This is a genomic window from Pseudomonas sp. AM8 (assembly GCF_036346475.1).
GTDB classification, from domain to species: domain Bacteria; phylum Pseudomonadota; class Gammaproteobacteria; order Pseudomonadales; family Pseudomonadaceae; genus Aquipseudomonas; species Aquipseudomonas marginalis.
In genome coordinates this window covers 115343-171423 of sequence record NZ_JAOTNX010000010.1, presented here as the reverse complement: position 1 = coordinate 171423, position 56081 = coordinate 115343, and the positions used below count along the sequence as shown (strand labels likewise).

The following is a 56081-nucleotide window of genomic DNA, read 5'->3' as shown; positions in this document are numbered from 1 at the left end:
ACACGAACAGCAGCAGCGCGCAGGCCAGCAGCATGTTGATATCGGACATCACCCGCACGCCCTTGTCGACGCCGGCCACGGCGACCAGGATCGCCGCGCCCATCATCAGGGTGATCAAGCCGACCTGGATCCACTGGGTGTGGGCAACGCCGAACAGGTAGTCGAGGCCGGAATTGAGGTGCAGTACGCCAAAGCCCATATCGGCACCCAGGCCGAACACCGTGGCAATGATGCCGAAGCCATCCACCGCATAGCCGATAGGGCCATTGATGCGCTTGCCGATCAGCGGGTACAGCGCCGAGCGCAACGCCAGCGGCAGGTTATGCCGGTAGGCGAAATACGCCAGCGCCATGCCGACAAATGCAAACACGCCCCAGCCGTGCAGGCCCCAGTGCAGGAACAGCACCTGCATGGCCTGGCGCGCGGCGTCGGCATTCATGGCCTCGCCCTGGGGCGGTTGCACCAGGTGCGTCAGCGGCTCGGACACGCAGAAGAAGAACAACGTGATGCTGATCCCGGCGGCGAACAGCATGCCGGCCCAGGACAGGTAACTGAATTCGGGCTCGTCGTGGTCGGCACCGAGTTTTATCTTGCCGTAGCCCGATAGCGCGGTGACCACCACGAAGACCAGATACAGGGTCATCGCCAGCATGTAGTACCAGCCGACCGTGTTGGCCGCCCAGTTTTGCGCCGCCAGCAACCAGGCCCCGGCCTGTTGCGGGATAGCGATGACAGTGATGCCGAAGAGCAAGATGAAGGTGGCGGCAAAGTAGAAGACCGGCGCATTCATGCGCACCAGGCCGCTGGATGGGGTGGACGATGCACTCATGAACGATGCACCCCGAGGGTGAGGGATGTGGCTGTATAAAACGGACTCAGCAAAGGTAAGCCTCCTGTTGTGAGCGGGCAGCGAACCACCGGGTTTAACTTGAACGAACGTTCAAGTTAAACATAGGTAGGCGGTCTGGGACTAATCGCAGGGCTGAGTGGTAGATAATTCCTACACTAGCTCAAGGATTGGTATGACGGGTGGAAGAGGTAAATCGTTCAGTGATTGCGGGGTAAATCTGGAATGAGGCTAACAATGTGGGAGGGGGCTTGCTCCCGATGGCGGTGTGTCAGTCAATGGATGTACCAACTGACACTCCGCTATCGGGAGCAAGCCCCCTCCCACAGGGGATCTGCGTAGGGCTCTACTTCTGCGCACCGTCGTCATGCTGCAGATTCGCCTGCGTAATATTCGCCCCCGCCGGCACACTGCGGGTCAGCCACACATTGCCGCCAATGGTCGACCCCTTGCCGATGGTGATGCGTCCGAGAATCGTCGCCCCGGCATAGATCACCACGTCGTCCTCGACAATCGGGTGGCGCGCATGGCCCTTCTGCAGTTGCCCATCTTCATCCGCCGGGAAGCGCTTGGCCCCCAAGGTGACGGCCTGATAGATGCGCACCCGCTCGCCGATGATCGCGGTTTCACCGATCACCACGCCCGTGCCGTGGTCGATGAAGAAGCTCGGGCCGATCTGCGCGCCGGGGTGGATATCGATGCCGGTGGCCGAGTGGGCGATTTCCGCGCTGATCCGTGCCAGCAGCGGCAAGCCGGCGCGGTACAGGTGGTGGGCCAGGCGATGGTGAATCACCGCGAGGATCCCCGGGTAGCACAACAGCACTTCATCCACGCTGCGCGCGGCCGGGTCGCCGTGGTAGGCGGCGAGTACGTCGGTGTCCAACAGGCTGCGCAGGGACGGCAAGGCCAGGGCGAAATCCTGGATCAGCCGGATGGCATGGGCGTCGATCTGGCTGTCATCCTCGCCGCCCTGGCGCGCGGCATAGCGCAACTCCAGGCGCGCCTGGACCAGCAAGGCATTCAGGGCGACGTCGAGGGTATGGCCGACGTAGAAATCTTCACTTTCTTCACGCAAGTCCGCCGGCCCCAGGCGCATCGGAAACAGCGCACCGCAGAGGGACTCGAGAATCTGGGCAACGGCTTCACGGGACGGCAATTCGCGACCGCCATGCTCGCCGCTCAAGCGGCCATTGCGTGTTCGCCACTGGTCACGGGCGCTGCGCAGTTGGCTGACGATGGTCTGTAACTGCCAATGGCTGGAACGCTCACTCACGGTATTCACTCCTGACGTAATGGCCATCACTTTACGGTATCCACCCTGGCCGCCCTTAAGAACCAATGGTGTGATGCTAAGAACCATCAGGCATAAGCGATTCACGGTTGCCCGATGAAAAGTGCCTGCCTATAGTCGCTCCATCCCTTAGCCACCGTGCGTAGCCATGATCAAGCAACAGCTCGACCGTTTTAACCGCCTGGAACTGCTCGGCGGCGCCACCGCCCTGGAAAAACTCGAACGGCTGTCGACCTGGTTGGGACGCGACATCTACGTCAAGCGCGACGACACCACGCCGCTGGCCATGGGTGGCAACAAGCTGCGCAAACTCGAATACCTGGCAGCCGATGCCATCGCCCAGGGCGCCGACACCCTGGTGACCGCCGGCGCGATCCAGTCCAACCACGTACGCCAGACCGCCGCCCTCGCCGCCAGGCTCGGCCTGGGCTGCGTCGCCCTGCTGGAAAACCCCACCGGCACCGAAGACCCCAACTACCTGGGCAACGGCAACCGCCTGCTGCTGGAGTTGTTCGACGCCAAGGTAGAGTTGGTGGAAAACCTCGACAACGTCGACGACCAACTCAACGCCCTTGCCGATCGCCTGCGCAGCAACGGCAAGAAGCCGTACCTGGTGCCTATCGGCGGTTCCAATGCCCTCGGCGCCCTCGGTTACGTGCGCGCCGGCCTGGAGCTGGCCGCACAGATCGAAGACAGCGGTATCGAATTCGCCGCCGTGGTGCTGGCCTCCGGCAGTGCCGGCACCCACAGCGGCCTGGCCTTGGCATTAAGCGAAGTACTGCCGCAGTTGCCCGTGATCGGCATCACCGTATCGCGCACCGAAGAAGCGCAGTTCCCGAAAGTCCAGGGCCTGGCCGAACGCACGGCCGAGTTGCTCGGTGTGGACATCCCCGACGCGTTCAAGGTGATCCTGTGGGACGAGTATTTCGGCCCCCGTTATGGCGAACCCAACGCCGGCACCCTTTCGGCGGTCAAGCTATTGGCAAGCCAGGAAGGCCTGCTGCTGGACCCGGTCTACACTGGCAAGGCCATGGCCGGCTTGCTGGACGGTATCGGGCGTCAGCGTTTTGAAGACGGGCCGATTATTTTCCTGCATACCGGCGGGGCACCGGCGTTGTTTGCCTATGACTCGGTTTTCAACTGAATAAATGCGGGCCAAATGTGGGAGGGGGCAAGCCCTAATGCCAGTCAGTTAAGGCTTTTTGTAGGAGCGAGCTTGCTCGCGAAAAACTCACAGGCGCCGCGTTCATTCAGGAAGCACGCGTTATCGTTGACGTTTTTCGCGAGCAAGCTCGCTCCTACAGGAGGCGATGTACGCTTAACTGACTGGCATTAGGGCTTGCCCCCTCCCACATTAGACTCAACACATATTCAAAAATAGAATATCAATTGAGTTTAATATTATTTTCAAGTCTTAAAACCCGGCTTTATCATCGCGCCGCAGGCGAAGACGCGCTACGCGCTTTAAGGCAGGATACGACTACCGCGTCACCTGCTTCGCTCAACATAAAAAACACAGGGGCTCTTCATGACTATTTCTGTATTGCGTCGCACGTTGCTGGTTGGCACTTTGGGTCTGGCGCTCGGCGCCGGTTGGCTGGGCCAGGCGGTTGCCGGCGAGCAACTGGGCAACATCAAAAAGGCCGGCGAGATCAAAATCGGCCTGGAAGGCACCTACCCGCCGTTCAGCTTCGTCGATGAAAGTGGCAAGCTCAGCGGCTTCGAAGTCGAGCTGTCCGAGGCCCTGGCCAAAGAGCTGGGCGTGAAGGTCAAGCTGCAAGCCACGCCATGGGATGGCATCCTCGCCGCCCTGGAATCCAAGCGCCTGGATGCGGTGGTCAACCAAGTCACCATCTCCGAAGAGCGCAAGAAGAAATACGACTTTTCCACGCCCTACACCGTGTCCGGTATCCAGGCGCTGGTGCTGAAAAAGAACGTCGACACCATCAAGACCGCCGACGACCTGGCCGGCAAGAAAGTCGGGGTAGGCCTGGGCACCAACTACGAACAATGGCTCAAGGACAACCAACCCAAAGCCATTATCAAGACCTATAACGATGACCCGACCAAGTTCCAGGACCTGCGCATCGGCCGTATCGACGCCATCCTGATCGACCGCCTGGCCGCCCTGGAATACGCCAAGAAAGCCCCGGACACCGCCGCTGCCGGCGACGCCTTCTCCCGCCAGGAAGCCGGTATCGCCCTGCGCAAAGGCGAGCCCGAGCTGCTTGAAGCGGTGAACAAGGCCCTCGACAAGCTGCGCGCCGACGGCACCTTGAAGAAGCTGTCCGAGAAGTACTTCAACGCTGACGTCACTCAATAATGGAAGCAGGTTTCCAACTCGCGCTGGACTCCGCGCCCTTTCTGCTCAAGGGCGCGTATTACACGGTGATTCTCAGCCTTGGCGGGATGTTTTTCGGCTTGCTGCTGGGCTTCGGCCTGGCCTTGATGCGGTTGTCGCGCTTCAAACTGCTGAGCTGGACAGCCCGCGTCTACGTGTCGTTCTTTCGCGGCACGCCCTTGCTGGTACAGCTGTTTCTGATCTACTACGGCTTGCCGCAAGTGGGCATCGAGCTGGATCCGATCCCGGCCGCCATGATCGGCTTTTCACTGAACATGGCCGCCTACGCCTGTGAAATCCTGCGGGCCGCCATCGCCTCCATCGAGCGTGGCCAATGGGAAGCCGCTGCCAGTATCGGCATGACCCGTGCACAGACCCTGCGCCGGGCCATCCTGCCACAGGCAATGCGCACCGCCCTGCCACCGTTGGGCAACAGCTTTATTTCGCTGGTCAAGGACACCGCGCTGGCCGCCACCATCCAGGTGCCAGAACTATTCCGCCAGGCTCAACTGGTGTCTGCGCGCACCTTCGAAATTTTCACCATGTATCTATCCGCCGCCCTGATCTACTGGGTGCTGGCCAGCATCCTGGCGCATTTCCAAAACCGCCTGGAAGACCGGGTCAACCGGCATGACCTGGAGTCTTGAAGCATGATCGTGGTTGAAAAACTGACCAAACAGTTCAACGGCCAGGTGGTGCTCAACGGCATCGACCTGGAGGTCAAGGAAGGCGAAGTCGTTGCCATCATCGGCCCCAGCGGCTCCGGCAAGACCACCTTCCTGCGCTGCCTGAATTTCCTCGAAGAACCCACCAGCGGCCGGATCAAGGTGGGCGACATCCAGATCGACGGCAGCAAACCGCTCAACCAGCAACAAGGCCTGGTGCGGCGCCTGCGCCAGCACGTGGGTTTTGTGTTCCAGAACTTCAACCTGTTCCCCCACCGCACAGCGCTGGAAAACGTCATCGAAGGGCCGACCGTGGTCAAGAAGATGCCCCGTGAAGCCGCTGTTGCCCTTGGGCGCAAGCTGTTGGCCAGGGTCGGCCTGGCGGGCAAGGAAGACGCCTACCCACGACGCCTGTCCGGCGGCCAGCAACAGCGCGTGGCGATTGCCCGCGCGCTGGCCATGGAGCCGGAGGTGATCCTGTTCGACGAACCCACCTCGGCGCTGGACCCGGAGCTGGTGGGCGAAGTGCTGGCGACCATCCGCAGCCTCGCCGAAGAAAACCGCACCATGGTCATCGTCACCCACGAAATGAGCTTTGCCCGTGATGTGGCCAACCGGGTGATCTTCTTCGACAAGGGCGTGATCGTGGAGCAAGGCGAAGCCAAGGCGTTGTTCGCCAACCCCAAGGAAGAACGCACCCGGCAGTTCCTGAGCAAGTTCCTCGCCCACTGATGTGCCGAGGGAGCTTGCTCCCTCATCACACAATCGGCTCCTACAGGAAATCCTCGCCATCCACGCGTAAACCCGCCGTCTCCCTGATCCAAAAACCCCCCGCCCAGTCAGACCCTTCTGAATCTGCTCCAACCCGCCGTTTAGCCTTTTGCCGCCATTGACGCTCCTTGGCCAACCCTCTTATCTAGCGTCCAGAGGATTGGATCCTATCCCGGCTACTCACTGAATCGTTCCTTTCAGCCCACCTGCGCACCCGCGCCGCGGGGCTGGAACGATTGCTGCTGGCTGCATCAAGGAGATTACTTATGACGCGCACTGCAACCCCGGCCCTGCTCACAGCCCCCACCTTGCCCCAGGCTAACCGGCACGGCATCAACGCACTGGCGGCCAGTCAACTGCAGGTGGACATCGCGCCTTACCCCGGCATGGATGAGGGCGACTTGATCGAACTGTTCTGGAACAACTGCTTTGCCGCCTCACGCAGGGTGAGCGCGTGCAAGGTCGGCTCACCGACCCATCTGCGGGTGCCGGAAAGTTTTGTGCAGGACGGCCTGGCCCAGGTGCATTACCAGGTCATGCAAGTCGGTCGTGCACCTGCCCGCTCGGCCGTGAAAGGTGTGTGTGTAAAGACCCGATACCCCGGTGGCCAGCCCTCCCCCCTGTACAGCGACGAAAACCACAACCTCGCCCCCGTCGGTTTGCCCGAGACCATCCGTCGCTACGGCGTCAACGGTCGCCAGGTGCGACGGGGTATTCCGCTGACCATCGCGCCTTACCTGAACATGGCCACGGGCGATGCCATCACCCTGCGCTGGGGAGATGTACGCATGGACCTGCCACGGATCCAGGCCAAGGCCGTCGGGGTGGTCGTGCAGGTGTGGGTGCCTTCGACGGTGATTGTCGAGGCCGGTGATGACAGCCGCCTGGAGGTGACGTACTGCATTCTCGATCGTGTCGGCAACAATTCACGCTGGGCGCCCACGCGCACGTTACGCATTGCCGCCTGCGCGCCGAGCCAGCCGGCCGGGACCGCGCGGGTCTACCAACCACGGCCCCTCGGCTCGCCCTGTGAACCGGGGTGACAGACCTTCTATGCATATTCCCAAAAGTTAGTTTATTTAAATATTTAACACGCTTAGGGTATATGCACCGGACCACCGGACATCTCTGATTTTTCTGTTTTTATTTCATTGAATGCGAGGTCGGTATGGTCAGAATTACCCCGGTGCATAACGCCAGGGCATTACGTGCAGCCAAGGAGCGGCGCTGATGTCTAACTTGGCTCTAACACCCCCCCAGCGTGATCTGGACGTTGCTCCCCTGCTGTTGCCGGCCGCTGTGCTGCGCAACGATGCAGAGGCGCTGCAGGCTGCCCATGAGCTGGCCCAGGCCGCTCGCCTGCACGCCGCCCAGCGTGACCAGCAACGCAAGCTGCCGTGGGCGCAGATCGAACAATTCACCCGCAGTGGGCTGGGCAGTATTTCCATCCCCCGCGAATACGGCGGCCCACAGGTGTCGTACACCACCCTGGCGGAGGTGTTCGCGATCATCAGCGCGGCAGACCCGGCCCTCGGGCAGATCCCGCAGAACCATTTCGGCATCCTGCAGGTGTTGCAGGGCGCCGCCACCGAGCGCCAGAAAGAGCAACTGTTCCAGAGCGTCCTCGACGGCTGGCGCATCGGCAATGGCGGCCCGGAACGCGGCACCAGGAACACCTTGGAGCTCAAGGCGCGCATCACCGCCCAAGGCGACGGTTACGTGATCAGCGGCCAGAAGTTCTATTCAACCGGCGCACTGTTTGCCCATTGGGTGGCCGTGAAGGCGCTGAACGACGACGGCAGGCAGGTCATGGCGTTTGTACGCCGTGGCACCGCAGGGCTGCGCATCGTGGATGACTGGTCGGGCTTCGGCCAACGCACCACCGCCAGCGGCACCGTGCTGCTGGACCGCGTGCCCGTGGACGCCGAACTGGTCGTAGACAACTGGCGTATCGGCGAAAGCCCGACTATCCAGGGCGCCGTTTCCCAACTGATCCAGGCCGCCATCGACGCCGGCATCGCCCGTGGCGCGCTGGATGACACCATCGCCTTTGTGCGGGAGCGTTCGCGCCCGTGGATTGATGCCAAGGTCGAGCGCGCCAGCGATGACCTCTACGTGATCGCCGATATCGGCAAGCTGAAGATCGAACTGCACGCCGCCGAAGCGCTGTTGCGCAAGGCCGGGCAAGTGCTGGACCAGGTCAGCGCCGCGCCGATCACCGCACAGTCCGCCGCGCGTGCGTCGATTGCCGTGGCCGAAGCGAAGGTGCTCACCACTGAAGTGTCGTTGCTGGTCAGCGAAAAACTCTTCGAACTGGCCGGCAGCCGCGCCACCCTCGCCGAATTCAACCTCGACCGTCACTGGCGCAACGCCCGGGTGCACACCCTGCACGACCCGGTGCGCTGGAAGTATCACGCCGTCGGCGCCTATCGCTTGAACGGCACGTTGCCGGCTCGCCATTCCTGGATTTAACCGACCAGACCTCTGGAGAAACTCATGACCTTTTCTCACCGTGTCGCGGTTATCACCAGCGACGAACAAGCCCTTATTGTCGCCAGCGACCTGGCCGAAGACTTGCGCCGCGACAGCGCCCAGCGCGACCGCGAACGCCGCCTGCCGCTGCCCGAACTGGACGTGTTCTCGCGCTCCGGCCTGTGGGGCATCAGTGTGCCCAAGGCGTACGGTGGCGCGGGCGTGTCCAACGTCACCCTGGCCAAGGTCATTGCCCTGATCGCCCAGGCGGATGCCTCCCTGGGCCAGATTCCGCAAAACCATTTCTATGCCCTCGAAGTGCTGCGCGTGAATGGCAGCCCTGAACAGCAACAACGCCTGTACGCCGAAGTACTCGCCGGCCAGCGTTTCGGCAACGCCCTGGCGGAACTGGGCACCAGGACCGCCCACGACCGTGTTACGTCCATCACCCGCGACGGCGACGGCTTCCGCATCACCGGCCGCAAGTTCTACGCCACCGGCGCGATCTATGCCCAGCGCATTCCTACCTCGGTGGTGGATGAACACGGCATCCAGCAACTGGCCTTCGTGCCCCGCGACAGCGAAGGCTTGACGGTCATTGACGACTGGAGCGGCTTCGGCCAGCGCACCACCGGCAGCGGCTCGGTGGTGTTCGATAACGTGTGGGTCGCCGCCCACGACGTGATCCCGTTCCAGAGCGCTTTCGAACGCCCGACCACGGTCGGCCCGCTGGCGCAGATTCTTCACGCCGCCATCGACACCGGCATCGCCCGCGCCGCCTTTGAAGATGCGCTGCACTTTGTGCGCACCAAGACCCGCCCGTGGATTGACTCCGGCAACGACAAGGCCACCGAAGACCCACTGACCCTGAAGAGCTTCGGCCACCTGAGCATTCGCCTGCACGCCGCTGAAGCCTTGCTGGAGCGTTCGGGTGAATACCTCGACCGCGCCCAGGCCGACAGCAATGCAGAGACCGTGGCGGCGGCGTCCATCGCCGTCGCTGAAGTCCGCGCCTTGAGCACCGAGATTTCCCTGGCCGCCGGCAGCACCCTGTTCGAGCTGGCCGGCAGCCAGGCCACCCTCGCCGAGCACGGCCTCGACCGCCACTGGCGCAACGCCCGCGTGCACACCCTGCACGACCCGGTGCGCTGGAAGTACCACGCTGTGGGCAATTACTACCTCAACGCTGAAAACCCGCCACTGCGGGGGACCATTTGATGGCAAAGAAAAAGATCCTGCTCAATGCCTTCAACATGAACTGCATCGGGCATATCAACCACGGTATGTGGACCCATCCACGGGACACGTCCACCCAGTACAAAAGCATCGAGTACTGGACCGACCTCGCGCAAACCCTGGAGCGCGGGCTGTTCGACGGTTTGTTCATCGCCGATATCGTCGGCGTGTATGACGTGTACCAGAACTCCATCGATGTGCCGCTCAAGGAGTCGATCCAGCTGCCGGTCAATGACCCGCTGCTGCTGGTTTCGGCGATGGCCGCCGTGACCCGCAACCTCGGCTTCGGCCTCACCGCCAACCTCACCTATGAGCCGCCGTACCTGTTCGCCCGGCGCATGTCCACGCTCGACCACCTGAGCCGTGGCCGGGTCGGCTGGAACATCGTCACCGGCTACCTCGACAGTGCCGCCAAGGCCATGGGCCTCACCGAACAGGTCGAGCATGACCGGCGCTACGACCAGGCCGATGAATACCTGGAAGTGCTCTACAAACTCTGGGAAGGCAGCTGGGAAGACGACGCGGTGCTCAACGATCCGCAGGCGCGGGTCTACGCGCAGCCGGGCAAGGTGCACAAGGTCGAGCACCATGGCGAGTTCTACCAGGTCGAGGGTTATCACCTGTGCGAACCGTCGCCGCAGCGTACGCCGGTGCTGTTCCAGGCCGGCAGTTCGGACCGTGGCCTATTGTTCGCCGGGCGCCATGCCGAGTGCGTATTCATCAGCGGCCAGAACAAGGCCGCGACCAAGGTGCAGGTGGACAAGGTGCGCGCCAGCGCGGTCGAGGCCGGGCGCAACCCGGATGACATCAAGGTGTTCATGGGGCTGAACGTGATCGTCGGCGCCACCGAAGAACTGGCCTGGACCAAGCACGCCGAATACCTGAGCTATGCCAGCGCAGAAGCCGGCGTGGCGCATTTTTCGGCGTCCACCGCGATTGATTTTTCCCAATACGAAATCGACGAACCGATCCAGTACGTGAAGAGCAACGCGATCCAGTCGGCCACCAAGAACCTGCAAAACAACGACTGGACCCGGCGCAAATTACTCGAGCAGCACGCCCTCGGCGGACGCTATATCACCCTGGTCGGCTCGCCCGAACAGGTCGCCGACGAGCTGGAATCCTGGATCAGCGAAACCGGGCTGGATGGCTTCAACCTGACGCGCATTGTCACGCCGGAAAGCTATGTGGATTTTATCGACCTGGTGGTGCCGGAGTTGCAGAGGCGGGGGTCGTACAAGACCGCCTATGAGCAAGGAACGTTAAGAGAAAAAGTCTTCCAAGGCAGCGCCCGTCTACCCGAACAACACACCGGCTCGACCTACCGCCACTGATTGAAAAATGTGGGAGGGGGCTTGCTCCCGATAGCGGTGTATCAGTCACCGGATTGGTTTGCTGACACTCCGCTATCGGGAGCAAGCCCCCTCCCACAGTGGATCTCCACTGTTTGTACAAATACCTTATGACTGGAAATCGACCATGAAAAAAACACTGCTCTCCCACCCAGTCAAAGCACTGGCCCTGGCCTTCGGGTTGTTCAGCTCGGCGGTGTTCGCCGCCGATGCGCCGTTGAAAATCGGCACCACCGCCGCCTTCGCGATTCCCCTCGAAGCCGCAGTCGCCGAAGCCGGCAAGCAAGGCCTTAAGGTCGAGTTGGTGGAGTTCACCGACTGGATCGCCCCCAACGTCAGCCTGGCCGCCGGCGATATTGACGTGAACTACTTCCAGCACATCCCGTTCCTGGAAAACGCCAAGGCCGCCGCCGGTTTTGACCTGGTGCCGTACGCGCCGGGCATCATCAACAACGTCGGGCTGTATTCGAAAAAGTACAAAAGCATCAACGACCTGCCCCAGGGCGCCAGCGTGGCGATTGCCAACGACCCGATCAACAGCGGTCGCGGCCTGCAACTGCTGGCCAAGGCCGGCTTGATCACCCTCAAGCCGGGCGTGGGCTACAAGGCCACCGAAGAAGACATCGTCAGCAACCCGAAGAAGATCAAGATCCTGCAAGTCGAGGCCGTGCAACTGGTGCGCGCCTATGACGATGCCGACCTGGTGCAGGGCTACCCGGCCTACATCCGCCTGTCCAAGACCTTCGATGCCGAGTCGGCGCTGCTGTTCGACGGCCTCGACCACCCGGAATACGTGATCCAGTTCGTGATCCAGCCAAAAAGCAAAACCGACCCGCGCGTGATCAAGTTCGTCGACATCTACCAGCACTCGCCGGTGGTGCGTGCCGCCCTGGATAAATCCCTCGGCAAGCTCTACCAAGTCGGTTGGGAAGATAAAAAATGACCGCCGCCCACGCTCGACTGCGCGACCTGGGCTCACCGCCCAGGGACGCCGAACAGACAGAACTGCATCCGGACCTGAACCGCGCGCACGTGCGCTTTATCAACCTGGGCAAGACCTACGACGGCGGCGTGCATGCCTTGCAAGGCATCGACCTGGCGATCCAGCACGGTGAAGTGTTCGGTATTATCGGCCGCAGCGGCGCCGGCAAATCCTCGCTGATCCGCACCATCAACCGCCTGGAACAACCCAGCAGCGGGCGCGTGCTGATCGATCAGGTGGACATCGGCGACTTCGACGAAGACCACCTGGTAGCGCTGCGTCGGCGTATCGGCATGATCTTCCAGCACTTCAACCTGATGTCGGCCAAGACCGTGTGGCAGAACGTCGAGTTGCCGCTGAAAGTCGCCGGCGTGCCCAAGCCCCAGCGTGAGCAAAAGGTGCGTGAGCTGCTGGAATTGGTCGGCTTGCAGGACAAGCACAAGGCCTACCCGGCGCAGCTGTCCGGCGGGCAGAAACAGCGCGTGGGCATCGCCCGTTCGCTGGTGCACGACCCACAGATCCTGCTGTGCGACGAAGCCACCTCGGCCCTCGACCCGGAGACCACCCAATCGATCCTCGGCCTGTTGCGCGAGATCAACCGACGCCTGGGCCTGACCATCGTCTTGATCACCCATGAGATGGCGGTGATCCGCGACATCTGCGACCGCGTGGTGGTGCTGGAACACGGGCGCATCGTCGAGCAAGGCCCGGTGTGGCAAGTGTTCGGCAACCCGCAGCACGAGGTCAGCCAGACCCTGCTGGCGCCGCTGCAACATGGGCTGCCTGAAGAACTGCAAAGCCGTTTGCACACCCAGCCTGAATCACCGGACGCCGCCGTGGTGCTGCGCTTGCAGTTCACCGGCAGTGCCAGCGATGAACCGGACCTGGCCGCGCTGTTCAGCGCCCTCGGCGGGCGGGTGCGTCTGCTGCAGGGCGGTGTCGAGCGGATTCAGGGGCACGCCTTGGGGCAACTGCTGCTGGCGGTGAATGGCTCGCCCCATGGCACCGAAGAACTGCGAAACCGCGCTGCGAACTGGGCACAACAGGTGGAGGTGCTGGGCTATGTGGTTTGATCGTTTGGTGCAAGGCGCCATCGACACCTTGTTGATGGTCGGCGTGTCATCGTTGATCGCCTTGCTGGTGGGCATTCCGCTGGCGGTGTTTCTGGTGACCAGCGACAAAGGCGGCATCTACCAGGCGCCGGCGCTGAATCGGGTGCTGGGGGCGTTCGTCAATCTGTTCCGCTCGATTCCGTTCCTGATCCTGATGGTGGCGCTGATCCCGTTCACGCGGCTGATCGTCGGCACCACCTATGGGGTGTGGGCGGCGGTCGTCCCGCTGACCATCGCCGCCACGCCTTTTTTTGCGCGGATCGCCGAAGTGAGTCTGCGCGAGGTCGACCACGGCCTGATCGAAGCTGCCCAGGCCATGGGTTGCCGACGCTGGCACATCATCTGGCATGTGCTGCTGCCCGAAGCGCTGCCAGGGATTGTCGGCGGGTTCACCATCACCCTGGTGACCATGATCAACTCGTCGGCCATGGCCGGGGCGATCGGGGCCGGTGGCTTGGGCGACATTGCCTATCGCTATGGCTACCAGCGCTTTGATACGCAGATCATGCTCACGGTGATTGTGCTGCTGGTGATCCTGGTGGCGGTGATTCAACTCGGCGGCGATCGCCTGGCGCGAGTGCTGAACAAGAGGTGAGGTATAGTCGGGCCATCTCAGCGCCCGGTATTCATCACCATGCCCCTCAAGCCCGACGACCTCGACCAGATCACGTCCACCACCCTCGGCCACTACAACAAGGTGGCCGAGGATTTCCGTGAAGGCACCCGCGATCACGATGTGAGCCAGAACATCGACGCGCTGCTGCGCCATATCCAGGGCTCGGCGCCCTTTACCGTGCTGGATTTCGGCTGCGGGCCGGGGCGGGATTTGCAGACCTTTACGCGCCTGGGGCATATCGCCGTCGGCCTGGATGGTTCCGAGCGGTTTGCGCAGATGGCGCGCGAAGACAGCGGCTGTGAGGTGTTGCAGCAGGACTTCCTCAAGCTGGATTTACCCGCCGAACGCTTTGACGGGATCTTTGCCAATGCAGTGCTGTTTCATATCCCCAAGCAGGAACTGCCCCGTGTGCTCAAGCAACTGCATGGGGCGTTGAAGCCTGGCGGTGTGCTGTTCAGTTCCAATCCACGGGGTGAGAACCAGGAAGGCTGGAATGGGCCGCGGTATGGTTCTTATCACGACTTGAAGGCGTGGCAGGCATTGCTGACGACGGCGGGGTTTGAAGAGTTGGAGCACTACTACCGGCCGGCGGGATTGCCTCGGGATCAGCAGCCTTGGTTGGCCAGCGTTTGGCGCAAGGTTTAAGTCTGGGCAAGCCCACTCCCACATTTGGAATGCATTCCCCTGTGGGAGGGGGCTTGCTCCCGATGACGGACTGCTACACACCACTACTGCACCTGATACACCACCGATGTCCCATCCACCACCGCTGTCACACTCCTCGCCGCAAACCCCTCTCTCGACCCCGTGGAAAAATTCGCCACCAACCGCGTGCCATCGGCAAACGTGGTTTCCTGCACCTGCCGATCCGCCGTCAGCCAGCGAAACCCGGTCATCGCCTGGGTGGCCAGGCGCTCATGCAACGGTCGGAAAAATCGATCCTGGCGCTGGATCAGCGGCAGCCGCGCCTTGAGCGTCGCAGCACTCAGGTGATACAGCGGCGGCACGTTGTAGAGCAGTTGGGTCAGCTCATTTTCAGCCCGTACATTGCTCAGCTTGAGGCTGTCGAACAGCCAGTGATGGGTGGTGATCACCGAGCCATGGAACACCGCCTGATACAGCGGCAGGCGCAGCGTCGGGTCGAAGTAGAGGGTGCGAAACGGCTCGTTCAGCGGCACCGACTTGAAGAACACCGCCGGTTGCTCCGGCGGGTACCAGTTGCCCACGTAGTAGGGCGACTGTTTGTCCTGGGTCATGTCGCGATCCCCCCAGCCCAGCACCGGGGTTTGCATGCCATGGGCGAACAGGATGCCCTGGGCGGTGATGGCGTTGCCGTCTTCGGAGCCGGTCGGCAATTGCAGCGTGGTGTTCAGCCAACGGGCTGCATCGATATTGCCTTCGGCGTTTTGCGCCTGGGTCATCGGTGCGCTGTCGCGGTAACTGTCGAACAGCATGCTGGTGGCGTACGCATCGAGAAACCAGGCGTTGAAGCCGGCAACGGCCTGCACGGCTTTCACCCGCGCCTCCAACAGAGGTCGCACACAGCGCGGGTCGGTGTAGTGGCCGGACTGCTGGAAGCCGGTCTTGGGTGTGCCGTCCTTCAACACGATGGCGCAGTCGCGGTAAGCCTGGCTGCCCAGGTGGGCGGTGGTCCAGTCGGGGTTTTCGGTGGCGGACAACGCGGTTTGGTAGGAGTCGTAGGGCGCCATCAGGTAGCCGGCGTCGACACCGGCGCGGATGGTCTCGGGGTGCCAGAGGCCGCCTTCCCAGCCTTCGCCCAGGGTCAGCATCAAGCGTGGCAGCCCGGCGTCGCGCAGCGTCTGTACCACCTGGCTGCCCCAGGTGCCGGGGCTATCGCGCAGGGCACCGGCAAAGTCCACGGCCAATTCGCGACGCAACTCGCCGTAGCGCGCGGCAAGACGGCTCATATCGGGCTCGTCCACCTGCCAACTCTGCCGGGCCTTCCTATTGATCGCGGCATTGAGGCCGCGTAACAGCACGCTTTGCTCGTAGCGATTCAAGGCGCGGGGCTGCGCCAGCAGCGCTGCGGAGTCCTTGTCCAACAGGCCTCTGAGTTCATGAGCGCGCAAGCGCTGGAGCAACAACGGCCAATCACGCACATCCTCCGGCGCCAGCAGGTCATTGCCCCACAGGTAGACATGGCTGGCGCCCAGCAGCTTTTCAGCCCCAGGGGTTTGCCGCAGCTTGTCTGCCAGGGGTTCATAGCGCCCCTGCTCGACCAGCCATCGGCGATAGCGCTTGGCCCCGGCCAGCGGATCGCTTTCGCCCAGGTGCAACAGCAGGGTCATGGGGGCGGCAGGCCCGAGCGAGGTGAACTCATGGGCCAGCGACAACGCCTGGCCCCGCCAGCGCAGGCGGTTGTTATAGGGATTGGTCAGCAGCCAGTTGAGGGTGAAGGCGCCGTGATCGACGCCCCACAGCGGCAGGCTGAGGTCCTGGGTGGTGTTGATGTCACCCTGCGCCACCAGGAAAGCGTTCCACATGGCATTGCCGGCCGGCACGTAATGCCCTTCGGCCAACGGCCACATCAACCCTCGGCCCATGGCGCTCGGCGGTTGCAGAAGAATCGGCAGCTCACCGGCTTCCCGCGCCGTGATCGACAGCACCAGGTCGCGCTGCTCAAGGCTGGCAGTCACGCGATAGGCACCGTCATCCCATTGCCAACTGGCCTGTTGCGCGTTTTGTGCAAGTTGACTGACAGCACGCGCCGCTACACCGTTGGAGGCCTGCACCTGCGGCTGGCCACTGGGTGTCACACGGATGGCGAGGGTGGCCGGATCGAGTTCGACTCGCCACAACGGGTTTTCCAATACGGTGCCGGCAGAGGCCAGGGGCGACAGGAACAAGCAGCAGATCAGCGAGGTAAGACGCAGACGGTTCATGGCAGGCGACCGTTGAGAGGTGGAGGTCGAAGGGTAAAGCACTCAACGGTTGGCCAGGGCAACAGGCGTCACTTCCGGAAATTTCCCACGTCTCAAATGCCCAGCTGAGATCAATTGTGGGAGGGGCGGTGCGACGATTCGACTTGCTCCCTCCCACATTTTTAACCGTGTTGTTCCTGCTTTGGTTCGCGGATCTTGTACCAGGCCACATACAGCGCCGGCAAAAACAGCAGCGTCAGCAAGGTAGCGATGATGATCCCGCCAATCATCGCGTAGGCCATCGGCCCCCAGAACACTTCGCGGGCAATCGGGATCATGCCCAGGCTCGCCGCAGCCGCCGTGAGCAGGATCGGCCGGCGCCGATGCTCGGTGGCTTCCACTACCGCGTCCCACGGCGTGTAGCCGGCCACTTCATATTCGTGGATCTGCGTAACCAGGATCACCGAGTTGCGGATGATGATGCCGATCAGCGCCAGGATGCCGAGGATCGCCACAAAGCCCATGGGCGTGCCCGTGGGGATCAATGCCAGCACCACGCCGATCAGCCCCAGCGGCGCGACACTGGCCACCAGGAACATCTTCTGCACGCTGTGCAGCTGGATCATCAGGAACGTCGCCATCAGGAACAGCATCAACGGCACCACGCTGGCAATCGGGCCCTGGGCCTTGCCGCTTTCTTCCACGGTGCCGCCGGTGGCGACCTTGTAGCCCACCGGCAGGCCGGCGCTGAACCTGTCGATCTCCGGCTTGAGCTGCTTGACCAGATCGGTCGGCTGCATCTCATCGCGCACCGAGGCCTTGATGGTGATGGTCGGCTTGCGGTCGCGACGCCACACCAGCGGCTGCTCCAGCTCATACCGCACAGTGGCGAAGGCCAGCAGCGGAATCGAGGTGCCGTTGGGCGTGACGATCTGCAGGTTCTGCAAGGTTTCCGGGGTACCGCGCTCGGCGTCTTCGGCACGGCCGACCACGTTGATCAGGTAGATATCGTCGTGCACCTGGGTTACCGAAGCACCACTGACCACACTGTTCATCAGTTGCGCCACGTCTTCGGAGGACAGCCCAAGCTGGCGCGCCTTGTCCTGGGCAATGTCGATGCGCAGCACTTTGCCCGGCTCGTTCCAGTCGTAGATGATCTCGCCCAGGTGGGTGTTTTTATCCAGCAGGGTCGCCAGTTCAATGGCGTGTTTACGCACCTGGTCGGTGTCTTTGCCGGACACGCGATACTGGATCGGACGCCCTACCGGCGGGCCCATTTCCAGCGGCTGCACAAAACTGCCGATGCCCACGAAGTCGTCGCGCAGGCGCTTTTGCAGGCGCGCAATCAAGGCACCGCGCTCTTCCAGGCCTTTGCTGACGATCACCAGTTGCGCGTAGTAGGGGTTTTCCAGTTGCTGGTCGAGGGGCAGGTAGAAACGGATCGCACCCTGGCCGATATAAGTGCTCCAGCGTGCAATGTCCGGGTCGTCCTTGATAATCGCTTCGAGGCGGTCGACGGCCTTGCGCGTCTCGTTGATCGAGGCGTTTTGCGGCAGGTTGAGGTCGACGAGGATTTCCGGGCGGTCCGACGACGGGAAGAACTGGTTCTGCACAAACTGCATGGAGAACACCGACGCCACGAACAGGCCCACGGTGATGCCGATGGCCCACCAGCGGTTGCGCATGGCCCAGAGCATGCCGCCATTGAACGCGCGGCCGATGCGCCCCGGCTCGGCGCTGTGAGGTTTGACCTTGGCGCTGAGGATATGCACGCCGATCACCGGCGCAAACAGCACCGCCACCACCCACGACACCAGCATCGCCACGGCAATCACCGCGAACAGGGTAAAGGTGTATTCGCCCGCAGAACTGGCGTTGAGGCCAATCGGCACGAAGCCGGCGACGGTCACCAGGGTCCCGGTGAGCATCGGGAATGCCGTGGAGGTGTAGGCGTAGGTCGCCGCCTGCTCCTTGGTTTCGCCTTTTTCCAAGCGCGTGATCATCATCTCCACGGTGATCATCGCATCGTCCACCAACAGGCCGAGGGCGATGATCAACGCGCCCAGCGACACACGCTGCATGGTGATGCCGCTGTATTCCATGAACACGAATACCAGCGCCAGCACCAGTGGAATCGAGCACGCCACCACCAGCCCGGCGCGCATGCCGAGGCTGATAAAGCTCACCACCAGCACGATGATCACCGCTTCGAACAGCGCGCTGGTAAAGCCGCCGACGGCCTCTTCCACCACTTCGGCCTGGTCGGAGACCTTATGCACACCGACGCCCACCGGCAGGTCGGCGGTCAGTTCGTCCATGCGCGTGTGCAGGGCCTTGCCGAACGACTGGATATTGCCGCCCTTCTGCATGGCGATGGCCAGGCCAATCGCCGGCTTGCCGTTGAAGCGGAACATCGGCCGCGCCGGGTCGACATAGCCACGGCTGATCTCGGCGATATCCGCCAGGCGATAGAAGCGGTCATTGAGGCGCAGGTTGACGTTGGCCAGGTCTTTCTCCGAGGCGAACTGCCCCGAGGTACGCACCGAGATGCGCTCCGGCCCGGCCTCGATCACCCCGGCGGGGGTCACCGCGTTCTGCGATTGCAGGCTTTGCACCACCTGGCGCTGGTCGATGCCCAGGGCCGCCAGTTTGCGCGTGGAGAAGTTGAGGTAAATCACTTCGTCCTGCTGGCCGATCATCTCGACCTTGCCCAGCCCCGGCACCGAACGGATCTCGGCGCGCACCTGCTCCACGTAGTCGCGCAACTGGCGCATCGACAGGCCGTCGCCGGTAAAGGCATACACCGAGCCGAACACATCGCCGAATTCGTCGTTGAACGACGGCCCCTGCAAGCCCTGGGGGAAGGTGCCGCGAATGTCGTCGATCTTCTTGCGGACCTGGTACCAGATCTCCGGAATCGCCTTGGCGCTGGTGGTGTCCTTGAGGAACACGAACACCGTGGATTCACCCGGTCGCGTGTAGCTTTTCACATAGTCGAGGGCGTCGAGTTCCTCGAGCTTTTTCTCGATGCGGTCGGTGACCTGCTTGAGGGTTTCTTCCTGGGTCGCGCCCGGCCAGCGGGTCTGGATCACCATGGTCTTGATGGTGAACGAGGGGTCTTCCTCGCGGCCCAGGTTCATGTAGGAGAACACGCCCATCAGCAGCGCGACGAACATCAGGTACCAGACGAAGGACTGATGCTTGAGGGCCCAGTCGGATAAGTTGAAGCTGCCTTTCATCGCGGGCTGTCCTCGTCGATTTTGACTTTCTGCCCGGGCTTCAGGCTGTTCACCCCGGCGGTGACGATACGCTCGCCGGGTTTGACGCCGCCGTTGAGCAAGGCGCTGTCAGCGTCACGGCTAAGCACCGTGATATCGCGCGGTTGCACGGTCTGGCTTTGGGTATCGAGGATCCAGATGCGGGTCTTGCCGTCGACTTCCTGCAAGGCGCTCAGGGGCAACTCGATGCGTGGGGCGATGGCCGAACTCAAGGTCACGCTGATCGCCGTGCCAAGGCGGAACGCGGGCGGCGTTTCGGCCAGGGTCAGGCGCGCGCGACGGGTGCGCGTGGCGCTTTGGGCCTGGGGTTCGATCTCGCGCACGGTGGCGGTGGTGTGGACGCTGGGGTCGAGTTGCCCGGCGACGAGGAATACCACATCTGCTGGCAGGCGCTCGGCGAGGCCGGCGGGCAGGTCGATCACCGCTTCCTTGATGTCCGGGCGCGCCAGGGTCACCACTTGCTGACCGGCGCTGACCACCTGGCCGGCCTCGGCATTCCAGGCGGTGACGATGCCGGCGTGGTCGGTGCGCAGCTCGGCGTAGTTGAGCTGGTCCCTGGCCTGGTTGACCGAAGCCTGGGCCTGGTCGAGGGAGGCCTGGGTGGTTTTCAGGTCGGTCTGGGCCACGTCCAGTTGGGCCTGGGCGCCGACGCCACGGTTGAACAGCTCCTGCTGGCGGCGGGCATTGGCCTGGGCGTTGATGAACTGCGCCTGCACCCGCGCCAAATCGCCTTGGGCGGCGCGCAACTGGTTCTGTTGGTCGGTAGGGTCGAGCACCGCGAGCAAGGCGCCCTTGTCCACTTCGGCGCCCACATCCACGGCACGCCGGGCGATGCGACCGGGGACGCGGAAGCCCAGATTGCTTTCATAGCGCGCCTGGATGGCGCCGGCGAAACGGCCGAGGGTTTCCTGGTCCTCGGACTTCACTTCCATGGACAGCACCGGGCGCAAGGGCTCGGGCGCCGGTTCTTCCTTTGAACAGGCCATCAGCAACAGGCTGGCGGCAAGTACAACCGTCAGGCGCTTCATGGCTGGGCTCCTGGCTGGGCGATCTCGACCAGCATGCCGGGGTGCAGCAATTGCCCACCGGCCACCACGACTTTTTCGCCGCCCTTGAGGCCGTCGCCAACAATCACTTTGCCTGTGAGGTAACGCGCCACCGTGACCTTGTGCAGTTGCGCCTTGCCCTCGCCGTCCACCAGCCATACGGCGGGCTCGCTGAGGTCTTTGGTCAACGCCGACCACGGCAGCTCGATACTCGCCTTGGCCGGGCCATTGGCGGTGGCGCTGACCACCGAACCAAGCCGCATGCCTTCGGGTAACGATTGCAGGGCGATCTTCACTTGCACCGTGCCGGTATTGGCGGCCACGGCAGGCGTGACTTCACGCACTTTACCCACGGCCTTGATGCTCGGGTTATCCAGCAGGCTGACGGTGATCGGCGCATCCGGCGGCGGCTCAACCAGCAGTGACTCATAGACGTTGAACACCGCGTCGCGCTCGCCATCGCTGGCCAGGCTGAAAATCGGCACGGTGGCCTGCACCACCTGACCGACTTCGGCCTGGCGCGCGGTGATCACCCCCGGCGCGTCCGCGATCAGCGCGGTATAGCCGAGTTGTTCACGGGCGTTGGCCAACTGCGCCTGCGCGGCGGCCAGGGCACTTTGGCTGCTGCGCAGCGCGGCCTGGGCGGAATCGTATTCGCTGCGGCTGGTATAGCCCTTGGGCAGGAGCTTTTCCTGGCGCACAAACGCAGCGGCGGTTTGCTTGACCCGCGCCTGCTCGGCCACGACCTGGGCCTGGGCGGAATCGACGTTGGTCTGCAAATCCTTGGGATCGAGCCTGGCCAGCACCTGTCTGGCTTTGACGCGATCGCCTACATCCACCATGCGCTGGATGATCTTGCCGCCGACGCGGAAGGACAAATCGGTTTGCACGCGGGCCTGGATATCTCCGGTCAGCGTGACGGCCGCGGCGAAATCGGCGGGTTGTACGGTTTGAACAAAGACCCGCGAATGGGCCTTGGGCTCAGCTTTTTCCTGGCCACACGCGCTCAGCAACACCACTAAACCCAGACCGACGATACAGATGGAAATACGACCGCCCATGCAGACTCCTTGTGCGCGATGCGATGTGCCAGTGTGTATGCGACTGTGAGCTTAGTTCAGGGTTCCTTATCTGCATGGGGCTCCCGCACCCCGAGGCTTCGCAGGCCGGCCAGACCTGTGAGTTCTAACAGTAGACGGCCGCCGCCAACCCTCGTAAATATTGGCTCCCGTCTTGCTGCGCGGACATTCCCACGCGCTGCCGTGCAAGCACCTCACTTACCCGTACTGAGGTAGACCCAATGAGCAGCCAAAAGACAAAAAAACTTCCGTCCCTGCAAATCAATGAGGCCAAACCACCGACTCCCCCCTCAGACTACTGGTTAGTGTCCTTGAGGGATGTGCCCCCCGAGGGAGCAACCGCCGTCATTCAGCCTACCGACATAGGCACAAGCAATGATCGCCTGCAGATTTACATCGATGGCGAAGTCGTGGTGGACAAAGAGTTCAACAATCAGCCGCCGCGGGAGATTCAGGCATTCATTCCCAGGGATGCATTGCTGAAGAACATAGGCCAGCGGCAAATCCACTACATGATCCGAATCGGCCAGGGAAATGGCGAGATGGGCGACTCCGAAAAATTCCACATCACCCATTGAACAGGGGCCTGGATTATTGACGATCGTTCCCACGGAGTGGGAACGATCAGCTAGGAATCAGCCCTGCCACTTCCCGCCTTCGACAATCACACTCTCAGGCTTGGTGTCATCGCTCAGCTCCTTGCGCACATATTGGTCATACAGCTTGAGCAGGAATTTTTCCTCACCCAGCTTCGCCAACTCGGCATTCACCCAGTCGCGCAGTTCGATATTGCCCTTCTTCACCGCCGGGGCAATCGGCGCTTCGTCACCGAGTTTCTCCTCCAGCACGCGGTAGCCCGGGTTCTGCTTGGCCCAGCTGAACAGCACCAGGTTGTCTTGCGCATAGGCATCGCCACGCCCGGCCGACAGCGCTTGCAGCGACTCGGAGTTTTTCTCGAACTTCAGCAGTTTCCAGTCCGGGTGGTTCTTGGTCAGCCAGATATCGGCAGTGGTGCCGGTGGTAACGATGGTGGTGCGGGTGGCCAGGTCATCCAGGCTTTTCACCGCGCTGTCCTGGGGCACCAACGCCTGCACCGCGACTTTCAGGTTGGGGTTGGTGAAGTCCACCGCCTCCTTGCGCTCGGGGGTCACGGTCATGTTGGCGAGGATCAGGTCGACCTTGTCGCTTTGCAGGAACGGAATACGGCTGGCCGGCTCGACGGCGACGAATTCGACCTTGTTCTCATCGCCCAACAGGTCCTTGGCGAATTGACGACCGATGTCGGTATCGAAGCCGACATAGCGCCCGGCTTCGTTGACAAAGCCAAACGGTGGCTTGTCGGTGAATACGCCGACGATCAGCTTGTCCCGCGCCTTGATCTTGTCGAGGTAGCTCACGGCGGCAGCAGGTTTAGCAGGCTCTTCGGCCTTTTTATCGCAGCCGGCCAGTAGGGCGACAGCCAACAGTGGCAGCAGTAACTTTTTCATAGCAGCTCCAGTTCCTGGGTTTTCTTGGGCAGTGTTGAGACAAAGGAGAATTTCTCCAGAAACTGCTGCGCGCGTGCGGTTTGCGGGTTCGTAAAGAATTCTTCGGGGGTGTTGTGTTCGAGGATGCGACCGGCCTCCATAAACACCACGCGGTCGGCGACGGCGCGGGCGAAGGCCATTTCGTGGGTGACGATCAGCAGGGTCATGCCATCGCGGGCCAGGCCCTGGATCACCTCCAGCACTTCCTTGACCATCTCCGGGTCGAGGGCGGCGGTGACTTCGTCAAACAGCATGACCTGAGGGTTCATGCACAGCGAGCGGACGATGGCGATGCGTTGCTGCTGGCCGCCGGAGAGCTGGCGCGGGAAGGCGTCGCGCTTGTCCGCCAGGCCGACGCGCGCCAGCAGTTTCTCGGCCTGCTCGCGGGCTTCGCGCGGCTCGCGCTTTTGCACTTTCAGCGGGCCGAGCAGGATGTTGTCGAGCACACTCATGTGCGGGAACAGGTGGTAGCTCTGGAACACCATGCCTACGTCCTGGCGCACCTGGCGCCAGTCGGTGGTTTTATCCAACAACTCCTTGCCGGCAAACCGCAGGCTGCCGCTATGGGCCACTTCCAGGCCGTTGAGGCAGCGCAGCAAGGTGCTTTTGCCGCAGCCGCTGGGGCCGAGGATCACCACCACTTCGCCGCTTTGCACACTCAGGTCGATGCCCTTGAGCACCTGCTGGTCGCCGAAGAATTTGTTGAAACCCTGGAACTCGATCAATGCGCTCATGCTTGGGCCCAGCGCCGTTCCAGCACCTTGGAGGCGGCCGACAACGGGTAGCAGATAAAGAAGAAAAACAGGAACAGCGCGCCGTAGATCAACACCGACTCATAGGTGCGCTCGATGATTTGCTGGCCGACCTTGATCACGTCCACCACACCGATCAGCACCGCCAGGGAACTGGTCTTGATGATGCGCGTGTAGACGTTGATGGTCGGCGGCGTCATGCGCTTGAGGGCCTGGGGCAGCAACACGTAGCCGTACAACTGCGGGTCGGACAAGCCAATCGACAGGCCGGCTTCGCGCTGGCCGCGGGGCAGCGAATGCAACGCGCCGCGTACCACTTCGCCCACTTCGCTGGCGCCCCACAGCGACAACACCAGCACCGCGCACCAGAAGCTGGGGATGCTCAGGCCAAAGAAGATCGGCAGGCCAAAGAACAGCAGGTACAACCACACCAGCACCGGAATCGCCCGGAACAGCTCCAGGTAAACCCGCAGCACCGCGTTGACCAGCCTGTTGTTCAAGGTGCGCAGCACGCCATACAACACGCCGCCGACCGTACTGAAGGCGATGCTCAACAACGAAATCGACAGGGTCTGCGCTGCGCCCTTGCCCAGTTGCGGCAACGACACCCACAACAACTCAAGACCCGAACTGGCCATGCTGGAGCCTCCTTTCCAGGCGGCTGAGCAGCAACGACAGCGGCAAGAACAGCAGCACGCAAATCAGCGTCAGCACGGCGAGCATTTCGTAGGTTTTGTAGTAGAGGGCTATGTAGCTCTTGGTGGTGTAGAGAATCTCCGGCACTGCCACGGCAGAGACCACGGTGGTCTCCTTGAGCAGGAAGATGAAGTTGGCGAACAACGCCGGCAGGCTGAGGATGCCGGCCTGGGGCAGGATCACATGACGCAGCAGTTGCCAGTCCGACAGGCCGATGGACTTGCCCGACTCGATCTGCGCCAGCGGCACCGCTTCCACACCGGCGCGCAGTACTTCGGTGAGGTAGGCACCGCCGAGGAACGTCATGGTGATGATCGCCGCCCAGAACCCGGAGATATTCAAACCCAGCGCCGGCAAGGCGAAGTACACGAAGAACAGCTGGATCAGCAGCGGTGTATTGCGCGCCAGTTCCACATAGAGCGCCACCAGGCGCGACAGGTACGGCGTGCGAAACACCAGCAGTGCGGCGTTGATCAGCGCCACCAGCAACGAGGTGGCAATGGCGATCAGGCCCACTTGCAGCGTGACGCCCACGGCTTTCAGAAACGCCGGCAGGGTGCTGAGGATAAAAGCGAAATCGAAGGTCATTGTGAGTCCATGACACCGCAGGGGTAATGCGGCGAGCGTCGTCCGATCCGGCGTGGGTAACGCCGGGTAGCGCGAACTTTAAAGGTATAAAAAGTAAAATTTAAATACCGAAATAGCATATTGATATCACCCAAAAAGATAACCGACGGATTCGCGGGTTTTCCAGGTGACGGCTATGGTTGGGGGGTCTGTGTTTCGAGGGAATGAACAATGAACAAAGCGAAACCGATTGATCCGCAGGAGCTGGTGAAATGGTTGGTGGCGTTGCGCAGGGCGATCAATAGCCGGGATCTCTAAAACACCGTAGATCCAATGTGGGAGGGGGTTTGCCCTAATGCCAGTCAGTTAAGCGTACATCGCCTCCTGTAGGAGCGAGCTTGCTCGCGAAAAACGTCAACGATAACGCGTGCTTCCTGAATGAACGCGGCGCCTGTGAGTTTTTCGCGAGCAAGCTCGCTCCTACAAAAAGCCTTCTGACTGGCAAGCCCCTTCCCACATTTTTATTGCATTCCAAATTCCAGGCATAAAAAACGCCGACGCTGTAGTAGCCGCCGGCGTTGAAACCTTGAAGGGGGTTTTGGCTTACATCAGAACGCGGGCACGACTGCGCCGTTGTACTTCTTCTCGATGAAGGCTTTGACTTCCGGGCTGGTCAGGGCCTTGGACAGTTTCTGGATAGCGTCGCTGTCCTTGTTGTCCGGGCGCGCCACCAGGAAGTTCACGTACGGCGACTTGGCATCTTCGATGATCAGCGCGTCCTTGGCCGGGTTCAAGCCAGCTTCCAGGGCGTAATTGGTGTTGATCAAGTCCAGGTCAACCTGGTCCAGCACCCGTGGCAGCAGGGCCGATTCCAGCTCCTTGAACTTCAGGTTCTTAGGATTGCTGGCAATGTCTTTCGGCGTGGCCAGGGCGTTGGTCGGGTCTTTCAGGGTGATCACACCGGCTTTCTGCAGCAGCAACAGGGCGCGGCCGCTGTTGGAGCCTTCGTTCGGGATGGCCACGGTGGCGCCATCCTTGAGCTCGGAAATATTCTTGATCTTTTTCGAGTAACCGCCGAAGGGTTCAACGTGCACGCCAACCACGGTGACCAGGTTGGTGCCCTTGCCCTTGTTGAAGTTTTCCAGGTACGGCAGGGTCTGGAAGTAGTTGGCGTCCAGGCGCTTCTCGGCAACCTGTACGTTTGGCTGTACGTAGTCGGTGAAGACTTTGATTTCCAGGTCCACGCCTTCTTTGGCGAGGGTTGGCTTGACCAGTTCAAGGATCTCGGCGTGCGGGATCGGGGTGGCGGCCACCACCAGTTTCTCGTTGGCCTGGGCGAAGCTTGCAGTCAGGGCAGCCGCCAATGCGGTAAACAACAGAACCTTTTTCATGCAGTGTCCTTATCGAAATTCCGGGGCGTCTCTGACGACCGTTTTTTATGTGGTGTGCCAGCGAAGTGCTATCGCGGCGTGGAATGGACAATACCTAGATTTTTTATTCCCGAACAATATCTTTTATTCACGTTGATATTCCATTTTACTCATGTAGCTGCTTGCTCGCGTAGAAAGCTGCGCAAGGTTTCCTGCTCAGCCGGGCTGGCATTGGCGAAGATGCGCTGCACTTGGTCCAAGGGCGACCCCGCCACCGGCAGGTTCAAGTGTTCGGGCAGAATTTCGTCGCCGCTGCTCACCAGCAAGGCGAAGTGGATGACGTTCTCCAGCTCGCGGGTATTACCCGGCCAGCTGTGGTGTTCCAGTACGCGCTGGGCGGCGTCGCTGATCAACGGCACCGGCAGGTCCAGGCGCTGGCTGTAGATGCCGAGGAAGTATTCGGCCAACGACAGGATGTCCCCCACCCGCTCACGCAACGCCGGCAGATCCAGCTGGCCTTCGCTCAGGTAATGGAACAGCCGCTCATGAAACTTGCCGGCGGCCACGGCCTGGGCCAGGTCGATGCTGGTGGCGGCCACCAGGCGCACGTCCACCGGGCTCGGCTGGTGGGCGCCCACGCGGGTAACTTCATGGTTTTCCAGGGCCGCCAGCAGTTTCACCTGGATCGGCAGCGGCAAGTCGCCGATCTCATCCAGATACAAAGTGCCGCCATTCGCCGAGCCAAACCACCCGGCCCGGCTGCTGGCCGCGCCACTGTGGGCGCCGGCGGCGTAGCCGAACAATTCGGCGTCGGCGTAGGTGGGGCTGATGGCACCGCAATTGACCGATACAAACAAACCGGAGCGGTCGCTGCCCCGGTGAATATGCCGCGCCAGCAATTCTTTACCGCTGCCGGTCTCGCCTCGAATCAATACAGGCAAGGCGCGCGGGGCGAGATTTTCCAGGTCTTCGCGCAGCTTGCGCGAGCGTGGGTCGACAAACACCAGCGCCTTGGCGCGGATGCTCAGCGGGCTTTTTTCGGCGTCGGGGAAGGTCAGCAGCGGCTGACCGAAGGTTTCATGCAGACTCATGGCAGGCTCCCGCCCCAAATCCACTCAGGGACGGGGCGTTGAAAAAATATCAGGCTGTGCGCCGGGCGTGATGCTCGAGGCGGCTTTGCAGGCGATACAGGTAGGCGAACCCCTGCTCCCAGCGCTGGTGACCGGACTTCACATTGATATGCCCGGCCCCCGACAGGATGCCGGCTTCGGCGCCCCAATTACGCGCCAGCTCCAGGGCCCGGGGGGCGCTGACGGCGCTGTCGTTATCGGAACTGACCACCTGGCTGGGAAACGGCAGCAGGTCGGTCGGGATCGGCGCAAAGTTGCGCAAGGCCGGCGAGCAGGCTGGCCGTTCAACATCCGCCGGAGCCACCAGCAAGGCCCCGCGCACCTGCCGCAGGAACTGCACGGGTGCGGTGGCAGCCCAATGGGCCACGGTGATGCAGCCCAGGCTATGGGCGATCAGAATTACCGGGGTGCTGTCGGCGGCAATCGCCTCGGCCAGCGCAGCCACCCAGTCCTCGCGGCGCGGCGTCAGCCAATCGGCCTGCTCCACCCGTGCGCTGTTGGGCAGGCTGTTCTGCCAGTGACTTTGCCAATGATCTTCTGGCGATCCTTGCCAGCCCGGCACGATCAGATAACGAATCGACTCGCTGTGCATGGGTGTGCCCTCCTGCAGCGTTTAACGTTGTAGGACAGTATAGGGACGAGGGTTATATTCGTTAAGGAATAAGAAGCTATTTATTAATAACCAAAAATTCAAACCTGCATGAGGTTCAAATGTGGGAGGGGGCTTGCTCCCGATGGCGGTGGGTCAGCCACCTATTTTTAGCTGACGGACCGCTATCGGGGGCAAGCCCCCTCCCACATTGACTCGATTTCACATTCAATTTGCAGTGGTTTTAGATGACGTGATTGGTACGAGGCATGCAGTCGATGGTGCGATCCACCACGGTCTTGGCCATTTCCAGCAAATGCCACACCGCATGGACTTTCGCGCGGTCGTGCGGCTGCAGGTGCTCACAACAGTCCCATACGGTGGCCGATGCGCTGTGGATCAGGTGAGCGATATAAAGTTGGGCGTCTTCGAAACTGAGGTTTTCGTTGGCGACAAGGCAGTCAACGGGTGGGTCGGGAAGTGCTTTGGTCATGGTGTAACTCCTATTGAACACGGGAGCGACCACTAACGCTGCTAAACGATAGGTGGCAGCTGTACGCGGGTTAGCAGACTGGCCAATAGGAACACCAGCGCACCCGAGGGTGCCCCACGCACAGCCACCATAAACGCGGATGTGAGCCGTGTGCCTATTGAACTCAGGCTGCTAAACCCGATCGCTGAAAACCAGCGACGGGCCGAAGACTAGCCATCCATTCCAACAGTCACAAGGCGGCGGGGATTGTCTCGGAAACGTCCTGCAATTTAAAGGGACACGGCTTGCTGGCCCTTTACAAATCATGACGAAATGCCAGCATCGATCACCTGATGAACTTTCTTGTAGGAAATATCTTCCATGACGGTTTTTTATGGCTCCGCTGACGACTTTTCGCTTTTCCGGAGAGTGGTGAGGTTAGTTAAATATTGACTCCAACCAACCCCGTAAAGAATCGCAATGAATATAAATATAAGTACTTTCCACCACGAAATTTCTAAAGTCAGGCTTTCTAAAACCGCATTCAACGAACTACTGAGCGCAAAAGCCAGCTCCGAACCGGATGATCAAACTAATCGATTCGATGCAAAACCTGCTTACATCGCCCCCCATCACTCGCAGACCCTCAGCGCAGAACTGCGCAATATACGAAAAATCGTTGATCACGAAAAACACGTCCTTATCCTAGATGGATTTAAAGTCGATGATCTTGCAGGCTTCAAATCTTTGATATGGACGTTCGGCTCTTTGCTGGGAGCGCCAATGGTGCAGAACCATCTTGGCCATAGGGTTATTGAGGTGTATGACCGGGGAGGTAAAAGCATTGAAGAAGGTGCGAGATATCATCAGACCCGTCAGGGCGCATATGTCCATAACGATGGCGTAAGCGATCCGCTCCCTATCGATTATTTGATTCTGGCTTGTGGCCAGAAAGCCTTACTCGGCGGCGAAAGTATTCTGATAGACGCAAGTGCGGTATACGCTGAATTAATGGCATTCCCTGAGGTACTGGAAGAACTTAAGTGCGATTTCTATTTTGAAAATCGAGGTATGGCGCAGGAAGAACAATTATTCAAAGCGCCAATCTTGAGCTTTTCAAATGAGGGCATCCCTTTGATTAGGTACTTCCGCGTCTATATCGAATCGGCCCACATCAAAGCGGGAGCGCCATTAACCCTGGCGCAAATACATGCATTGGATTTTCTAGACACAGTCCTTGATCAATCTTCAGTTCAACATCGAGTGCTGCTTGAACCAGGGCAGGTTCTTATTTCAGCTGACAACAAGTTTCTCCATACCCGAACGCATTTCATCGATAAGAGCGCTCCGCGCTTAGAGATTGATGACGCAGTCTCTTTGAAAGATCTCAATCGATACATGTTACGAATGTGGTTGCGCAAACGATGATCCCTCGCTGGCCATAAGGCACAACTTCATATTCCCATCACAAGCCGAGCCCCATGGACAACTCCAACATCGCGATCACCCTTGTTTTGATCTCCGCCTTCATGCACGCCACCTGGAACGCGGTCGTCCGGGCGGGGAGCAGTCGCTTCATGACCTTGGCCATGGTCGATGGTACGGCGTTGCTGATCTGCCTGGCGGCGCTGCCGCTGGTGAATACGCCAAGCCTGCAGGTGTGGGGCTACGTGCTGGTTTCCGTGGTGCTCAACACGGCCTATCGATTGTTTCTGATCAAAGCGTATGAAACCGGCGACTTTGGACAGGTCTACCCGGTCATGCGCGGGGTGCCACCGGTTTTAGTCGCGCTGTTTTCCTATTTCCTGCTGCACGAGCAGCTATCGTTTCATGCCATGGCGGGGGTGTTGCTGATTTGCGTAGGCATTATCAGCCTGACATTCGTGCGCAGGATGTCCGCGCGTATGTTCAAACCAATTCTGATGGCGGTGTGCGCAGGTGCTTTCATCGCGTCCTACACAGTGGTGGATGCCAAAGGTGTCAGAGCCAGTGAGACGGTGCTGCAATACATCATCTATCTGACGGTATTCCAGAGCATTCCGATTCCGGCGCTGGCGTTTTTCAAGAAACGTCTGGAATTCGCAGAGGCCATTCGCAACCATTGGAAAGTCGGCGTAATGGGCGGCGTTTTTTACCTCACTGCCTACGGCCTGGTGCTGTTCGCGCTGTCGCTGGATGCGGTGGCCAAGGTCTCAGCGTTGCGGGAAACCAGTGTTATTATCGGCGCCATTATTGCCGCGCTGTTTTTTCACGAGCGGTTCGGCTGGCGGCGGATGCTTTCGGCGTTCGTCATTGTTTGCGGGATCATCCTGATCAAAGTGAGCACCTGATGGGCCAACGTCCGCCACCTACACCCATGCTGCAAGCCTTTGTCAGTGCTGCACGAACAGGCAGTTTCGCCCGCGCAGCATCAGAGTTGAGCCTCACCGCCAGTGCCATCAGTCATCAGATCGCAGGTCTGGAAGAGTGGTGGGGCGTTCAGTTGTTCGAGCGCCATTCGCGGGGCGTCAACCTCACAACCGCCGGGCAGGCTTTGTTGCCGGTGACCGATGATTTTTTCAAAACCCTTGAGACGGTGTTGCACTCGCTGAATCCGCGCAAATCTCAGCCCCTTTATCTTTCGTGCACTTCGTCCCTGTGTTCGACCTGGCTAATCCCCAGAATGCATGGTTCCCACACCGACGCTTCATTCAATCTCGACCTGGTATTGACCAGTGCGGATATGAATAGCGCCAATCTCGGTGCCCATCAATTCGATGTTGCGATTGTGATGGGGTACGGCGACTACCCGGATCATCATGCCGAGCTTCTGATGCGCGATGCCGTGTTCCCGGTTTGCTCACCGGAGTTTCAACGCATGAATGGCGATATTTCGCTGACGGATATCGCGCGGTATCCACTCATTCACCGTGTGGACGATCAAGTGTGTCCAGGGTGGGAAAGCTGGTTTGCGTTCCAGGGCCTGGCAGCTGCGCCTTATCACCATGGGCCGCGCTTTCCGGACTCAAGCCTGGCAATCAGTCTGGCTGTGAAGGGTGGCGGGATTGCGCTGGCCAGGACAGCGTTGGTGTATGACCAGTTGGAAGAAGGTGCATTAGTCACACTAGGCGGCCCGCTGATGATGTCGCCGGCGGCGTACTACGTTATTTGTAGGAATGGGCGGCAGTCGGAACCTGATATCGCTCGGTTGATTGACTGGCTTAAAGAGAGCGCTAGAAAGTTTCAGCAAGAAGTTGAAATCCGGTATCCGCAAATCGCTGGGGTTGGCGCACTTTGATCGTGTGATGTTACTGAAACGGAGGCAAAAAAAAGGCCGCACCCTGCCAAGGAAACGGCCAAAAAATTGTCGAGGCTTTTGCAACTAACGTGCGGTAATCACCGACAGCTTGGTAATCCCCGCGCGCTCGATAGACGCCATGGCTCGCGCCACTTCGCCGTAGTTCACACCATCGTCAGCCTGCAGTTGCACCCGCACATCGGGGTCCTTGGCCTTGGCCGCCTGCAGGTTGAATTCCAGCAGGTCCGGCTGGATTTCGTCCTTGTTGATGAACAGTTTGCCGGCGCCGTCGATGCTCACCACCAGCGGGTCCTTCTGCTCCACCGGGGCTACGGCCTCGGTCTTGGGCAGGTTGATCGGGATCGCGTTGGTCAACAGCGGCGCGGTGACGATAAACACCACCAGCAGCACCAGCATCACGTCCACCAGGGGCGTGACGTTGATCTCGCTCAGTACCTCATCACTGTCTTGTGTGGAGAAGGCCATATCAGGATGCCTCCTTCACTTTTTGCGGGTTGCCCGGCGCATTTTTAGTCAGTGCCGGGTGCAGCAGTACGCGGAAAGAGTTCTTCTGCGCCAGGCTGTAGAAGTCGTGGGCAAAGTCATCCAGGTCGGCCGCCGTGAGCTTCAGGCGACGCAGGAAGTAGTTGTAGACCAGCACCGCCGGTACCGCGACGGCGATCCCCACGCCCGTGGCGACCAGGGCGGCACCGATGGGGCCGGCCACGGTTTCAAGGCTGGCGGAGCCGGCGGCGCTGATGCCCTTGAGCGCTTCCATGATCCCCCAGACGGTGCCGAACAGGCCGATAAACGGCGAGGTGCTGCCGATACTGGCGACCACGGCCAGGCCGGTCTCCAGGGAGCGGCGCTCACGTACGATCTGCTGGCGCAGGGCACGCTCGAGACGGTCCTGGTGGTTGATCGCCTGGCTCAAATCAGCAGCGTGCGGCGCGTCCCCGACCTGGATCGCGGCGTAACCGGCCTGGGCCACACGGGCAGCGGCGCCGGGCTGGGTTTCGGCCAACTCGGCGGCCGAGTCGAGGCTCGACGCCGCCCAGAACTGTTTGTGGAACTTGCGATCCTGCGCTTTGAGGCGACCGAACTGCACGCCCTTGAGCAGGGCCAGGCCCCAGGTGGCGACCGAAAAGACCACCAGCAGCCAGATCACCGCGCTTTCGATGGATTCAAGTGGAGATGCTAATGCCATGATGTTTTCCCTCTGTACAAGTCGCGGCGTGTGCTGCACACCGCAGCGCAATAGTTAGTGAATCTTGAAGTCGATCGGTACGCTGACCCAGCCGTCCTGGGCCACATCGCCCTGCTTGGCCGGCACGAAGCTCCACCGCTTCACGGCGGTCAGTGCGGCGTCGTCGAGTTGCTGGCGACCGCTGCTTTTCTGGACCTGGATCTCGCCCGGCTTACCGCTGGCCAGTACATGCACCCGCAACAACACCGTGCCTTCCCAACCGCGACGTTGCGCCAGTGACGGGTACTCCGGCGCCGGGTTCTTGAGATACGCGGCGTTGGCCGAAGCCGGTGTCACCGGGGCTGGCGCGGGCGGAGCGGGCGCGGGTGCCGGTGGCGCCGGTTGCGGTGGCGTGGGCGCCTGCTCGACCGGTTTCGGTGCGGGCTTGGGCTCAGGCTTTGGCACCGGCTTGGGCTTAGGTTTTGGAATCGGCTTGGGCGGCGCCGGCTTGGCGGCCAACTCATCCACCACCGGCGGCGGCGGCTCGACAACAGGCGGTGGCGGTGGTGGCGGCACAGGCGGTGGCGGTTCCACCACGGGCGGTGCCGGCTGGGAAAATTCGATGGTCATCGGCGGAATTTCCGGCGGCACAATCGGCAGCACCGGCGTGGGTTTCTGGCTGACCCAATAAATCACTGCACCGTGCAGGGCCAACACCAACAAACCGAGCAGGATCCCTTCGCGGCGGCTGGAGAAGCGCTTCGGGGTTTGCTGCGTTCGCAATTGCCCCAACGGCGCGCGGTGCGGCCGGCCAAGGTCGACCAACTCACCACTCGGTGCCTGGCGCCATTGCGCCTCGGGTGCACTGGCGGCGGTCTGGACATTGCCCATTGATTGACTCCCTACGGTTTCGAAACAAAAAAACCGACGGGCCTGCGTGGAAGGCCGTCGAGGGCTGAATCATCGGGGCCAGACGCTTATCTCTTAAAGTAATCTTTGAAGTTATAGATAGATCAAATTTGAATAAACGAATGCTCTGCAAACACCAAAGCCCCGGCCCACGTGGCCTGGCGCCGAGGTGGTTTTTTTTGATGCTTTTCAGGCATACAAAATATTCACTTAAGGCATGGCTCAACGGGGCTGTTTGCACACAAATCGAACAGCTCAGCCTGCAAGCACTGCCCCGCGGCACTCAGGCCATGACGGGCATACAACGCCAGACGTACGCCTTGCACCACGGGCAAACCGCTGTCCGGCCCCAGTTCCACATGCCCTGGCTGCACGACCCGTCGCGGCAACAGACTCACACCCAACCCCGCCGCCACCGCCGAACACACGCTGGCCAGGCTTGCGCTGGAATAACCGATGCGCCAGCGCCAGCCGCCCACTTCCAGGTGGTGCAACATTTCATTGCGGTACAGGCCGCCCACCGGGAATGCCACCAACGGCAGAGGGTCGCGCCCCAGGCACGGCGTGCTGCGGCTGTCTACCCAACACAGCGGCTCGGGCCACGAGGCCAGGCAGTCATCGCTGCTGCCCATCTGCTTGACCAGCAACACATCGAACTCGCCGCTGCGGTATTGACGCTGCAACTCGGGCCCCAGGCCGCTGGTGACCTCCAGGCGCACCCGTGGATAGGCCAGCACAAATGCCGACAGCAACGGCATCAGGCGCTCGGCGGCAAAGTCTTCCGGCACCCCCAAGCGCAATACGCCGTCGCTCTGTTGGTTGATCAACACATCGGTGGCTTCTTCATGCAGCGCGAGGATGCGTCGCGCATAGGCCAGCAAGCGTTCGCCCTCAGCGGTGGCGACCACGCGGCGCTGGTCGCGGTCCAGCAACTGGCACGCCACCGCCTCTTCCAGGCGGCGGATCTGCTGGCTCACGGTGGATTGGGTCAGGTGCAGGCGCTCGGCGGCGCGGGTGAAGTTGCCGCAGTCCACCACGGCGACAAAGCTGCGCAACAACACGGGATCGAACATCAGCGTCACCATTCTCTTTGCCACTGGTTGGCATGGTTATATTTAATTTCAGAATACCTTGGGTACTGACCATACTCACGCCTCATTTACCGACTGCAAGAGCGTTGCATGACCCTGAATAAATCCCTCGCCGGCTGGGGCCTGCTGGTGGTGCTCGGCCTGAACCTGCGGCCGATCCTCAGTTCCATCAGCCCGTTGCTCGGCGAGATCCGCCAGGCCACCGGCCTGAGCTTCCAGAGCAGCGCCTTGCTGACCAGCCTGCCAGTGGTGTGCATGGGGCTGGTGGCGCTGGTGGGCGTGCGCGTGGAAGCCCGCCTGGGTGAGCGGCGTGGCATCGCCCTGGGCCTGATGATGATCCTGCTGGCGTGCCTGGCACGCTGGCTGATGGGCCAGGCGTCGGCGCTGCTGGTCACGGCGCTGCTCGGCGGCGCGGGTGTGGCGCTGATCCAGGCCTTGGTGCCGGCGATGATCAAGCGCGAATTCCGGCATCGCGTGCCGGTGGCGATGGGTGTGTACTCGGCCTCACTGATGGCCGGCGGCGGGCTCGCTGCGCTGCTCAGCCCGCTGGTGGCCACGCATTTCCAGGAATGGCAGGCGGGGTTGGGGGTGTGGCTGCTGCCGGCGTTGGGTGCCTTGCTGCTATGGGCCTGGCTGCCACTGGGCGCGGCCAGAAATCCACAGGTGGTGCCGGCCTTCAAGGACCTGCGCAATCGCCGCGCCTGGTTGCTGGCACTGTATTTCGGCCTGGTCAATTGCGGCTACATGAGCCTGGTGGCGTGGCTGCCGGCCTACTATCAGCAACTGGGTTGGGGCGTGCTGCCCAGCGGTTCGCTGCTGGCGTTCATGACCATCTTCCAGGTGATCGCCGCGCTGTTGATGCCGGTGCTGGCGCAGCGCGGTATCGACCGTCGGCCGCTGCTGGGCATCGCCCTGCTGGCCCAGACCGTGGGTTACCTCGGCCTGATCGTCGCGCCGCAGGAATATCCGCACCTCTGGGTGGCGTTGTGCGGCTTCGGCCTGGGCGCGTGTTTCGCCCTGAGCCTGCTGCTGACCCTCGACCACCATCGCGACCCACGCCAGGCCGGGCAACTGGCGGCCTTTGTGCAAGGCGTGGGCTTCTTGATCAATGCGGTGTCGCCGTGGCTGACCGGCTGGCTGCGCGGGCTGACCGGCAACTTTGTCAGCGCCTGGGTGGTGCTGACGGTCACGGCGGTGGCGATGCTGGCGGTGACACGCGTGTTCAGCCCGGCCACCTATCGCACGGGGCTAGAAGTCATAGCGCCCGGTCACCCCTAGCGTGCGCGGCGAACCGAGCAGGCCTTCGTAGCCGCCGTTCCCCCCCGTCCACAGCGTGGTGTAGTAGGTCTTGTCGAAGGCGTTTTTCAGCCATAACGACACGTCCCACTGCCCCTGCTCATAGTTGCCGCGCAGGCCGGTGGACAGGTTGACCACGGCGTAGGCGGGAATCTGTCCATAGTCGGAGTCCTCCACCGTGCCCACGGCCTTGGAGCGGAAGGCATAGCTGGCGGTGACGTAGGGTTCGAAGCCGTTATCCAGGTTCCACTTGTATTCGCCGTTGGCGTTGGCGATCCATTTCGAGGCCCCCACCACTTGGTGCCCACTCAGGTCGCAGGAGGCCGGCGCACCGGGGCGCAGACTGACTTCCGGCGGGCACGGCGCGTCCTTGTAAGACAGGTAGCTCACATCGTTGAACGAGCCGTTGAGGTTCAGCGTCAGGCCCTTGATCGGCACCAGGGTGCTTTCCACCTCGACACCCCGCGAGCGCACCGAACCGGCGTTGGTCAGGTACTGCACACGGTTGTCCTGGTCATAGGCATTGGTCTGGTAGCCGTTGACCTGGGTCCAGAACAGGTTGGCATTGAGCTGCAGCCGCCGGTCCCACAGCGTGCTTTTGAAACCCAGTTCGGCGTTGTTGGCGCGCTCGGTGCCGATCAACAGCGAGTCGGCCCCGGCCGTCGGTGCTGAGCCTACCGCCAGGTTGACCCCGCCGGACTTCTCGCCATGGGACAGCGTCGCGTAGCCCAGCAGGTTTTCGTTAAAGCGGTAGCTCAGGTTGAGCAAACCCGAGGGGCTGGTGCTGTATTGCGTGAGGTCGCCGGAGTCGTACGCCCCCGCGCGGCCACGTCGAGCCGTCGCGGCAGCACCGCTGACCGCCGCACCGCCAAGGGGAGCGTTGCGCGTGACCCAGGCACTTTTTTCTTCGTAGGTGCCGCGCAGGCCGGCGGTGAAATCCAGGCGCTCGGTGAGGTGCCAGGTGCCTTGGGCAAACAAGGCAAAACTGTCAGTGCGAATGTGCCCGTTGCCGACGCTGCTGACATTGGCCAGTGCGCCGGCTGGCGTGCCGTTCCAGATATCGGCCTGAGGCCCGTAATAGCTGAAGGACTTGTTGTCCAGCGAGTTGCCGAAGTAGTAGGCACCGAGGACGTAATCGAAGAAACCGCCGGTAGGCGAAGCCAGCCGGAACTCCTGGGACCACTGCTTATCTTCCACCGACACCCCGGCGTTATACGACGCCGGCACGTTAAGGCCGTCGTCGTTACGCGGGGTGAAATTCCAGAAGCGATAGGAACTGACCGAGGTCAGGGTGAAATCGCTCGGCAACGTCCAGTTGGCCTCCAGCGACGTGCCGCCCTGGAACACGGTGACGTGCTGGTCGCTGTCCAGGTTGACCTTGCGGTGGGTGCCATCGACCAGGGTCGCGCCTGCGGCGTTGGCCCGCGACTGGTAGAGGTTGGTGCCGTTGATGGTCGGCCCGGTGCTGTACAGCACCCGGGTGCCGGCGCTGGAATCCTCTTCGTTGTAATCACCGATCCAGCGCAGGTTGAAGGTCTCGCTGGGCTTGTACAGCAGTTGCCCGCGAAAGCCCTGGCGCGAGCCGCCGTTAAGGTCATGGCCGTTGTATTCGTTCTTGATGTCGCCGTCGCTGCGGGTGCGATAGACCGAGAAACGCCCCGCCAGGTCATCGGTGAGCGGGCCGGAAATCGTGCCCTTGGTCTGGAAGTAGCCGTCCTCGCCCAGCGAGGTTTCAATGCTGCGCTCCGGGGTAAAACTCGGCGCGCGCGTGCTGATGTTGATCACCCCGGCGGTGGTGTTTTTGCCGAACAAGGTGCCTTGCGGGCCACGCAAGACTTCAAGCTGTTCGATGTCCATCAGGTCGAACACCGCCATGCCCGGCCGCCCCAGGTACACGTTGTCGATATACAGCCCTACGCTGCCCTCAAGGCCATCACTCGCCGGGTTGTTGCCCAGGCCACGAATCGACACGCTGGACTGGCGCGCATGCATATAAGCGACGTTGACGCTGGGCACCAGTTGCTGCAAATCCTGAATCCGATACACCCGTTGGCTCTCCAGGGCCTGGCCGCCGATCACGCTCATGGGCGTCGGCACTGCCTGGGCGCTTTCGGTGCGCCGCCGGGCGGTGACGGTGACCGTCTCCAACTCGCCGCCGGCGCTCTCGCCCTTGCTTACCGGCGCGGGCGTTTCGGCGGCCTGGGCCGGCGACCAACTGGAACTGCCGGCCACCAGAATGGCCAGGGGCAAGGACTTCAACAGACTCATAAGCGGCTCCGGAACCCGGAAATATCCATCGACAGATATTCCTTTAGGTTATTTATTTATGTTTTTACGAACATTTACTGCATAAGAGATAGCCTTTATAAGGAGTCGACCTAATGCATAGCCAATGCATTTCCCGGATATTTTTGATGTGAAAAATGCATATCGATTTGCGCCAGCTTCGTCACTTCATCGCCCTTGCCGAACAACGCAGTTTTGTCGCCGCCGCGTTGACGGTGAACCTGTCGCAATCGGCGTTCAGTCGCAGTATCCAGGCCCTGGAACACAGCGCCGGTTGCCAGCTGATTGACCGTGGCCGCAAAGACCTGGCGCCGACCAAACAAGGCCAGGTATTGCTGGAGCACGCTCGGCGCCTGGTCAGCGGCGCACAGCAACTGGCCAACGAGATCAGCCAGTTCAATGGCCTGGAGGCGGGGGAATTGCGTTTCGGCTGCGGCCCGGCACCGGCCAGCGGCTTGATCCCCCGCGCCATCGGCAGTTTTATCGGGCGCTACCCCAAGGCACGGGTGCAGTACCAGGTGGACGACTGGCAGAGCCTGAGCAAACGCCTGCTCAGTGAAGAGTTCGAGTTTTTCGTCGCCGACACCCGCCACTTCGAAGCCAACCCCGACTATCACACCCACCGCCTGCGCCCGCGCCGCTGGTATTTCTGCTGCCGCGCCGGCCACCCACTGGCCGGACGTGGCAGCGTAAGCGCCGCCGAGCTGATGAGTTACCCCCTGGCCGTGACCATCCGCCCGCCCAACCTGCGCAAGGTCATCGTCGACCTCAGCGGCCGGCCCGATTACCTGCCCAATGTCGAATGCGAGAACGGCTATAGCCTGATGGGCGTAGTGCTGCGCTCCGACGCCATCGGCATCGTCAGCGCCAACAGCGATGTGCTGCACATGGCCCGGGGCGAACTGGTGTGCTTGACGATCGAGGGCCTGGCGGAGGATCTGGAGGAGCGTTACACCCGCTACGGCGTCGTCAGCCGTGCAGGGTATCGCTTGTCGCCCCTGGCCGAAGCGATGATCGAGCAGATCAAGCAGATCGATGAGTTGGATGAAGAGGTGTGCGCGCTGGAGAACGTCGCCGTCTAGGCCATGCATCCACTGCATCAAAGCCAGTCCCCAAATGCACTTGCCAGCCCCCCACCCGAACGGCGAAAAACCTCACCTGTCCTCCGTCTGGTGAAGTCCCATGTCCCACCCCCAACCCGTGCGCAACGTGCTGTACATCATGTGCGACCAACTGCGCCGCGATTACCTGTCGTGCTACGGCCACGCCCACTTGCACACGCCGAACATCGATCGCCTGGCCGCCGCCGGTGTGCGCTTCAGCCGCGCCTATACCCAAGGCACCATCTGCGGGCCCTCGCGCATGTCGGCCTATACCGGGCGCTACGTCAGCAGCCACCAGGTGGCGTGGAACGCGGTGCCGTTGCCCCTGGAAGAACTGACCCTCGGCGACTACCTGCGTCCCCACGGCATCCGCACGGCACTGGTCGGCAAGACCCACGCCACACCCAATGTTGACGCCTTGCAACGCCTGAATATCGACCCTGACAGCGAGCAGGCCGAGCCATTGAACGAGGTTGGCTTCGAGGCGTACCTGCGTCACGACGGCATCTACCCCGACAGCCCGCTGTTCGATGAAAAACGCGAGTCCGCGCCCTACACCCATTACCTGCGCGAGCAGGGCTACAGCGGCACCAATCCGTGGCACGAATGGGCGAATGCGGCAGCAGGTGAAAACGGCGAAGTCCTCAGCGGTTGGCACATGCGCAATGCAGGCCTGCCTGCGCGCGTGGCCGAGGAACACTCGGAAACCGTCTACACCACCGACCGTGCGATCGACTTTATCCGTGAGCAGGCTGAACGACCGTGGTGCCTGCACCTGTCCTATATCAAGCCACACTGGCCCTACATCGCACCGGCGCCGTATCACGCACTGTATGGCGCCGAGCATATCCAGGCACCGATCCAGCCAGGGGAGACCAGCGATCACCCGGTGTACCAGGCGTTCCGCCAGCACCAGGAGAGCCTGAACTTTTCCCGTGAGGAGGTACGGCTCACGGTGATTCCCACCTACATGGGCCTGATCAAACAGGTCGACGACCAACTGGGACGCCTGTTCGATTTTCTGCAAGGCAATGGCCGTTGGGACGACACCCTGATCGTGTTCACCAGCGACCATGGTGACTTCCTCGGCGATCACTTCCTCGGCGAAAAAGAATTTTTGCTGGAACCTGCCGTGGGCATTCCGCTGATCGTGCGTGACCCACGCGCCGCTGCCGATGCCCGCCGTGGCACGGTGGACGCGCGCCTGGTGGAAACCATTGATGCACTGCCGACCTTCCTCGACGCCTTGGGCCTGCCCGCAGCCGAGCACCGCCTGGAAGGCCGCTCACTGATCCCGCTGCTGCACGGCCAGGCAACCCGCTGGCGCCGCTACGCCATCGCCGAGTACGACTACGCCTTCCAGGCCCCGGCCCGCGAACGCCTGGCGCAACCCATCGACCGTTGCCGCATGACCATGGTGCGCAGCGAACGCTGGAAATACCTGGCGTACGACGGCTTCCGCCCACAGCTGTTCGACCTGGAAAACGACCCGCAGGAACTGCACGACCTGGGCAACCACCCGGCCTATGCCGAAGTGCGCGAAACCCATTTGGGGTATCTGTTCGAATGGCTGCGCGGGCTGAAGCGACGCACCACCATCAGCCACGCAGAGATCGATCTGCGTGGCCAACGGTTTCGTTACGGTGAGCCGCAAGCGGAGAAAGTGGTGCAGATCGGCGTGTGGTAAACCACACATCGAATGTGGGGGGTCCCACTACCTCTTCGAAGTAGCGTTGTCGCGCAGCAAACGGGTACCTCTGTGGTGAGCGGGCTTGCCCCGCGTTGGGCTGCGCAGCAGCCCCAGAACCAGGCGCAGAGGAGTGCCTGATACACCGCATTCGTCTTCATCAGGGGCGCTTCGCACCCCAACGCGGGGCAAGCCCGCTCACCACAGGTACGGTGTTCGCCGTTGACTGACTGGCATCAGGGCTTGCCCCCTCCCACATTAGAGACCTTTGGTGGTCTGGCTGCGCTGCCCTTGCACGCCCACCGGCACATCGCCCTTGAGCGTCACCCGGCGCACGATGCGTTCCTGGGTGCCGTAGTCGTCCACGGCGTAATGCTGGGTGGCGCGATTGTCCCAGATCGCCACGTCGCCAGTGTTCCAGCGCCAGCGCACGGTGTTTTCCAGGCGGGTGACGTGGCTTTGCAGCAGGTTGAACAGCTGGGTCGAGTCAGCCTGGGAATAACCTTTCAGGCGCTTGACGAAGTGCCCCAGCAACAGGGTTTTCTCGCCACTGACCGGATGCACGCGCACCACCGGGTGCTCGGTTTCGTACACCGTCGAGGTGAACACCTTGCGGTATGCCTCAAGCCGCTCGGCCGACACATCCGGCTTGAGCGCGGCGTAGTCGTATTCGTTGCTGTGCACCGCCCACAAGTTATCCGCCAGGGCGCGCAGTTCGACGCTGAGGTCGTTGTAGGCGCTCGAGGTGTTGGCCCAGACCGTGTCGCCACCGGACTTGGGCGCCAGCACCGAACGCAGCACCGAGGCTTTCGGGTAGGCATCGACGAAGGTCACATCGGTGTGCCAGGAATTGGCGCGCTGCCCACGGGTACCGTCCAGTTCCATCAGGAAGCGCGTGCCGTCGCGCACCGGCACCGTCGGGTGGGCAATCGGCTCGCCGAGCAGATGGGCAAAGGCTTCCTGGCTCTGGTCATCGAGGTGAGTCTGCTCGCGAAAGAAGATCACCTTGTACTGCACCAGCGCCTGCTGGATGGCTTCGACCGTGGCGGCATCCAGATCGCCGGACAGTGTGATACCGCGAATCTCGGCGCCGATGCGGCCGGCGACCGGGTGAATATCCAGCGCCTGGGCGACGGGTTGAACAGCTAATGCGGCGTTGCTCATGGTGATGACCCTCTTGTGCCTGCTGATGGGGACGCTTTCCGACAACGCTCTATCCATATGCAATTTAGATCTAGCAGATGAACGAATACTTCATTGACGGAATAAGAGCTTGCATTTAAAACCTCTGCTCCCGTGGTCGCAAATGCCTTCGACCTATTTTTAAGATGCAGGGAAAGCATATGGATCTTCGCCAACTGCGCTACTTCATCGCCCTCAACGAACACCGCAGTTTCGTGCGTGCGGCAGACGCCATGGGCATCACCCAACCGGCGTTCAGCCGCAGCATCCAGGGGCTGGAACAGGAGTTCGGCTGCGTGCTGGTCGACCGTGGCCACAAGGACCTGCGCCCCACGCCGGAGGGCCAAGTGGTGCTGCAACATGCCTTGTCCCTGGTGCACGGCGCCGCCTTGCTGAGCAGTGAAGTGACGCGCATGACCAAGCTCGACGCCGGCGACCTGCGCTTCGGCTGCGGCCCGGCCCCGGCAGTGAAACTGGTGCCGGATGCGGTGGCGCGCTTTATCAGCGCCCACCCGAAAATCCGCACCAGTTTCCAGGTGGATAACTGGGAAAAACTCAGCCGTGCCCTGAGCCGTGAAGAGATCGAATTCTTTATCGCCGACATCCGCCAATTCGAAGCCGACCCGAATTTCCAGACCCGCGCGCTGACCCCCAAGCGCGGGGTATTTTTTTGCCGACCGGGGCACCCGTTGCTGGCCAAGGACAGCCTGTCGACCAACGACATGTTCGACTACCCGCTGGCGTCGCCGCTGATCTCACAGGGCATTCGCAAACTGTTGGCGAACCTGAGCGGGCGCATGGATTTTTCCCCGAGCATCCAGACCGAACATTTCCCGGCGCTGGTGAAGATCGTACTGCAGTCCAATGCCATCGGCGTGGGCACCGAGGAGGCATTCGCCGAAGACATCGCCCAGGGCACGCTGAAGCTGCTGCACTGGCGCAACCTGCCGCAGAACATGGAGACCATGAGCGCCCGCTGCGGGATTGTCAGCCGCACCGGTTCGCGGTTGTCGCCGGCGGCGAAGGCGATGATCGAGACGCTGGTGGAGGTGGACAGGCAGGAGGTGAGTGTGGCGGTTTGAAGGGCCTCATCAGGGGCAAGCCCCCGATGGCGATAGCCCAGGCACCACCCGACTCAAAGCCCCGCCGCCGACAGATTCGGCGCCACCCAGTCACTCACCTGGAACGACTTGCGAATCAGCTTCTCCTTGGAAGCCAGGTCCACCGAACCCTGCAATTTAGCCAGGAACACCGGGTCCAGGGTCGACGGGAAAATCTCGCTGAGGGTCTGGTCTTTCAAGTCATTGGTGAGGATCACCGGCGGGTAACTGGCCAGCCCGGACACCAGCGCTATGTAGGCTTGCTTGTTGTTGTCATCGGTCAACCAGTGCACCGCCTGCTGCTGGGCCTTGAGCAGCTTGGCGACGGCGTCGGGGTGCTCGTCGACAAACTGTTTGCTGCCCACCAGCACCGCTTGGACGCTGCCGGCGCCGCCGAGGTCCTTGGTGGTCAGCGGTATTTCAGCCAGCCCCTTGGCTTGTAACGCCGTCAGGTTCGAACCGCCCCAGGTGGCGTCGATCTGCTTGGCGGCCAGCGCGGCATTGGCGGCGTTGTAGTCCAGGCTGATGACTTTGAGGTCCTTCTCACTCAAGCCCTGGCTGGCCAATGCACTGTCGAACGACAACTGGCTGGCCGTGCCACGGAACACCGCGACACGCTTGCCCTTGAGGTCCTGCAAGGTCTTGATGCCAGAACCCGGCACCACGCCGAGGTACTGCTTGATGTCCCGCGCGGTGGCACTGAGCAGGCGCGTCTCCAGGCCATTGGAGCGGCCGATGATCGCCGCCAGGTCGCCCAGGTACGCCAGGTCCACCTGCCCGTTGGCGAAGGCTTCGTTGATCACAGGGCCGGCGCCCTTGAAGTAATTCCACTGGATCTTGATGCCTTGGTCGGCGAAGGCTTTTTCGAAGATCTGCTGCTCGCGCAGCACGTCCGTTATGCCCCCGCCGCTGTGCTGGCTGCCTGCGCTGAGGTCGGGCACGGCGATGCGGATTTCCTTGAGGTCGGCAGCCTGTACCAGGCCCGCCAGTGCGGTGCCTGCGACCAGGGTGATCAGACGTTTGAACGGCAGTTTCATAAGCGCAGCTCCTTGTGGGCGAGGGTCGCCTGGGGAGCAGAAAGTAGGCACAACCTGGTCAAAACTTTAAATACTATAAATTCACAATTTAATAGCTTTTAGGACTATGCGAAGGGAAACGCAGGCTCCAGAGGGCTATGCATGAATAGCATCGAAAATATTCTTCGAATGCATTGGATGCGTGCCGGGGCGAGGCTTTAAATGGCTTTTCTTATCCCCCAATCATCTTGATTACGTTTTTATAAGATCGAAATCACATAACGCCCTTGGCGACAACGGAGGTCCTCCATGGCCAGAATCTCACTTTTGAGCCTCCCGCTCCCGGCTCCCGGCGCCACGTCACGTTGGCCGCTGCGCAGTGAACGGCTGTTGCCATGGTTGCTGCCGGTGACGCTGTTTGCGCTGTGGTGGCTGGCCAGCCGCAATCACTGGATGAGCGAGCAGATCCTGCCGCCACCGTCCCTGGTGTGGAGCAGCGCCGTGGAACTGGCCGGCGGTGAGCTGTGGAACCACCTGGCGATCAGCCTGCAACGCCTGTCCTGGGGGTTGCTGGCGGGGATTGGCGCCGGGGCGGTGCTGGGGGCGGTGCTGGGTTTCAGCGCGCGCGCCGAGCGCCTGGTGTTTCCGACGTTCAGCGCGTTGTCGCAGGTACCGACCCTGGCCTGGATTCCGCTGTTCATGGTGTTCTTCGGCATTGGCGAAACCCTGAAACTGGTGGTGCTGGTGAAAGCGATCGTGGTGCCCGTGACCCTGCATACCCTGGTGGGGGTGCGCGACGCCCAACCCCAGTTGCGTGAAGCCGCCCGCGTGCTGCGCCTGCCCACGCACCTGTTGATCCGGCGCCTGATCCTGCCTGCCGCGCTGCCCGCCTTTATGGCCGGCGTGCGCCTGGCCCTGGCGGCCGGCTGGACCTCGCTGCTGGCGGTGGAGTTGCTGGCCTCCAGCGAAGGCATCGGCTACCTGATGGTGTGGGCGCGCCAGCTGTTCATGCTCGACATCGTCTTCGTGTGCATCGTGGTCATCGGCGTATTCGGCGTGGTGATGGACCGTGGCATTGGCTGGCTGGACCGCAAATGGGTGCACTGGCCCCACCCGGCCACGGCGCAGATTCGTCGCGGCCCGCGCTATCAAGGCTGGCAGCGCCTGCAACCGTGGGTGCTGCCCCTGCTGTTGCTGGCGCTGTGGCAGGTCGCGACGCAACAAGGCTGGGTCGACCCGAACATTCTGGTCAGCCCATGGGTGGTGCTGCACACCACCGTCGCCGGGGTGGTGGATGGCAACCTCAGCGGTGCACTGGGCACCAGCCTGGGGCGAAGCCTGGGCGGGTTGCTGCTCGGTGGCGGCGTTGGCTTTGCCATGGGCCTGTGGCTGGGACTGTCACGGCGCAGTGAGCGGGTACTCGGGCCGACCCTGAGCGCCTTGCGCCAGATCGCGATTTTCGCCTGGGTGCCGCTGCTCACTGCCTGGTTTGGCCTGGGTGAGTTGGCCAAGTGGGTGTTTATCGCCCTCGCCGCCTTCTTCCCGTTGTTTATCGCCACCCAACGCAGCGTGCTGAATCTGTCGCCACAGCTCAACGAAGCGGCGCAGGTGTTGCGCCTGAACCTGTTCCAACGGCTGCGACGCCTGGTACTGCCAGGTGCCGCAGCCGGCATTTTCGCCGGCCTGCGCCTGAGCCTGATCTACGCCTGGCTGGGCACCATCGGTGCAGAATATTTCATGCCGTCCAACGGCGGTATCGGCAGCCTGATGATCGGCGCCCAACAACTGCTGCGCATGGACCTGATCATGAGCGGCATGCTCCTGGTCGGCCTCACCGGCGCGGCCCTCAACCTGATCGGCCAGCGCATCGAAACCCGCGCCACCCGCTGGAGACACGCATGAACGCACCTATCGTCAGCTTCAACCATGTGGGCAAGACCTTCGACGTCGACGGCTTCGAGCTGGAAGCCATCCGCGAATTCAACCTGGAGATTGCCGAAGGCGAATTCGTCGCGATTGTCGGCTCCAGCGGCTGCGGCAAATCCACCCTGCTGCGTTTGCTGGTGGGGCTCGATACGCAGTTTCGCGGCGAGATCCGCGTCGACGGCAAAGCGGTCAGCGGCATCGGCGGCGAGCGCGGCATCGTGTTCCAGGAGCATCGTCTGTTCCCCTGGCTCACCGTGGCGGAAAATATCGGCCTGGGCCTGGTCAACGAGCCACTGAGCGAAGCAGAGCGCAATCGGCGCATCAGCGATTTTATCGAGCTGGTCGGCCTCACCGACTTCACCCGCGCCTATCCGCACCAACTGTCCGGCGGCATGGCGCAACGGGTGGCGATTGCCCGCGGCCTGGTGGCCAGCCCGCGCATTCTGCTGCTGGACGAACCCTTCGGTGCCCTCGACGCCCTGACCCGCCAGCAGATGCAGGACGAACTCCTGGCGATCCGCGCCCGCGCCAAAATCACCACGGTATTGGTGACCCACGATGTGGAGGAAGCGATTTTCCTCGCCGACCGCGTGGTGGTGATGGAGCCCCGGCCGGGGCGGATCAAGCAGGTCGTCGAGATTGCCCTGCCCCACCCGCGCCAGCGCAGCAGTTTCGAATTCCACCAGCTGCGTGAGGAGTTGCTGCATGAACTGACCAGCGACGGCCATTACCAGCCGCCCGCGCGCGAACAGATCCGCGACCTGCCACTGGCGTTTATCGCCTGCTGAAAAACCGCCTGCTGATGAGGAGTGCCTTGATGCCGCAACGTCCCAATTTTCTCGTGATCCTGGCCGATGACATGGGCTTCTCCGACCTCGGTGCGTTTGGCGGGGAAATTTCCACGCCGCACCTGGACGCACTCGCCCTGAACGGCCTGCGCCTGACCGACTTCCATACTGCCCCGACGTGCTCGCCTACCCGCTCGATGCTGCTCACCGGCACCGACCACCATATCGCCGGTATCGGCACCATGGCCGAGGCACTGACCCCGGAGCTGATCGGCAAGCCCGGCTACGAGGGCTACTTGAATGACAAGGTGGTGGCACTGCCGGAGCTGCTGCGCGAGGCCGGTTATCAGACACTGATGAGCGGCAAGTGGCACCTGGGCCTGACCGCCGAACTGGCGCCCCACGCCCGCGGTTTCGAGCGTTCGTTCTCGCTGCTGCCGGGGGCGGCCAACCACTACGGCTTCGAACCGACCTATAACGACGACACCCCGGGCCTGCTCAAATCCACCCCGGCGCTGTACATCGAAGACGACCGGTTCGTGGAGCAACTGCCTAAGGACTTCTATTCCTCCGATGCCTTCGGCGACAAGCTGCTGCACTATCTCAAGGAGCGCGACCAGGCCCGGCCGTTCTTCGCCTACCTGCCGTTTTCCGCGCCGCACTGGCCGTTGCAGGCGCCTGCGGACATCGTCGAGAAGTACCGTGGCCGCTACGACGCCGGCCCCGAAGTGCTGCGCCTGGAACGCCTGGAAAAACTCAAGGCATTGGGGCTGATCGACGCCAATGTCGAACCCCATCCGTTGATCGAACTGAACACCCAGTGGGCCGCCTTGAGCGACGAACAGCGCCAGGTCTCGGCGCGGGCCATGGAGGTGTATGCGGCGATGGTCGAGCGCATGGACTGGAACATCGGCCGAGTGGTGGATTACCTGCGCCAGCAGGGGCAGTTGGACAATACCTTCATTGTGTTCATGTCCGACAACGGCGCCGAAGGTGCGCTGTTGGAGGCGTTCCCCAAGTTCGGGCCGCAGTTGCTCACCTACCTCAACCAGCATTACGACAACAGCCTGGACAATATCGGCCGCGCCAATTCCTATGTCTGGTATGGCCCGTCATGGGCGCAGGTGGCGACGGCGCCGTCGCGGTTGTTCAAGGCGTTCACCACCGAGGGCGGGATTCGCGTGCCGGCGCTGGTGCACTACCCGCAGTTGTCGCTCAAAGGTCGTATCAGCCATGGTTTCGGCACGGTGATGGACATCACGCCGACCATCCTCGACCTGGCCGGCGTGCGCCATCCGGGCAAACAATGGCGTGGCAAGCCGGTGGCGCCGCTGCGGGGCAAGTCGTGGCTGGGCTTCCTCTCTGGCGAGACCGCCCAGGTGCACGACGACAACACCGTAACCGGCTGGGAACTGTTCGGCCGCCGCGCGATTCGCCAGGGCCAGTGGAAAGCCGTGTACATCCCCGGCCCGGTGGGCCCGGCGACCTGGCAGCTGTATGACCTGGGCCAGGATCCCGGCGAAATCCACGACCTGGCCTTGAGTCATCCGGACAAGCTCGCCACGTTGATCGGCCACTGGCAGCAGTACGTCGACGAAACCGGCGTGGTGCTCAGCGCGTCGCCGTTTCAGCCGGATTGAGCCGGGCCTGGGGCGACGCCATGGGCTCAAGCCGATTGGCCCGCGCAAACGTGCCGAAATCATTGAAGCGCACGCCCATCTCGGCCATGACCTTATGTGCCACCTTGGCCGTCATCTGGCGGATGTAGAACGGCTCCTTCACCACAAAATGGTGAATCCCGTGGGTGCTGCCGAAGTTGAAGCAGAACGCCTGCAACGGCCACAGCCACCACGGGTTCAGCACTTGGGTTTGCTGGATCACATTGCCCGGTTCCACATCGCCGTAGTAGTGCATGTTGGAGCTGACAAAGTGCAGGCAAAAGGTGCGCAGCACATTGGGGCCGATGATCACCACGGCGGCGATGTCGATCACCTGCATCATCTGCAAGGTGCCGGTGGACCAGTCGATCGGCGTGCCCAGCAGGCTGGCGATGCCGTTGGCGGCATGGAAGCCGAGGAAGATATACCACGCGCCCCAATGCAGCAGCGCCAAAGGTGCGTAGACCAGCAGCGAGCGCTTGAGGATCTTCAGTTTGTGGCCCCAGGTCTTGGCGCGCAGCATGCGGATAAACGCCGACATCACGTTATCGCCCACCATCAGCAACCGCGCCAGGCCCCAGGGCTCGCCGTTGGTGATCGCACGTTCCTCCATATCGGTCTCGGTGCCGGAGACCTTGTGGTGATTGAGGTGCAGGTGCCGACGGATCCACGGGTTGATGGTACTCGGTCGCGCCAGCCACACCAGGCCCATCATCAGGTTGTGGGCCACGCGCTGTTTACGAAAGTACATGCTGTGGATCAGGTCGTGTTCCAGCTCGTGGGTCAGTGAGGCCAGGAACGCATTGAGCAGCAGGCAGGTCCACCAGGCCATATGACCGCTGATATAGAGCGCCGCCGAGCCCATCATGCCGAGCAAGGCAAAGGCCAGGATGCCCGCGCCCAGGGCGTCCTGATGCTGCAACCACGGGTGCCGGCGACGCAAGCGCACGCCTTCGGCGAGCACCACTTCACGGATATGCGCCGAACGCTGTTGCGCGTTCATCTGCTGGGGACTTGCAGAAGTACCGTCCATGCTCCCATCCTCTTATTCATTGAGGGTTACATCCTGCACCAGGGCTTCTTGCAGGACGCTAGCCCCACACGCCAACCTGTTGACCGCAAGCGCCAATCGCCATGACCGAACCGACTTCCCTCGCCAGCTGGACCCGCGCCCTGCGCAAGCAGCTCGATGCCCTGGGCCTCGACAGCGCCGCGCTGTGCGCCCAGGCCGGGCTTGATCCGCAGCAGATGGACGACCCCAACGCGCGTTACCCGCTGTCGGCCACCACGCGCCTGTGGGAACTGGCGGTGCAGGCCAGCGGCGATCCGGCCATCGGGTTGCGGGTGTCGCGGTTTGTCAGCCCGACCACCTTTCATGCGCTGGGTTATGCATTGGTGGCGAGCGGCAGCCTGCGCGAGGTGTTCGAGCGCATCGTGCGGTATCACCAGGTGGTCAGCGATGCCCTGAGCCTGGAACTCAGCGGCGATGGCGAGCGCTACCGCTTTCGCCTGCTGCAACCGCCAGGCAGCCCGGCGCCGGCGCTGGAAGCCATCGATGCGTTTGCCGCGATCTATGTGCGCACGTGCCGCAATCGCCTGGGCCGCGACTATGCGCCGCTGGCGGTTTACCTGCGGCGCCCGCAACCCGCCGACCCCAAGCCCTGGCACACGGTGTTCCGCGCACCGGTGTTTTTCGGCGCCGAGGAAGACCGCCTCGAATTCGCCGCCAGCGATTTCGACAGCCACCTGGACGACGCCAACCCGGAACTGGCCGAACACAACGAAACCGTGCTCAAACGCACCCTGGCGCAACTGCAACCGCTGACCTGGGAGCGCAAGGTGCGCGCGGCCATCGAGGCGCAACTGCCCGATGGCGAGCCGAGTGCCGAGCGGATTGCCCAGGCGCTGCACTTGAGTTTGCGCAGTTTGCAGCGGCATCTGGCGGATGAGGGGTGTCGGTTTGATGCGTTGCTCAATGAGTGTCGGCAGAACTTGGCGTTGCTCCACTTGCGTGATCCACAGTGTTCATTGGCCGAGGTCAGCCATCTGTTGGGATTTGCCGATACCAGCAGCTTTAACCGGGCGTTCAAGCGCTGGACGGGGATGACGCCGGGGCAGTTTCGGGATGGGTTGCGGTAAGGGGATGTGTGGGGAGGCTGAAGGTCTCATCGGGGCATGGGTATCTACACAACTTTTCAGCCCCTGACAAATCTCACTGTGGCGAGCGGGCTTGTCCCGCGCTGGGCTGCGTAGCAGCCCCAAACCCAGCCTCTACAGAGTGTCTGATACACCGCGTTCTTCTTTACTGGGGCTGCTACGCAGCCCAGCGCGGGACAAGCCCGCTCACCACAACAGCCCTATCTGCCGGGCGCTCAGTGTTGAGCCCAAGTTGTGTAGATACCTATGCTCATCGGGGGCAAGCCCCCACATTTGAAATGCGTTCTCCTGTGGGAGGGGGCTTGCTCCCGATGGCAATCTTTCAGGCACTACAGTGACGGGATCAATCAGCGACCCCGATCCCGCCGCAACAGTTTCCTGACCCGCATCACCAACCCCTTGGCCTCAAACGGCTTGAGCAGGTAATCATCCTCATGCAGCTCCAAGCCGCGCAGGCGATCTTCAATCCCGCCCGGCGTGGTCAGGAACAACACCGGCGTCTCACCCTTCTGCCGGATGGCCTGCTGCAGCTTCCAGGCATTCAGGCCAGGCAACATCACATCCAGGATCACCAGGTCGTATTCGGCGCTTTCGACAAAGCGCTGCGCCGCCATGCCGTTGGCCGCGACTTCCACGGTGTAGCCGGCCTCGTTCAAGCCCCGGGCCATCCGCTGTGCCTCTTCGGATTCATGTTCCACTAACAGCACACGCATAACACACCTCGATTGATCAGGTTTGCAGGCTAACACCCTCAGGTGTGCGCCGCCTCTCGTAGCCGCTGCGCATCGAGGATTTCGATCTCGCCGTAGCCCAGGCGCACGATGCCCTGGGCTTGCAGGTCCTTGAGCAAGGCATTGGTGGTCTGGCGCGACAGGCTCAACATCGCCGCCAGGTCTTCCTGGGGCAGTTGCAGCACGCGTTTTGAAGGCGCCATGTCGCCGTAGCCCTCAACAATCATCAACAGCCGGTGGGCCAGGCGCACCGAAGCGGGCATCAGGCTGAGCTGTTCGAGGCCGATAAAACTCAGGCGCAGCTTCTGGCTCATCAGCAAAGCCAGGTCGCGCCAGTAGCAAGGGGATTGATCGAGGATCTTCAGCAGCGCCTGCTGCGGCACCTGCACCAGCGTGCACGGCCCCGTGGCGCAGGCGTCGTGGGTGCGCGGCAAGCCGTCGAACAGGCAGATCTCGCCGAACCAGTAGGGCGCCCCCACCAGGCTCAACAGCGCTTCCTTGCCGTGCTCATTCACCGCACTGACACGCAACGTGCCGTCGAGCACCGCATACAAGCCGCAGGGCGGGTCGCCGCGCTTGAACAGGTATTGACCCGCCGTCAGCTGCCGCAGCCGCGCATGGGCCAGCAGACTATGCTGGAAAGGTACGGGCAGGTGACTGAACCAGTGACCGACGGCCAACCGGGAGTGCCATTGCGTCGCATCCATGAGAACTCCGAAGATTGTCGCCCAACTGACAGTTAGTCCCAGGCTGACAGGGCATGATCAAACATCCTACAGGAGGAACAACAATGAAAAGCCTCGTCGATCACCTCAGTCAATACGCCGCGTACCACCGCGACCCACGCAATATCGCCAGCCACTTCATCGGCATCCCGCTGATTGTGGTCGCCGTGGCTGTGCTGCTGTCACGCCCCGAATGGGCTGTGGGTGGGCTGTGGCTTTCCCCGGCAGTGATAGTGGCGCTGTTTTCCGCGTGGTTTTACCTGCGGCTTGAACTGGCCCTGGGCGCGCTGATGACGGTGTTGATGGGCTTGTCGGTGTGGGCCGGGCACGTGTTGGTGGCGCAGAGCACGATGGTGTGGCTTAGCAGCGGGGTGGGAATGTTCGTGGTGGGCTGGGTGATTCAGTTTGTCGGGCATTACTACGAAGGCAGGAAGCCGGCGTTTGTGGATGACGTGTCGGGGCTGATTGTGGGGCCGCTGTTTGTGGTGGCGGAGGTGGCGTTTTTGCTGGGGTTGCGGCATGACCTGAAGGCGAACATTGAGAAACGCTCAGGCCCGGTGGCGCGCCGCGATCTAAAGCCAAGCGAGGTCTAAATGTGGGAGGGGGCTTGCTCCCGATGGCGGTGTTTCAGTCAGCTTATCTGCTGCTGACCCACTGCTATCGGGGGCAAGCCCCCTCCCACATTTGGTCCCAGTTTCAGAGTTGGAATTGCGGTGAACTCAGGCTTTTTGCCAGACCTTGGGCTTGAAGAACAAGGTCTCGCCTCGTACCAAACCAGTCAGGCTGTCGTGGTCCTTCACCACTTCGGCTTCGATCAGCTCACTCTGGCCTTCGACCTTCAAGGTCACCCGCGTGGTCGCGCCCAACGGACGAATATCACGCACTTCGGCCGCGTGATGATCTTCCAGTTCGTGGCGCGACAGCGACACTTCGTGGGGGCGGAACAGCACGTGCTTGTCTTCACCCAGGTGCAGGCGGTTGGAGTCGCCGAGGAAGTGGTAGACGAAATCGCTGGCCGGGTTTTCGTAGACGTCGCCTGGTGAGCCGATCTGCTCGATCACGCCCTTGTTCATCACCACGATGCGGTCGGCGACTTCCATGGCCTCTTCCTGGTCGTGGGTCACGAACACCGAGGTCAGGTTGATGTCTTCGTGCAGGCGCGCCAGCCAGCGGCGCAGTTCCTTACGCACCTTGGCGTCGAGGGCGCCGAAGGGTTCATCCAGCAGCAGCACTTTCGGCTCGACCGCCAACGCGCGGGCCAGGGCGATACGCTGGCGCTGGCCGCCGGAGAGTTGTTCCGGGTAACGGTCGGCCAGCCAGTCCAGCTGCACCATGTTCAGCAGTTCGTGAACCTTGGCCGCAATCTGGCTTTCGTTCGGGCGCTGGTTCTTCGGCTTCATGCGCAGGCCGAAGGCGACGTTGTCGAACACGGTCATGTGGCGGAACAGCGCGTAGTGCTGGAACACAAAACCGACGTTGCGATCACGCACGTCGTGGCCGGAGACGTCTTCACCGTGGAACACGATGCTGCCGTCATCCGGGGTTTCCAGGCCGGCGATGATGCGCAGCAAGGTGGTCTTGCCGCAGCCGGAAGGCCCAAGCAAGGCCACCAGTTCGCCACTCTGGATATCCAGGTTGATGCTGTCCAGGGCCTTGAAGGCGTTGAAGTTCTTGCTGACGTTACGGACTTCGATCGACATGACTTATTCCTCAGCCGCACTGGCGCGCAGGCGATTAATACGGTTCTCGCTCCACTGCTTGAGCAGCAGGATGAAGAGCGCCAGGATCAGCAGCAGACTCGCCACCGCAAACGCGGCAACGTGGTTGTATTCGTTGTAGAGAATCTCGACGTGCAGCGGCAAGGTGTTGGTCACGCCGCGAATATGGCCGGACACCACCGACACCGCGCCGAACTCCCCCATGGCCCGCGCGGTGCACAGCACCACGCCGTAGATCAGGCCCCATTTGATATTCGGCACGGTGACATGCCAGAACATCTGCCAGCCATTGGCGCCCAGCAGGCGTGCGGCCTCTTCTTCCTGGGTGCCCTGCTCCTGCATCAGCGGGATCAGTTCGCGGGCGACGAACGGCACGGTGACGAAGATGGTCGCCAGTACGATGCCGGGCAAGGCGAACACGATCTGGATGTCATGCTCCTGCAACCAAGGGCCAAACAGGCCCTGGGCGCCGAACATCAGCACGTAGACCAGGCCGGCGATCACCGGGGAGACCGAGAACGGCAGGTCGATCAGCGTCACCAGGATGCTCTTGCCACGGAACGAGTACTTGCTCACGCACCAGGCCGCGCTGACGCCGAATACCAGGTTGAGCGGCACCGAAATCAGCACGGCGATCACCGTGAGTTTCAGCGCGGACAACGCGTCCGGTTCAAGGATCGCGGTGAAAAACGCCCCGAGGCCGTTCTTCAAGCCCTGGGACACCACGATAAACAGCGGCAGCAGCAGGAACAGGAAGAACACCAGCCAGCCCAGGCTGATCAGGATGCGCCGGGAAACAGCGCTGCCACGGCGGGCTGCGTTGGCCGAGGATGCCGCGGAAATAGACGATTGGGACATGTTCCGCGCCTCCTTATGGACGTTCGATGCGCCGCTGCAACAAGTTGATCAGCAGCAGCAGGACAAAGGAAACCACCAGCATCAGTACGCCAATGGAGGTGGCGCCGCGGTAGTCGTACTGGTCGAGCTTGACCATGATCAGCAACGGCAGGATCTCGGTTTTCATCGGCATGTTGCCGGCGATGAAAATCACCGAACCGTACTCACCGACGCCACGGGCAAACGCCAGGGCGAAACCGGTCAGCCAGGCGGGCAGCAGCGCGGGGACGAGGATGTAGCGGAACACCTGCAACGGCTTGGCGCCCAGGCAGGCGG

52 protein-coding genes (2 of these 52 running past the window's edge) are annotated in these 56081 nt (G+C 61.9%); 25 read left to right on the top strand and 27 right to left on the bottom strand.

Annotation, left to right across the window (positions count from 1 at the left end):
• On the bottom strand, positions 1 to 790 hold the 5' portion of the coding sequence (gene betT / locus V3W40_RS23095; protein WP_162844283.1) for a choline transporter BetT. The gene continues 1172 nt to the left of window position 1, outside the view; only the first 790 of its 1962 coding nucleotides appear in the window; the start codon lies at positions 788 to 790; the stop codon falls past the left edge of the window.
• 403 nt (positions 791 to 1193) lie between these two features.
• Entirely contained in the window at positions 1194 to 2120 is a 927-nt protein-coding gene (epsC, locus tag V3W40_RS23090; protein ID WP_330215695.1) for a serine O-acetyltransferase EpsC, read from the bottom strand.
• A gap of 166 nt (positions 2121 to 2286) precedes the next feature.
• On the opposite strand from epsC, the gene V3W40_RS23085 reads away from it, so the two are divergent.
• The 12 genes from V3W40_RS23085 to V3W40_RS23030 all read left to right on the top strand — a co-directional run bounded on the left by V3W40_RS23085 (position 2287) and on the right by V3W40_RS23030 (position 14330).
• A complete protein-coding gene (locus V3W40_RS23085) occupies positions 2287 to 3282 on the top strand; it encodes a D-cysteine desulfhydrase (protein ID WP_065948523.1) in 996 nt (331 codons plus the stop codon).
• A gap of 384 nt (positions 3283 to 3666) precedes the next feature.
• Complete coding sequence (gene tcyJ, locus V3W40_RS23080) at positions 3667 to 4461, top strand: cystine ABC transporter substrate-binding protein (protein ID WP_027607832.1); 795 nt, start codon at positions 3667 to 3669, stop codon at positions 4459 to 4461.
• Positions 4461 to 5126, top strand: a complete 666-nt coding sequence (gene tcyL / locus V3W40_RS23075) for a cystine ABC transporter permease (protein WP_032884921.1) — start codon at positions 4461 to 4463, stop codon at positions 5124 to 5126. Before tcyJ ends, tcyL begins: the two co-directional genes overlap by 1 nt.
• A gap of 3 nt (positions 5127 to 5129) precedes the next feature.
• On the top strand, positions 5130 to 5876 hold the full coding sequence (gene tcyN / locus V3W40_RS23070; protein ID WP_027607834.1) for an L-cystine ABC transporter ATP-binding protein TcyN: 747 nt from the start codon (positions 5130 to 5132) through the stop codon (positions 5874 to 5876).
• Positions 5877 to 6181: 305 nt separating this feature from the next.
• Positions 6182 to 6958, top strand: a complete 777-nt coding sequence (locus V3W40_RS23065) for a hypothetical protein (RefSeq protein WP_137212723.1) — start codon at positions 6182 to 6184, stop codon at positions 6956 to 6958.
• 187 nt (positions 6959 to 7145) lie between these two features.
• Entirely contained in the window at positions 7146 to 8387 is a 1242-nt protein-coding gene (locus V3W40_RS23060) for an SfnB family sulfur acquisition oxidoreductase (protein WP_065925828.1), read from the top strand.
• 24 nt (positions 8388 to 8411) lie between these two features.
• Positions 8412 to 9605 carry an SfnB family sulfur acquisition oxidoreductase gene (locus V3W40_RS23055; protein ID WP_330215694.1) on the top strand — a complete coding sequence of 398 codons (1194 nt, stop codon included), beginning with the start codon at positions 8412 to 8414 and terminating at the stop codon, positions 9603 to 9605.
• On the top strand, positions 9605 to 10957 hold the full coding sequence (locus V3W40_RS23050; protein WP_330215693.1) for an LLM class flavin-dependent oxidoreductase: 1353 nt from the start codon (positions 9605 to 9607) through the stop codon (positions 10955 to 10957). The genes V3W40_RS23055 and V3W40_RS23050 overlap by 1 nt, the downstream gene beginning before the upstream one ends.
• Positions 10958 to 11102: 145 nt before the next feature.
• Complete coding sequence (locus tag V3W40_RS23045) at positions 11103 to 11918, top strand: MetQ/NlpA family ABC transporter substrate-binding protein (RefSeq protein ID WP_065941082.1); 816 nt, start codon at positions 11103 to 11105, stop codon at positions 11916 to 11918.
• Positions 11915 to 13030 carry a methionine ABC transporter ATP-binding protein gene (locus V3W40_RS23040; protein ID WP_065941081.1) on the top strand — a complete coding sequence of 372 codons (1116 nt, stop codon included), beginning with the start codon at positions 11915 to 11917 and terminating at the stop codon, positions 13028 to 13030. The genes V3W40_RS23045 and V3W40_RS23040 overlap by 4 nt, the downstream gene beginning before the upstream one ends.
• Positions 13020 to 13664, top strand: a complete 645-nt coding sequence (locus V3W40_RS23035; RefSeq protein ID WP_016974994.1) for a methionine ABC transporter permease — start codon at positions 13020 to 13022, stop codon at positions 13662 to 13664. The genes V3W40_RS23040 and V3W40_RS23035 overlap by 11 nt, the downstream gene beginning before the upstream one ends.
• A 39-nt stretch (positions 13665 to 13703) precedes the next feature.
• On the top strand, positions 13704 to 14330 hold the full coding sequence (locus tag V3W40_RS23030; RefSeq protein ID WP_065925833.1) for a class I SAM-dependent methyltransferase: 627 nt from the start codon (positions 13704 to 13706) through the stop codon (positions 14328 to 14330).
• 83 nt (positions 14331 to 14413) lie between these two features.
• On the opposite strand, the gene V3W40_RS23025 is transcribed toward V3W40_RS23030, so the two are convergent.
• From V3W40_RS23025 to V3W40_RS23010, 4 genes are all read right to left on the bottom strand, one after another.
• Entirely contained in the window at positions 14414 to 16588 is a 2175-nt protein-coding gene (locus tag V3W40_RS23025) for a glycoside hydrolase (protein ID WP_330215692.1), read from the bottom strand.
• Positions 16589 to 16749: 161 nt separating this feature from the next.
• Positions 16750 to 19806, bottom strand: coding sequence for an efflux RND transporter permease subunit (locus tag V3W40_RS23020; protein WP_330215691.1), 3057 nt, complete (start codon positions 19804 to 19806; stop codon positions 16750 to 16752).
• A complete protein-coding gene (locus tag V3W40_RS23015) occupies positions 19803 to 20873 on the bottom strand; it encodes an efflux RND transporter periplasmic adaptor subunit (RefSeq protein ID WP_065925836.1) in 1071 nt (356 codons plus the stop codon). Before V3W40_RS23015 ends, V3W40_RS23020 begins: the two co-directional genes overlap by 4 nt.
• Entirely contained in the window at positions 20870 to 21952 is a 1083-nt protein-coding gene (locus V3W40_RS23010; protein WP_065948527.1) for an efflux RND transporter periplasmic adaptor subunit, read from the bottom strand. The genes V3W40_RS23015 and V3W40_RS23010 overlap by 4 nt, the downstream gene beginning before the upstream one ends.
• Positions 21953 to 22191: 239 nt before the next feature.
• Here V3W40_RS23010 and V3W40_RS23005 point away from each other — a divergent pair, with 239 nt between their 5' ends.
• Positions 22192 to 22548, top strand: coding sequence for a hypothetical protein (locus tag V3W40_RS23005; RefSeq protein WP_330215690.1), 357 nt, complete (start codon positions 22192 to 22194; stop codon positions 22546 to 22548).
• Positions 22549 to 22605: 57 nt separating this feature from the next.
• On the opposite strand, the gene V3W40_RS23000 is transcribed toward V3W40_RS23005, so the two are convergent.
• From V3W40_RS23000 to V3W40_RS22965, 8 genes are all read right to left on the bottom strand, one after another.
• Positions 22606 to 23457 (bottom strand): transporter substrate-binding domain-containing protein, encoded by an 852-nt coding sequence (locus V3W40_RS23000; RefSeq protein WP_065925839.1) that lies wholly within the window; start codon positions 23455 to 23457, stop codon positions 22606 to 22608.
• On the bottom strand, positions 23454 to 24230 hold the full coding sequence (locus V3W40_RS22995; RefSeq protein WP_065925840.1) for an amino acid ABC transporter ATP-binding protein: 777 nt from the start codon (positions 24228 to 24230) through the stop codon (positions 23454 to 23456). The genes V3W40_RS23000 and V3W40_RS22995 overlap by 4 nt, the downstream gene beginning before the upstream one ends.
• Positions 24227 to 24886 (bottom strand): amino acid ABC transporter permease, encoded by a 660-nt coding sequence (locus V3W40_RS22990; protein WP_027607849.1) that lies wholly within the window; start codon positions 24884 to 24886, stop codon positions 24227 to 24229. Before V3W40_RS22990 ends, V3W40_RS22995 begins: the two co-directional genes overlap by 4 nt.
• A complete protein-coding gene (locus tag V3W40_RS22985; RefSeq protein WP_057725386.1) occupies positions 24867 to 25532 on the bottom strand; it encodes an amino acid ABC transporter permease in 666 nt (221 codons plus the stop codon). The genes V3W40_RS22990 and V3W40_RS22985 overlap by 20 nt, the downstream gene beginning before the upstream one ends.
• Positions 25533 to 26119: 587 nt before the next feature.
• Positions 26120 to 26902, bottom strand: coding sequence for a MetQ/NlpA family ABC transporter substrate-binding protein (locus V3W40_RS22980; protein ID WP_027607851.1), 783 nt, complete (start codon positions 26900 to 26902; stop codon positions 26120 to 26122).
• A gap of 149 nt (positions 26903 to 27051) precedes the next feature.
• Positions 27052 to 27972, bottom strand: coding sequence for a sigma 54-interacting transcriptional regulator (locus tag V3W40_RS22975; RefSeq protein ID WP_065948529.1), 921 nt, complete (start codon positions 27970 to 27972; stop codon positions 27052 to 27054).
• A 49-nt stretch (positions 27973 to 28021) separates the two neighbouring features.
• The gene (locus V3W40_RS22970) at positions 28022 to 28603 is read right to left on the bottom strand and encodes an alpha/beta hydrolase (protein WP_016975008.1); all 582 of its coding nucleotides are present in this window, start codon (positions 28601 to 28603) and stop codon (positions 28022 to 28024) included.
• 241 nt (positions 28604 to 28844) lie between these two features.
• Entirely contained in the window at positions 28845 to 29093 is a 249-nt protein-coding gene (locus V3W40_RS22965; RefSeq protein WP_090401127.1) for a hypothetical protein, read from the bottom strand.
• A 459-nt stretch (positions 29094 to 29552) separates the two neighbouring features.
• Here V3W40_RS22965 and V3W40_RS22960 point away from each other — a divergent pair, with 459 nt between their 5' ends.
• Genes V3W40_RS22960 through V3W40_RS22950 form a run of 3 tightly spaced genes read left to right on the top strand, consistent with a single transcriptional unit; the run spans position 29553 to position 32349 of the window.
• Positions 29553 to 30500, top strand: coding sequence for a TauD/TfdA family dioxygenase (locus tag V3W40_RS22960; RefSeq protein ID WP_330215689.1), 948 nt, complete (start codon positions 29553 to 29555; stop codon positions 30498 to 30500).
• Positions 30501 to 30553: 53 nt separating this feature from the next.
• Positions 30554 to 31402 carry an EamA family transporter gene (locus V3W40_RS22955; protein ID WP_330215688.1) on the top strand — a complete coding sequence of 283 codons (849 nt, stop codon included), beginning with the start codon at positions 30554 to 30556 and terminating at the stop codon, positions 31400 to 31402.
• On the top strand, positions 31402 to 32349 hold the full coding sequence (locus tag V3W40_RS22950; RefSeq protein ID WP_090401130.1) for a LysR substrate-binding domain-containing protein: 948 nt from the start codon (positions 31402 to 31404) through the stop codon (positions 32347 to 32349). Before V3W40_RS22955 ends, V3W40_RS22950 begins: the two co-directional genes overlap by 1 nt.
• 84 nt (positions 32350 to 32433) lie before the next feature.
• Here the strand turns inward: V3W40_RS22950 and V3W40_RS22945 are convergent, their stop codons facing one another.
• The 4 genes from V3W40_RS22945 to V3W40_RS22930 form a co-directional block, all read right to left on the bottom strand.
• Complete coding sequence (locus V3W40_RS22945) at positions 32434 to 32835, bottom strand: ExbD/TolR family protein (RefSeq protein WP_010565408.1); 402 nt, start codon at positions 32833 to 32835, stop codon at positions 32434 to 32436.
• 1 nt (position 32836) lies between these two features.
• Positions 32837 to 33556: a MotA/TolQ/ExbB proton channel family protein gene (locus tag V3W40_RS22940; protein ID WP_276544626.1), complete on the bottom strand. Its 720-nt coding sequence runs from the start codon at positions 33554 to 33556 to the stop codon at positions 32837 to 32839.
• 54 nt (positions 33557 to 33610) lie between these two features.
• The gene (locus V3W40_RS22935) at positions 33611 to 34426 is read right to left on the bottom strand and encodes an energy transducer TonB (RefSeq protein ID WP_012721645.1); all 816 of its coding nucleotides are present in this window, start codon (positions 34424 to 34426) and stop codon (positions 33611 to 33613) included.
• 224 nt (positions 34427 to 34650) lie between these two features.
• On the bottom strand, positions 34651 to 35517 hold the full coding sequence (locus V3W40_RS22930; RefSeq protein WP_065926340.1) for a LysR family transcriptional regulator: 867 nt from the start codon (positions 35515 to 35517) through the stop codon (positions 34651 to 34653).
• A 108-nt stretch (positions 35518 to 35625) separates the two neighbouring features.
• Here V3W40_RS22930 and V3W40_RS22925 point away from each other — a divergent pair, with 108 nt between their 5' ends.
• Complete coding sequence (locus V3W40_RS22925) at positions 35626 to 36813, top strand: CynX/NimT family MFS transporter (RefSeq protein WP_065926338.1); 1188 nt, start codon at positions 35626 to 35628, stop codon at positions 36811 to 36813.
• Here V3W40_RS22925 and V3W40_RS22920 read toward each other — a convergent pair.
• On the bottom strand, positions 36784 to 39099 hold the full coding sequence (locus tag V3W40_RS22920) for a TonB-dependent receptor (RefSeq protein WP_330215687.1): 2316 nt from the start codon (positions 39097 to 39099) through the stop codon (positions 36784 to 36786). The genes V3W40_RS22925 and V3W40_RS22920 overlap by 30 nt on opposite strands.
• A 155-nt stretch (positions 39100 to 39254) precedes the next feature.
• On the opposite strand from V3W40_RS22920, the gene V3W40_RS22915 reads away from it, so the two are divergent.
• Both V3W40_RS22915 and V3W40_RS22910 read left to right on the top strand, forming a co-directional pair.
• Positions 39255 to 40199, top strand: a complete 945-nt coding sequence (locus tag V3W40_RS22915; RefSeq protein WP_065926336.1) for a LysR family transcriptional regulator — start codon at positions 39255 to 39257, stop codon at positions 40197 to 40199.
• Positions 40200 to 40299: 100 nt separating this feature from the next.
• Positions 40300 to 41907 (top strand): alkaline phosphatase family protein, encoded by a 1608-nt coding sequence (locus tag V3W40_RS22910; protein WP_330215686.1) that lies wholly within the window; start codon positions 40300 to 40302, stop codon positions 41905 to 41907.
• A 258-nt stretch (positions 41908 to 42165) separates the two neighbouring features.
• Here V3W40_RS22910 and V3W40_RS22905 read toward each other — a convergent pair whose 3' ends face one another.
• Positions 42166 to 43071 carry a TauD/TfdA dioxygenase family protein gene (locus V3W40_RS22905; RefSeq protein ID WP_065948532.1) on the bottom strand — a complete coding sequence of 302 codons (906 nt, stop codon included), beginning with the start codon at positions 43069 to 43071 and terminating at the stop codon, positions 42166 to 42168.
• A 179-nt stretch (positions 43072 to 43250) separates the two neighbouring features.
• On the opposite strand from V3W40_RS22905, the gene V3W40_RS22900 reads away from it, so the two are divergent.
• On the top strand, positions 43251 to 44171 hold the full coding sequence (locus V3W40_RS22900) for a LysR family transcriptional regulator (RefSeq protein WP_065926333.1): 921 nt from the start codon (positions 43251 to 43253) through the stop codon (positions 44169 to 44171).
• A 53-nt stretch (positions 44172 to 44224) separates the two neighbouring features.
• On the opposite strand, the gene V3W40_RS22895 is transcribed toward V3W40_RS22900, so the two are convergent.
• Entirely contained in the window at positions 44225 to 45226 is a 1002-nt protein-coding gene (locus tag V3W40_RS22895) for an ABC transporter substrate-binding protein (RefSeq protein WP_330215685.1), read from the bottom strand.
• Between the two features lie 288 nt (positions 45227 to 45514).
• On the opposite strand from V3W40_RS22895, the gene V3W40_RS22890 reads away from it, so the two are divergent.
• From V3W40_RS22890 to V3W40_RS22880, 3 genes are read left to right on the top strand one after another with little or no spacing between them, the layout of a single operon-like run.
• Entirely contained in the window at positions 45515 to 47107 is a 1593-nt protein-coding gene (locus V3W40_RS22890) for an ABC transporter permease (protein ID WP_330215684.1), read from the top strand.
• Positions 47104 to 47919, top strand: a complete 816-nt coding sequence (locus V3W40_RS22885) for an ABC transporter ATP-binding protein (protein WP_065926330.1) — start codon at positions 47104 to 47106, stop codon at positions 47917 to 47919. The genes V3W40_RS22890 and V3W40_RS22885 overlap by 4 nt, the downstream gene beginning before the upstream one ends.
• 29 nt (positions 47920 to 47948) lie before the next feature.
• Positions 47949 to 49559 (top strand): arylsulfatase, encoded by a 1611-nt coding sequence (locus V3W40_RS22880; RefSeq protein WP_065926329.1) that lies wholly within the window; start codon positions 47949 to 47951, stop codon positions 49557 to 49559.
• Here V3W40_RS22880 and V3W40_RS22875 read toward each other — a convergent pair.
• Entirely contained in the window at positions 49531 to 50610 is a 1080-nt protein-coding gene (locus tag V3W40_RS22875; RefSeq protein WP_137212715.1) for a fatty acid desaturase, read from the bottom strand. The two genes, V3W40_RS22880 and V3W40_RS22875, sit on opposite strands and share 29 nt — an antisense overlap.
• Before the next feature lie 101 nt (positions 50611 to 50711).
• On the opposite strand from V3W40_RS22875, the gene V3W40_RS22870 reads away from it, so the two are divergent.
• Positions 50712 to 51716, top strand: a complete 1005-nt coding sequence (locus V3W40_RS22870; RefSeq protein ID WP_065926327.1) for an AraC family transcriptional regulator — start codon at positions 50712 to 50714, stop codon at positions 51714 to 51716.
• Between the two features lie 365 nt (positions 51717 to 52081).
• Here V3W40_RS22870 and V3W40_RS22865 read toward each other — a convergent pair whose 3' ends face one another.
• Entirely contained in the window at positions 52082 to 52447 is a 366-nt protein-coding gene (locus V3W40_RS22865) for a response regulator (RefSeq protein ID WP_065926326.1), read from the bottom strand.
• A 38-nt stretch (positions 52448 to 52485) separates the two neighbouring features.
• Positions 52486 to 53172 carry a Crp/Fnr family transcriptional regulator gene (locus V3W40_RS22860; RefSeq protein WP_065948537.1) on the bottom strand — a complete coding sequence of 229 codons (687 nt, stop codon included), beginning with the start codon at positions 53170 to 53172 and terminating at the stop codon, positions 52486 to 52488.
• Between the two features lie 83 nt (positions 53173 to 53255).
• Between V3W40_RS22860 and V3W40_RS22855 the strand changes: the two genes are divergently transcribed.
• Positions 53256 to 53783, top strand: a complete 528-nt coding sequence (locus tag V3W40_RS22855) for an Mpo1 family 2-hydroxy fatty acid dioxygenase (protein ID WP_330215683.1) — start codon at positions 53256 to 53258, stop codon at positions 53781 to 53783.
• 126 nt (positions 53784 to 53909) lie between these two features.
• On the opposite strand, the gene V3W40_RS22850 is transcribed toward V3W40_RS22855, so the two are convergent.
• The 3 genes in view from V3W40_RS22850 to cysT are tightly spaced (at most 13 nt apart) and all read right to left on the bottom strand, a layout consistent with a single transcriptional unit that may run on beyond the window.
• On the bottom strand, positions 53910 to 54890 hold the full coding sequence (locus V3W40_RS22850) for a sulfate/molybdate ABC transporter ATP-binding protein (RefSeq protein ID WP_074848356.1): 981 nt from the start codon (positions 54888 to 54890) through the stop codon (positions 53910 to 53912).
• Positions 54891 to 54893: 3 nt separating this feature from the next.
• Positions 54894 to 55766, bottom strand: a complete 873-nt coding sequence (cysW, locus tag V3W40_RS22845) for a sulfate ABC transporter permease subunit CysW (protein ID WP_065926322.1) — start codon at positions 55764 to 55766, stop codon at positions 54894 to 54896.
• 13 nt (positions 55767 to 55779) lie between these two features.
• On the bottom strand, positions 55780 to 56081 hold the final stretch of the coding sequence (gene cysT / locus V3W40_RS22840) for a sulfate ABC transporter permease subunit CysT (RefSeq protein WP_027607868.1). Its footprint extends 517 nt past the window's final position; 302 of the gene's 819 nt are visible here — the last part of the coding sequence; its start codon lies off the right edge, out of view; it ends in the stop codon at positions 55780 to 55782.

What these genes read in the sequence shown, in the direction of transcription:
- V3W40_RS23085 (WP_065948523.1), top strand. Translation starts at nt 2,287, where the DNA reads ATGATCAAGCAACAGCTCGACCGTTTTAACCGCCTGGAACTGCTCGGC.
- tcyJ (WP_027607832.1), top strand. Translation starts at nt 3,667, where the DNA reads ATGACTATTTCTGTATTGCGTCGCACGTTGCTGGTTGGCACTTTGGGT.
- tcyL (WP_032884921.1), top strand. Translation starts at nt 4,461, where the DNA reads ATGGAAGCAGGTTTCCAACTCGCGCTGGACTCCGCGCCCTTTCTGCTC.
- tcyN (WP_027607834.1), top strand. Translation starts at nt 5,130, where the DNA reads ATGATCGTGGTTGAAAAACTGACCAAACAGTTCAACGGCCAGGTGGTG.
- V3W40_RS23065 (WP_137212723.1), top strand. Translation starts at nt 6,182, where the DNA reads ATGACGCGCACTGCAACCCCGGCCCTGCTCACAGCCCCCACCTTGCCC.
- V3W40_RS23060 (WP_065925828.1), top strand. Translation starts at nt 7,146, where the DNA reads ATGTCTAACTTGGCTCTAACACCCCCCCAGCGTGATCTGGACGTTGCT.
- V3W40_RS23055 (WP_330215694.1), top strand. Translation starts at nt 8,412, where the DNA reads ATGACCTTTTCTCACCGTGTCGCGGTTATCACCAGCGACGAACAAGCC.
- V3W40_RS23050 (WP_330215693.1), top strand. Translation starts at nt 9,605, where the DNA reads ATGGCAAAGAAAAAGATCCTGCTCAATGCCTTCAACATGAACTGCATC.
- V3W40_RS23045 (WP_065941082.1), top strand. Translation starts at nt 11,103, where the DNA reads ATGAAAAAAACACTGCTCTCCCACCCAGTCAAAGCACTGGCCCTGGCC.
- V3W40_RS23040 (WP_065941081.1), top strand. Translation starts at nt 11,915, where the DNA reads ATGACCGCCGCCCACGCTCGACTGCGCGACCTGGGCTCACCGCCCAGG.
- V3W40_RS23035 (WP_016974994.1), top strand. Translation starts at nt 13,020, where the DNA reads ATGTGGTTTGATCGTTTGGTGCAAGGCGCCATCGACACCTTGTTGATG.
- V3W40_RS23030 (WP_065925833.1), top strand. Translation starts at nt 13,704, where the DNA reads ATGCCCCTCAAGCCCGACGACCTCGACCAGATCACGTCCACCACCCTC.
- V3W40_RS23025 (WP_330215692.1), bottom strand. Translation starts at nt 16,588, where the DNA reads ATGAACCGTCTGCGTCTTACCTCGCTGATCTGCTGCTTGTTCCTGTCG.
- V3W40_RS23020 (WP_330215691.1), bottom strand. Translation starts at nt 19,806, where the DNA reads ATGAAAGGCAGCTTCAACTTATCCGACTGGGCCCTCAAGCATCAGTCC.
- V3W40_RS23015 (WP_065925836.1), bottom strand. Translation starts at nt 20,873, where the DNA reads ATGAAGCGCCTGACGGTTGTACTTGCCGCCAGCCTGTTGCTGATGGCC.
- V3W40_RS23010 (WP_065948527.1), bottom strand. Translation starts at nt 21,952, where the DNA reads ATGGGCGGTCGTATTTCCATCTGTATCGTCGGTCTGGGTTTAGTGGTG.
- V3W40_RS23005 (WP_330215690.1), top strand. Translation starts at nt 22,192, where the DNA reads ATGAGCAGCCAAAAGACAAAAAAACTTCCGTCCCTGCAAATCAATGAG.
- V3W40_RS23000 (WP_065925839.1), bottom strand. Translation starts at nt 23,457, where the DNA reads ATGAAAAAGTTACTGCTGCCACTGTTGGCTGTCGCCCTACTGGCCGGC.
- V3W40_RS22995 (WP_065925840.1), bottom strand. Translation starts at nt 24,230, where the DNA reads ATGAGCGCATTGATCGAGTTCCAGGGTTTCAACAAATTCTTCGGCGAC.
- V3W40_RS22990 (WP_027607849.1), bottom strand. Translation starts at nt 24,886, where the DNA reads ATGGCCAGTTCGGGTCTTGAGTTGTTGTGGGTGTCGTTGCCGCAACTG.
- V3W40_RS22985 (WP_057725386.1), bottom strand. Translation starts at nt 25,532, where the DNA reads ATGACCTTCGATTTCGCTTTTATCCTCAGCACCCTGCCGGCGTTTCTG.
- V3W40_RS22980 (WP_027607851.1), bottom strand. Translation starts at nt 26,902, where the DNA reads ATGAAAAAGGTTCTGTTGTTTACCGCATTGGCGGCTGCCCTGACTGCA.
- V3W40_RS22975 (WP_065948529.1), bottom strand. Translation starts at nt 27,972, where the DNA reads ATGAGTCTGCATGAAACCTTCGGTCAGCCGCTGCTGACCTTCCCCGAC.
- V3W40_RS22970 (WP_016975008.1), bottom strand. Translation starts at nt 28,603, where the DNA reads ATGCACAGCGAGTCGATTCGTTATCTGATCGTGCCGGGCTGGCAAGGA.
- V3W40_RS22965 (WP_090401127.1), bottom strand. Translation starts at nt 29,093, where the DNA reads ATGACCAAAGCACTTCCCGACCCACCCGTTGACTGCCTTGTCGCCAAC.
- V3W40_RS22960 (WP_330215689.1), top strand. Translation starts at nt 29,553, where the DNA reads ATGAATATAAATATAAGTACTTTCCACCACGAAATTTCTAAAGTCAGG.
- V3W40_RS22955 (WP_330215688.1), top strand. Translation starts at nt 30,554, where the DNA reads ATGGACAACTCCAACATCGCGATCACCCTTGTTTTGATCTCCGCCTTC.
- V3W40_RS22950 (WP_090401130.1), top strand. Translation starts at nt 31,402, where the DNA reads ATGGGCCAACGTCCGCCACCTACACCCATGCTGCAAGCCTTTGTCAGT.
- V3W40_RS22945 (WP_010565408.1), bottom strand. Translation starts at nt 32,835, where the DNA reads ATGGCCTTCTCCACACAAGACAGTGATGAGGTACTGAGCGAGATCAAC.
- V3W40_RS22940 (WP_276544626.1), bottom strand. Translation starts at nt 33,556, where the DNA reads ATGGCATTAGCATCTCCACTTGAATCCATCGAAAGCGCGGTGATCTGG.
- V3W40_RS22935 (WP_012721645.1), bottom strand. Translation starts at nt 34,426, where the DNA reads ATGGGCAATGTCCAGACCGCCGCCAGTGCACCCGAGGCGCAATGGCGC.
- V3W40_RS22930 (WP_065926340.1), bottom strand. Translation starts at nt 35,517, where the DNA reads ATGTTCGATCCCGTGTTGTTGCGCAGCTTTGTCGCCGTGGTGGACTGC.
- V3W40_RS22925 (WP_065926338.1), top strand. Translation starts at nt 35,626, where the DNA reads ATGACCCTGAATAAATCCCTCGCCGGCTGGGGCCTGCTGGTGGTGCTC.
- V3W40_RS22920 (WP_330215687.1), bottom strand. Translation starts at nt 39,099, where the DNA reads ATGAGTCTGTTGAAGTCCTTGCCCCTGGCCATTCTGGTGGCCGGCAGT.
- V3W40_RS22915 (WP_065926336.1), top strand. Translation starts at nt 39,255, where the DNA reads ATGCATATCGATTTGCGCCAGCTTCGTCACTTCATCGCCCTTGCCGAA.
- V3W40_RS22910 (WP_330215686.1), top strand. Translation starts at nt 40,300, where the DNA reads ATGTCCCACCCCCAACCCGTGCGCAACGTGCTGTACATCATGTGCGAC.
- V3W40_RS22905 (WP_065948532.1), bottom strand. Translation starts at nt 43,071, where the DNA reads ATGAGCAACGCCGCATTAGCTGTTCAACCCGTCGCCCAGGCGCTGGAT.
- V3W40_RS22900 (WP_065926333.1), top strand. Translation starts at nt 43,251, where the DNA reads ATGGATCTTCGCCAACTGCGCTACTTCATCGCCCTCAACGAACACCGC.
- V3W40_RS22895 (WP_330215685.1), bottom strand. Translation starts at nt 45,226, where the DNA reads ATGAAACTGCCGTTCAAACGTCTGATCACCCTGGTCGCAGGCACCGCA.
- V3W40_RS22890 (WP_330215684.1), top strand. Translation starts at nt 45,515, where the DNA reads ATGGCCAGAATCTCACTTTTGAGCCTCCCGCTCCCGGCTCCCGGCGCC.
- V3W40_RS22885 (WP_065926330.1), top strand. Translation starts at nt 47,104, where the DNA reads ATGAACGCACCTATCGTCAGCTTCAACCATGTGGGCAAGACCTTCGAC.
- V3W40_RS22880 (WP_065926329.1), top strand. Translation starts at nt 47,949, where the DNA reads ATGCCGCAACGTCCCAATTTTCTCGTGATCCTGGCCGATGACATGGGC.
- V3W40_RS22875 (WP_137212715.1), bottom strand. Translation starts at nt 50,610, where the DNA reads ATGGACGGTACTTCTGCAAGTCCCCAGCAGATGAACGCGCAACAGCGT.
- V3W40_RS22870 (WP_065926327.1), top strand. Translation starts at nt 50,712, where the DNA reads ATGACCGAACCGACTTCCCTCGCCAGCTGGACCCGCGCCCTGCGCAAG.
- V3W40_RS22865 (WP_065926326.1), bottom strand. Translation starts at nt 52,447, where the DNA reads ATGCGTGTGCTGTTAGTGGAACATGAATCCGAAGAGGCACAGCGGATG.
- V3W40_RS22860 (WP_065948537.1), bottom strand. Translation starts at nt 53,172, where the DNA reads ATGGATGCGACGCAATGGCACTCCCGGTTGGCCGTCGGTCACTGGTTC.
- V3W40_RS22855 (WP_330215683.1), top strand. Translation starts at nt 53,256, where the DNA reads ATGAAAAGCCTCGTCGATCACCTCAGTCAATACGCCGCGTACCACCGC.
- V3W40_RS22850 (WP_074848356.1), bottom strand. Translation starts at nt 54,890, where the DNA reads ATGTCGATCGAAGTCCGTAACGTCAGCAAGAACTTCAACGCCTTCAAG.
- cysW (WP_065926322.1), bottom strand. Translation starts at nt 55,766, where the DNA reads ATGTCCCAATCGTCTATTTCCGCGGCATCCTCGGCCAACGCAGCCCGC.